Genomic DNA, 54,855 nt, shown 5'->3' on the forward strand with positions numbered 1-54,855 from the left:
ATATTTAAAAGGTAAAAGTTCATTGATGATACATGATCGTCATGCGAATTTAAAGTATAACCACGGAAGCCGCACATTTTGGGCTAAGGGATATTACGTGAGTACGGTGGGACTCAACCAGAAAACAGTAGCAAAATATATCCGCGAGCAGGAAGCTGAGGATAAATTACGCGACCATATGACAAAGAGGGAATACGTCGATCCATTTAAAGATAAGTGACAGGAGTGAACGGTTGACGGTCAATTTAGAGTCCCCTTTAGGGGATTGTCAGTAAAGTGCCCTTATAGGGCGAAATTAAAACCGCCCGTTTTACGGGCGGATACTTACTGTGTTTTTCAATAACTGCAACAAAAGCATAGAATTTCAATGAACTTATTAATATTATTTGCTTTCTGGTAAATTATAACTATTTTACCGACCTTATTTTACATTATTTTTAAAATTAAAATAATTCATATTATTCATTTAAAATCAGTCCTCCTACTCTATAATTTAGAGTATCTAAATAATAGGAGGTATAAAATTTTGAAGAAAAAGCTTATTGCACCTGTATTTTTATCCTCAGCATTATTGGTGGGGTCTATCCCGGTAAGCAGCGTTTTTGCGCAGCCGGTTGATTCTATCGGGGCCAGTAATGTACAAGCTTCCAAGGAGTGGAATGAGAAAGCAAGCGTCCCTTTATTTGTAAAAGAGCGATTTGCAGAGAAATTTACTTCTAGCTCCCCATCCAATGCATTAAATTATTTGAAGAAACACCAGGATAAGACAGGAGTTAAAAATCCGGATAAAAACCTAAAAGTGAAAAGTGTACAAAAAGATGAACTGGGTATGACTCATGTCCGTTTTAATCAGTCAATAAATGGAGTTAACGTTGAGGGATCCGAAGTAATTGTTCATTTTAATGAGAATAATGAAGTAGTATCCGTGAACGGAAGAGTGAATCAGACGATTGCAGAAGATGCAGTAGACACGACCGCCTCTTTAAGCAGTGATGCTGCACTAAAAGCGGCATTATCCTCTGTCGATGCCCCTGAAGAGCTTACATATGAGCCAACTGCTGAGCTTGTTGTCTATCCTTTTGAAAACGAAAACCATACAGCATATAAAGTAAATGTTAACTTCATGGGAGATGAACCTGGAAACTGGTTTGTGTTCGTGGATGCAAATACCGGCGAAGTAATTGATAAGTATAATGGCTTAATGCATGCCGAGGAACATAAAACCCAAAAAGGTGCTGGAAAAGGTGTTCATGGTGACCACAGAGAATTACATATTACTCCAGTAAAGGAAGATGAAGGCGGAACAAAATTTGCATTAGCAGATTACTCTCATGAGAATCTGCAAGGTATATTTACGTATGATGCTAAAAATGACGGGAATTCAAGCAATGATACTTTATATGTTGGGAATTCTGCTGCATTTATTGGCGATTATGACCGAGCTGCTGTCGATGCACATTATAATTCTGAAAAGGTATATGACTATTTTCTGAATGAACATGGCCGCAATTCTCTGGATGGGGAAGGAATGGCTATTAATTCATATGTTCACTATGGCAGCAATTACAACAATGCATTCTGGAATGGACGCCATATGACTTATGGGGATGGTGACGGTGAATTTTTTATTTCACTATCAGCCGGTCTTGACGTTGCTGCCCACGAAATGACTCATGGAGTCATCTCTCATACTGCAAATTTAGCATACCGGAATCAATCTGGAGCACTGAACGAATCGTTCGCGGACGTCTTTGGTGTACTCGTGGACGATGATGATTGGGAAGTGGGCGAAGACATTATGGCACCGGCAGCTAAAGCTGACGGGGTAACGAGATTGCGCAGCTTGAGTGATCCAAACAGTGTTGTAGTCAGCAACGCACAGAGAGCAGCTTACGGCAGCGGTGTTTATCCGGATCATATGGATGAATTTTATGACATGCCACTTAATGTAGATAATGGCGGTGTCCATGTTAACTCCTCCATTACCAACCATGCCGCATACTTGATCGGACAAGAAATTGGAAGGGAAAAATTGGGGCAAATATACTACCGTGCTTTAACTGTTTATTTAACCTCAAATTCTAATTTTAGCGATGCACGTCAGGCCATCGTTCAGTCTGCAATCGATATATATGGTGAAGGAAGCGAGGAAGAGGCCGCCGTTCAATCCGGATTTGATGCGGTGGGAATTTACTAGGCAGATAATTGGTATGTCTGCAGAATAAAATAAAGGTGTCTGTCCTCGGCTGTGCTAGTTTGTTAAAAGCATAGGGGACAGGCATCTTTTTGTGGCATTGGCTGGAAGGGTGAATGGAAGGGAAGGTGAAGTAAAGTTTTTTATTTGGAATTTGCAATTAAAAAATATGAAAACCCTGCTTTAACAAATTACAGGGGGACTTTCTTCAGTCTTTTGCCCTTCTCAAAATAGAAAGGTAATTCTTTAAACTAGCTAGAATAAGTGAATCATTGCTGCATAAGAAATTAAGGGTAGAGTGAAATCTTTACAGGCATTAGAATAACTCTGGGATTGATCATTAATTTCAGATGTGATTCCTTTTAATTTTACATTCGAGGAGGTAAAAAAATGGGTGAACAACTACTTAAAATAAACAATGTGGATCTTTGTACAGAAAGTTTCGGAAACCCTAAAGACCCTGCTGTCCTGTTAATAATGGGATCTATGTCTTCATTAGACTGGTGGGACGAGGATTTTTGTCTCCGCCTCGCTGAACAGGGGAGATTTGTCATTCGGTATGACCATCGTGACCTGGGACGTTCCACCACTTATGAGCCTGGTACTTCAAACTATACCATAACGGATATGGCTGACGACGCAGTCGGAATCCTGGATTCCTATTCGATCGAGCAGGCTCATATTGCAGGGATGTCGCTAGGGGGAATGATAGGTCAGATTTTTGCCTTGAGATATGCAGAACGGATACGTACGCTTACTCTAATTGCAACAAGTGTGTTCGGAACCGAGATGGAAAAACTGCCTCCAATGGATCAGAGCATTCTAGAACACCACGCGAAGAGAAGTAATATAGATTGGTCAAATAAAGAAGCGGTGATTCCCTATCTTGCGGAGGGATGGAGATTATTAGCTGGTTCTAAAACGTTTGAACAGGAAAGAATATTTAAACTGGCAGAAAGAGAGGCTGTGCGCGCTAAGCAGCTGCTAAGCCGATTTAATCATGCCATGCTGCAAGGCGGAGAGGAATATTACGATAGGACGGGTGAAATCAGTGTCCCTGTGCTGATCATTCATGGCACAAAAGACCCGGCTCTGCCGTACGAGCACGGGCTTGCCCTTATGAAAGCCATTCCCCATGCTGAGTTTGTGACGCTTGATGGATCAGGCCATGAGATTCATAGTGATGACTGGGATCAAATTATAGGATCAGTTATATTGCATAGTTCCAGATAAATAAATTTGTGAAATAGACTCAGAGCTGTAAATTTAAAATGGTAGTTAGGGGTTTTATTAAATTTACCAAAGGATTTAGCTTAACCCATTATTTTCTTCTTCGTGTGGCTGCACCAAAAATTGCTGTCTAACTGCTAATAATTAGGCAGCAATTTAATAGTGTGACCAGAACGAGCTTAAAGCGGCAGTATGAAAGGGACAGTTTTTTTAATCCGAAAGTGAATAACAACCTCTTTATAATTCGTCTATTTGACTTACGGTATATAAGAAAAATTTCTCAAGGTTGATTTTTATTCTATTTTGGTTTAAAGTTAATTACAGACATCAAGGGTCTTTAATATATTTTTTTGAAGGAGAGAATGAATGAAATATTCAAGAGCCACAAATTACGCTTTACACACGATGGTCTATTTAACTTTAACTCCAAAGGGTAAATCTGTTGGGGTTGATCATTTGGCCAGTATCCAAAATCTCTCACCGACATATCTTTCGAAGATTTTAACAAAACTGGTTAAAGCGGGACTAATTGAATCAACTCCTGGTGTTAAGGGTGGATATAGTATAGTCAGCCATTCACGCGAAATTTCTTTTTTAGATGTTATTCAAGCCATTGAAGGGAAAACAACCTTATTCAGCTGTTCATTGGAACATGATGATCAAAAAAATGGAGAATGTTTAATTGAAAATGTGATGATGGAAGCTGAAAAAAAGATGAAAGAGGAATTAGGCAAAAAATATATTATTGAAATTGCAAAAGAAATCGAAGCAACAAAAATACAAAAAACAGATTGTCATAACTCGCATTAATTTTTTTATAATAATTATAGATATTAAGAGTCTTTAATATAGATAATTTAAGGGGGAATAAAATTGTTATTAGATTGCGTTATTATTGGTGGAGGACCATCAGGTTTAAATGCTGCACTTGTTCTTGGCAGGGCAAAAAGAAATACCATTCTATTTGATGAAGATAAGCCCAGGAATGCTGTAACTCATGAATCTCATGGATTTATAACAAGAGATGGAATAAAGCCTTCTGAATTTAAAAAATTGGCTAAAGAGAATTTGTTGAAATATCCCAGTATTTCGATTCAAAATCAGCGCATTATCAATATAAAAAAAGAAAATCGCACTTTTCTTATTTTTTCGGAAGATGGGCATTCATATCGAACTAGAAAGGTCCTTTTATCAACTGGCCTTAAAGATGTTTTGCCTCGTATAGAAGGGATCCATCATTTCTATGGCACCTCCTTGTTTAATTGTCCTTTTTGTGATGGATGGGAATTAAGAGACCGGGCAATAGTTGTCATAGGAGAGGATGAGCGGGTTTTTCATATGACTAAAATGGCTTCAAATTGGAGTAAAGACCTTGTTGTTTGTACAAATGGGAAAAACATTCTCTCTACCGAGCAGAGAGAAGTATTAAATAAGAGAAAAATAAAAGTTATAGAAGACAAAATCGTAACTTTACAAGGCAATAAAGGACGCTTAAAGAAGATTCAATTTAAGAATGGGAAAGAAATAGAAAGGGAAGGCGGCTTTGTTTCTACTGAATTAAAACAAGCGACTTCATTTCCTCAAACCTTAGGGTGTGCCATGAATAAGATGGGTGGAATTGAAACTGATAAAATGGGGCGTACAAATATTGAAGGAGTTTATGCAAGTGGAGATAATTCCCTATCAGCACCTCCTCAATTAATTAATGCTGCAAGTGATGGAAGTAAAGCGGCTATGGGAGTCATAAGTGACTTGATTGATGAAGATTTTTAAGCTAAATCAAGGAAAATAGAAAAATGGAAGAGCGTCTAGGCGTACTGCTTGAAAAATTAATTTCTATGGTGGATTATACTTATGTATGTATTTAAACTGTAAAATGATGGAGGAATTATGGATTCTAAGACAAATACCAGAATAATCATGATTACATTCATGTTCGGTGCCTTTTTTGCCATCTTGAATGAAACATTGCTAAATATCGCATTGACTGAATTGATGAATGTATTTGACGTTGATGCACCGACTGTTCAATGGATGGCTACTGGATTTATGCTTGTAATGGGTGTCTTGATGCCTATATCTGCCTTATTGATTCAATGGTTCACGACCAGACAAATGTTTATCGGTGTCATGACTATATTTTTAATCGGAACCACCATCGCAGCTTGTGCTATGAATTTTCCCATGCTGCTGACAGGCCGAATGGTCCAAGCGGTCGGGACAGGTCTGTTAATACCCGTAATTATGAATGCATTGCTATTTATGTATCGTCTGAAGTTCGTGGAAAAGTAATGGGGACATTTGGTCTGGTTATTATGTTTGCACCTGCAATCGGTCCGACCTTATCGGGTGTCATCGTTGACTTATTAGGTTGGCGCTGGTTATTCATTACCGTTATTCCATTCGCTGCGTTTTCAATTCTGTTTGCAATGAAATTTTTGCAAAACGTCGGAGAGGTAACACGTCCAAAAGTTGATATACTGTCGATTATTTTGTCTTCCATCGGGATAGGGGGAATAGTCTATGGATTCAGCAGTGCTGGTGAGGCGGGTTTTCAATCGATAAGAATTCTTTCAATTATTATTATCAGCTTACTAAGCCTGGCGGTATTTGTCCTCCGTCAATTGAAGCTGGAAGAGCCATTATTAGATGTTCGTGTCTTCAAATATAAAAATTATGCACTGGGTGTCAGCCTCTTTGTCATTGTGGTCATGGCAATGTTCGCTTCCGAAATCGTAATGCCTATGTATTTGCAAGGACCGCTCGGATATTCTGCAAAGCTGGCGGGGCTATTGCTTTTACCAGGTGCGTTATTGAATGGTTTGATGTCACCGGTAATGGGTACGCTATTCGATAAGTTTGGACCTAGAAAGCTGATGATCCCCGGAACACTCGTATTGGTAGGGGTTATGGTATTCTTCAGCAATATCAGTCCTTCGATGCATATTTGGTCATTCATCCTTGTCTATATCATATTGATGCTGTCTATCTCTTCGATCATGATGCCCGCCCATACGAATGCGCTGAATGAATTGCCAAAGAAACTTTATCCACATGGAACAGCCATCGGGAATACCCTGCAGCCAATTGGGGGAGCCCTTGGGGTTTCCGTTTTTGTTAGTATAATGAGTCAAGGACAGAGCAGCTATCTAGCAAATCAGTCAGTGCCGATTACTGAAAATGTAATGAATGAAGCGATGACTCAAGGGGTGCACCATGCTTATTGGTTTGCATTGGCTTTATGTATTGGGGCATTCTTCATTTCTTTATCCATCAAAAAAGCAGTTGCGCCGGATTTTGATCAAACGGAAACGGACAATGATAATTAGAAATGTTTTTTTAAAGAGAGCATTCCTTTTATGAAGGGGATGCTCTTTATACATAGTTTTTGTTATATAAGAACCCCTCTTATAAGAGGGGCTGAAAGTCCATTTACTTTAGATCAAAAAACACCGTATTCCCGACCCAAGAATCATACTCCATTTTTGCATCCTCGCCAGCTTTCACTAAACCAGCAATAAAGCCTTCTTTTTCGTTGCCGTTATACATTTCAAAAGAAAAATCGGGTTCCGTTGTGCCAGCAATATCACCGCTATAAATATCGCCGCTTTCGCTTACGAATTTAAAGTTCATGATGCCGTCGATCGTAAATGGATGGTCGTCCGTTTCCGAATCCACAACTTTTACCTTGCTTTTTACAAGAACCCATTCATAACCATCTGGGGCATCTTCGTTAAATTCATTCATTTCCTTTAGTTTTTGTTGAGCTTGTTCTCCGCGGATCACTTCATCTACTGACAGCTCAATCTTTGTTTTATATTCATTTGATGAATCGTCATAGATGACTGTATCAATAGAGGCAATTTCGTTTATTTTTACAGGGTTAGACCGAGTTCCAACCTTGGCATCTTCTTTTTTTTCCTCCTGATTCACATTTTCCTCTTTGCCGGTTTCTTCTGTCTGCGTTTTTGTTGATATATCGTCTGTTTCACCGCATGCTGCAAGAAGCAAGGCAGACAACACTCCAGTTGATACGGCTTTAGCTAACTTCATATGTTTCAAGTTAATCCCTCCAATAGGTTTAATTAATCTCTGCATAAAAAATCTTAGCATGGAGGGTGTTCAAATTTTTGGAAAGGTGATAGGGCAAAAGAAGGAATAAAAAATCCGGCCATTTCATATGGCCGGATCAAAAGTTGTTTTACGCACTAATTTTTACAACCTTACCTTCTTTACGCTTCTTTGCATATTCCGCAGTTGCAGTAAATAGTACGTCTGATGAAGAGTTAAGAGCTGTTTCACAAGAGTCCTGAAGCACACCAATGATGAATCCAACACCTACGACTTGCATCGCAATGTCATCTGGAATTCCGAATAAGCTGGACGCTAAAGGAATAAGCAGGAGAGATCCGCCGGCAACACCTGAAGCACCTGCTGCTGATACTGCTGCTAAAACGCTAAGGATAAGGGCAGTACCAAAGTCCACTTGGATGCCAAGGGTGTGAACCGCAGCAAGAGTCAAGACCGAAATCGTAACAGCTGCACCCGCCATATTGATGGTGGCACCTAACGGAATCGATACGGAATAAGTATCTTCATCTAAACCTAATTTTTCACATAGGCTCATATTTACTGGAATATTTGCAGCTGAGCTGCGTGTAAAGAATGCTGTGATTCCGCTTTCCTTCAAGCATTTGAAGACTAGTGGATATGGATTTCTGCGAATATTAAGAAATACGATGATAGGATTCACAACTAGAGCGATAAAAAACATGCAGCCGAGCAGAACGGCAAGAAGTTTACCATAGTCGAGCAAGGCTGAAAGCCCATTAGAGACAATCGCTTCAAAAACCAGCCCCATGATACCAAGTGGTGCAAAGTTAATCACCCATTTTACTAATTTAGTGATGGCATCCGAGAAGTTAGCCAGCATATTTTTGGTCGTGTCAGCGGCATTTCTTAAGGCTATGCCAAGTAGGATGGCCCAAGTCAGGATGCCGATATAATTGCCATTTAAAATAGCATTGACCGGGTTGTCAACTACGTTGAACAGGACCGTCCTAAGTACCTCTACTATGCCGCCAGGAGGTGTCACGTCTTCTGCCCCCGGTGCAAGAGATAGCGTAACCGGGAAAATAAAGCTTGCAACAACCGCTACAAATCCTGCCAGGAATGTACATAGGCCATATAGGATAATAATCGATTTCATATTTGTCTGATGACCGCTTCTATGCCTGGAGATGGCATGCATTACCAGGAATAAAACCAAAACCGGCGCAACTGCCTTTAATGCACCTACAAATAAAGAACCAAATACTGTCACCCATTTTGCTGCATCAGGAATCGTTAAAGCCAAAACAACACCAATAATAATACCAACAAGTATTCTTTTTACTAGGCTTGCTTGGTTCCACTTAAGAAATGCGTTCTTCATAAAATACCCCCGAATTTTTTAGAATAATTGCATAATAAAATAGAATATTGCATTATCACTGTTTTCGACAGCGCTATTTGATAGTTTAACACAAATATTATAAATTGTGTGATAAATTATTATATTGAAATATTTGTTAAAACGAATAAGGAGAAAGCTGGATTACAAAAAGACTGAAGAATTCAGGGAGTGTTATATGAAATTATTTGGTTTAAATCAGAGCATGTCATACTGAGATTACTTTGCACAAAGGATGAAACTATTTAATGATTGCCCATTTCTTATAGACACACAGAAAACGAATATAAAAAATCCGGCCAAATACATGGCCGGACCTAAAAGGGGTAAAGATAAAGGGCTGTATGATGTTTCGGTACAATTCTAATTATAATCTGAAAATATTAACAAACTATGAACAAGATAAATCAAAACTGTTAAATATAGATAAAGAAAGCAATTCTTTATTTTTGCATTTCACCCTGTTTATTTTTTTCGGTGAAGATATATGTATATTGCCTTTTCCTGCCGAACGAAACTTGCAGGCTGACTATGTTCAAACTCCAAAATCCATCTGCAAGAATTTGGTTGCTTATAATTTAAAGATCTCATAAATAGCTTCATTTCCAGATTTTGCTATAATAAAATCGACTAAGTCGAGCTGTCAGAACATTAAACAGCAGAATTTGTACAATGGAGTGATCCAAATGATTGTCTATGAAGCCAGTAAACAGGAGTTTCTTCACCATGTTGACCAGGATGTGCTGGTAGCGCATATTTTAGAGCAGTTCAAATTAAAGCTGGGCAGGACGAGTGAGTCCGAGATTCGGTCCTGGGACAACTCGATGCTGCATATGTACCGGGTTTTAAATGACCAGAGCATTCCTGATGATGCAGGGATAGCAATTGAGTACAGAATTCCCTATACGTCCAAGAGGGTGGATTTCCTGTTGTCAGGTCATGATGGGGATCAGGACACCGTTGTCATCGTCGAGTTGAAGCAGTGGTCTGAGGTTGAAAAGGTCGCGGGAAAAGAAGCGATCGTTAAGACTGCTCTTAACCGAGGATTGCATGAGGTTGCCCATCCTTCCTATCAGGCATGGTCATATGCAGCATTAATTGAGGACTACAATGAAAATGTGCAGCAGCAAAATATTCAGCTCAAGCCCTGTGCCTATTTACATAATTACCGGAAGAGGGAGAATGATCCGTTAACGGATAAAATGTATAATTACTACACAAACCTGGCGCCAGTTTACGCAAAGGGGGATGTCGAGCGTCTTAGAAACTTTATTAAAACCCATATCAAGTATGGCGATAAAAAGGAGATTCTGTACCAAATCGATCAGGGAAGGATCAGGCCTTCAAAGTCTTTGCAGGATTCATTGGCAGACATGTTAAAAGGGAACCAGGAGTTCGTCATGATTGATGAGCAAAAGGTGATGTATGAAACCTCACTCCAGCTTGCCAAGACTGCTATAAAGACTGATGCCAAACAGGTGATGATCATTGAAGGCGGGCCGGGTACAGGCAAGTCAGTGCTTGCGGTCAATCTTCTTGTTGCCTTAACGAATGAAAACATGACATGCCAGTATGTCACGAAGAATTCGGCTCCGCGAAATGTGTACGCTGCAAAACTAAAGGGCGATTTTAAAAAAGGCCGGATTGATAACTTATTTAAAGGCTCTGGCAGCTATACTGAAACTTCCCTCAATGAACTTGATGTGTTAATTGTTGATGAGGCACATCGGTTAAATGAGAAGTCTGGCATGTTTCAAAACCTGGGTGAAAACCAGATCAAAGAAATTATCCACAGTGCGAACTTGTCTATATTTTTTATCGATGAGAACCAACGGGTGACTCTAAAAGACATTGGCAGTGTAGAACTTATAAAAAAATACGCCGAGGAATATGGAGCGAAAGTGACTTCAGGATTTTTGGCATCACAGTTTAGATGCGATGGATCTGATGGCTATATTGCCTGGCTGGATGATGTCCTGCAAATTCGGGAAACTGCCAATGCTAATGACATGGGGCTGGACTATGATTTCCGCGTATTTTCTGATCCGCATGAATTGAGAAAAGAGATTGAGAGCCTTAATAAACTTAACAATAAATCGCGGATGGTCGCCGGATATTGCTGGGAATGGCCAAAAGAGGGCAGGGCCAAATCAAATTATCACGATATCGTCATTAAGGAACATAAATATGGAATGAGCTGGAACTTAAATAACTCTGAAACCTGGGCGATTGATCAAAATTCAGTGGGAGAAGCGGGCTGCATCCATACGTGCCAGGGGCTGGAGTTTGACTATGTGGGCGTTATCATCGGAGATGACATGAGATTTGAAAATGGACAGGTTATTACCGATTACACGAAGAGGGCCAAAACAGACCAATCTCTAAAAGGCATCAAAAAAATGCTCAAAGAAGAGCCCGAAGAAGCCAAAGCACTCGCGGATAAAATTATTCGCAACACCTACAGGACGCTAATGACTAGAGGACAAAAGGGATGTTTTGTATTTTGTACGGATAAGGAAATGGAAAAATATCTTCTCGAGCGATTAAAGAGGGAAGTAATATATGGGTCGCACAGCCGTGATGAGATAAAGGCAGCGGAGGATAGAGGGGATTACTTATTATAATTATTTACATTTTGTTCATGGTTTATAGTAATGGCCGTATATTTAATTCTGTTTTTTTATTCTTTACTTTTTTTACTAAATATTATCCAGTAATCCAGGAAGTAACCAGAATAACCAGCGATATTGTAATTGCGGGACAAAAGGTGGTTACGATCTCAGCACTGAAAATCTTTGAACTGACAATTTATTCGGCAGAATAACCTATTTCAAAAGAAAAATACGTAAAAAATAAATTTAAGTTAAAAATTGGATGTTAATACATATTATTACATCTATTTGGAAATTGTAAGCTTTACAATTACAAATTTATGTAAAGGGTGCCGGTTAATGGAGAAAATCATGTTAAGGGGACTGCTTGCTTTGTGTGGTGCTGCTGTTCCTTTTCTATTTATAGGGTCAAAGGTATGGGAAAATCTAGTCATTTTCTTTTCTAAAGGAGTTTTGTCAACACTTATAGATGCATATGTTGTTGGGACAAAAAGAATTGAGTATCCTGTCAGGCCTTTCCCATCCATATTTAAAACGAATATTATTTATGACATGCTGTTTTTTCCGCTGCTAAGTGTTTTATGGATTAAGCAATCCTACAATGACAATTTAAGGGGGATCCTGCTCAAAAGTTTAACATGGAGCATTCCAATGAGTGCTGCTCAATGGTATTTGGAGCGAAATTCACGGTTATTTAAGTGGCGGAGATGGACAGCTTTTCACACTTTTACAAGTGTAAGTTTTACTCTCCTGACAATTAGGGGACTTGTGGCGGTAATTAAGAAGTTTGCTAAACCATCTAATTAGTAAGCAGGCGTACGGATTGCTTATTGTACATAGGCTGTTTTCGTAAAATTGCTTTTTAAACAAATGTCAATAAAGGAATCTTAAGAGCACCTGTTATGGTGCTTTTTTATTAGTGGAAATTTAGTACGGAAAAGAACTTTTGAAGCTGTTAGCTAAAAATCCGATAAAGGGATATTAAATCTATCGAAGAATATATAGTAATAACTTTAAAACCAAAAAGCTAATATGTTGAGGTGATTCAATGGAGGCAGGTACACTTCCGTTTCCTTTCTTTATCGCTTCTCCCGGTGACCGCATCTCCTATAGTAATGAATTCTTCCGGAATAGCCTTTCTATCGCTGAAATAGAAAATAAGTATATTCAAGAGGTTTTTGACAGATGGGTTGAGATAAGGGGAGGTCAGCTGATTCATGGTTCTTTAAGAAATAGGGATTGTATATTTATAAAGAATGGGATGCCTGATTCAGAAGATATTGTCTATATTGGAACCTTTTCCTCCGAGCTTACTTCCTTAATTGAGGAATTGAAGGAAGCTAAGCGTGTAAATCGGGAGCTTGATGCTACGATCGAAAACTCTTATGACGGCATTTACATTACGAATAAGGAAGGCGTTACGATTAAAACGAATTCTGCGATTGAAAGGCTAACAGGGATTCCAAAGGAATACTATATAGGAAAAAAAGTCGATGCTTTAATGAAGAGAGGAATCCTGAAAAATTCCGTAACACATCAGGTCCTGGAGAAAAAACGAAGCGTTTCCCTTGTGCAGAAAAATTTTTTGGGCAAAGAGGTCCTTTTAACTGGAAATCCCGTTTTTAATGAGGATGGAGAAATACAAAGTATTGTCACAAATATTCGGGATTTATCGGAATTGAATGATCTTCAGACGGCACTTATGGAAGCGAACCAATTAAATAATAGCTATAAAAAAGAGATTGAGAGATTAAAAGGGAGATCTTACGGCACTAATGGTGTTGTCATAAAAAGCAAACAGATGAAAAGGATTTATGATACCGCATCAAGAATATCCAATGTGGATGCTACTGTTCTGATTCTTGGCGGGACGGGAACTGGCAAAGATGTTCTCGCACGGTTTATTTATGACCAAAGTGAAAGAAGCAGAAACGGGAATTTAGTAAAGATTAATTGCGGGGCCATTCCAGCTGATTTGCTTGAGTCGGAATTATTTGGATATGAAGCGGGTGCATTTACGGGTGCCAGTGCAAAAGGGAAGGCTGGCATGTTTGAGATGGCTGATAAAGGTGTTCTCTTTCTTGATGAGGTCGGTGAACTGCCCCTTCCTTTGCAGGTTAAACTCTTGAGAGTCATACAGGAGCAGGAGGTCCAGAGAATTGGGGGAACCAAACCGAAGAAAATTAATGTGCGAATCATTGCTGCAACTAACAGAAACTTAAAGGAAATGGTATTGGATGGTGATTTCCGTGAAGACCTGTATTACCGGCTCAATGTGATTCCAATTTCAATTCCTTCTCTTCGCGAAAGAAAAGATGAAATTCTGCCGCTTGCTGAATATTATCTTGAATTAATGAACGCCAAATATCAAGTGAATAAAAAGCTCACTTCGAGCCTTAAGGAATTTTTTTATGAGTACACGTGGCCGGGGAATATACGTGAACTGGCCAATTTGATCGAGAGAATGGTCCTAATTACAGATGAAGACAATTTAATCCCAAGTCACTTGCCTGCAGAGTATAAAAATATGAAAGGCCAGGCTGTTGAAGTAAATGAAATAATGACTCTAAAGCAAGCATCCGAATTGGCGGAGGAGAAAATTCTTCAACTGGCTTTAAAGAAATATAACACAACATATGAACTGGCAAAAGCGCTTAATACAAGTCAGCCGACAATAGTAAGAAAATTAAAAAAATACAATTTGCATTTTGTTCACAGTCTAAATTAAGGGTAACAAAAATTGGGAGGCACTTATGAAAATTGGAATAATGGGGACAGGAGCTGTAGGAGCGTTTTTTGGGAGTTTGCTAAAGAAATCGGGCCACGAGGTAGTCTTTATTGCCAGAGGAGACCATTTGGAAAAAATGCTGGAGGAAGGTTTGAAGGTATATAAAAATAATGAACTAATCCATGTGGACGGTGTGTTTTCAAAAGATGTTAAAGATCTCAAAGGGTCTGCTCTCATATTATTTTGTGTAAAATCTACTGATACACTCGAGGCTGCAAAGCAGATTGCTGAAGCATGCGGGCCGGAGTCCCATATTTTAACGCTTCAGAACGGAGTAAGCAATGAAGAAATATTAAGCTCGGTGTTTGGCATGGAACGGGTATTCTCTGCTGCAACCTATGTACAGGCTCAAACTAAGGCACATGGAGTTATTCAGCAAACCGGCTTCTATCAGCTCGTTATTGGTGGCTTGGGTTCTTCTGGGGAAGAAGACAGCCGCCGATATGCAGAGCTGTTTACGAAATCGGATATTCCTTCCAAAGTAACGGAAAATATATTACAAGAAAAATGGAAGAAGTTTATTTGGAATACTACCTTTAATCCTTTATCAGCTGTTGCTGGTGCCTCTGTTGGAGATATTTTGGATAATCCGGATCTGAAGAAGCTTGCAAATAGGATTTGTGAGGAAGTAATTGAGGTGGCCGGCAAACTTGGCTATACTTTTCCCCCTTCCTATGCTGAAGAACTTTTTATTCGCTCTGAAAGGGCAAAAAGCCACAAGACATCAATGCTTCAAGATTTATTAAACGGAAAGAAATTAGAGACAGAAGCTTTGACAGGCTATCTCATTCGAAAAGCAGAAGAAATTGAAACTTCTGTACCATACACCCAAACCATTCACAGCCTGCTCAAATTTTTGGAAAAAAAGCATAATTAACATCAATTTGGAAAACCGCTATTTTTTGTGTTAAATAGCGGTTTTTTTATTTCTGCAAAATAAAACCAATAATGATTCAAAAAAGAATTCTGTGATTCAATTATGAATCATGCAGTGCAAACTCTTATTTTGTCAAACTGCCTATCTTTTTGATTCATAAATGAATCATCAAATTTCAGGAGAACATTCGGATAATTGAAAATAATAGACTTTTTGTCTTGGCACAGTTTTTGCATACTCTTTAATATAACACTGTTTTCGTTAAGTATGTTGTTTTTCGCGGCTAACTAAGATTAACCAACTGAGTTGATTATAGCGGAGGGCATTCGACTCCTCGAAAATGAATTCGCATTTCCTTGCGGCGAGGTGTTTTTTCGAGGATGCTCTTCTCCAATGTCCTGCTCCAAAGATAGGGAAGCGGGAGACCGAGACCCCACAGTCGAAGTCGAGGAGGGTCTAATTCCTTACCGGAGAAAACTTGAGTGCCTCTTGCTGAATCAGCGGGTTAATTTATAAGTAAAAACAACAATTTATGATAAAGGAGCCTTAATATTAAAAGAAATGGAGTGGACAAACATATGATTGCAGCACTTCCGCAGGAAATTGAACAAATGAAACAAATGGTAAAAAACTTTGCAGATAGGGAAGTTGAGCCTTTTGCCCAGCAGATTGAAGATGAGGACAGAATTCCGCAGCATCTGGTAGAACAGGCAAAAGAACTTGGACTCTTCGGAATGAGCATTCCAGAGGAGTATGGAGGTATTGGTTTAAATGCTGTTGGCAAAGCTGCTGTCCTTGAGCAATTGGGCAGAACACACAATGGCTTCGTTAGCCTGATCAGTGCTCATACAGGAATTGGCAGCACAGGCCTTGTGAAACTTGCCTCCGAGTACTTGAAACAAAAATACTTGCCTGATATGGCTGCAGGAAGAAAGATTGCTGCTTTCGCCCTGTCAGAGCCCGGCGCTGGATCAGATGCAACTAATTTATCAACGCGGGCAGACAAAAAGGGAGGCAATTGGATACTAAACGGAACCAAACATTTTATAACAAACGCACCTGTTGCAGATGTTTTTACCGTTTTTGCCCTCACTGACAAAGAAAAAGGTGCCAAGGGAGGCATAACAGCTTTCCTGGTAGAAAAAGAGTTTCCGGGATTCACCATTGGAAAGCAGGATAAAAAAATGGGCTTAAGAGGTTCATATACCGCACAGCTGATTTTTGAAGATTGCGCTGTGCCGGAGGAAAATGTTATTGGCGAAGTCGGCATGGGATATTTGTCAGCGCTGAAAATCCTTGGAGAAGGCCGTGTAGGGCTGGCCGCCAGATCAGTAGGTTCGTGTGATAAATTGATTGAACTGTCCTCCTTCTATGCAAAAGAAAGAATCCAGTTCGGGAAGCCAATTGCTGACAATCAGGCTATCCAGTGGATGCTTGCTGACATGGCGACGGAAACGGAGGCTGCAAGGGCATTGACACTTCGGGCCGCGATGATGATTGATGAAGGAAAAAAAGTCATTAAAGAAGCATCGATGGCGAAATTATTTGCATCTGAAGTTTTTAATAAAGTAGCTGATAAAGCTGTACAAATCCATGGAGGGATGGGATACGTATCCGACTATCCGGTGGAACGTTTTTATCGGGATGCAAGGATTACGAAGATTTATGAAGGAACAAACGAAATCCAGCGCCTGATTATTGCAAGAAGAATATTGGAAGAGGTTCGATGAAGGATTCCAAAAGAATTGATTAATTTCGAAGACAAAATTGCCTTTATCACTGGCAGGGGAAAGGGCTTGGCCGGAAAATGAGCAAGTTAATTGTTTCGTCCGGCTGCCGTATCGCCCGTTTGTTCGAGTAAGCTTGAACAGCGCGAAGAGACAGCCAGTACATTAGCCGAATTATTTGCTAATCAAGCTAAAAAATATGTCTGCAATATCCAAAATGAAAGCGGTGTCACAAGGGGCAGGTATTATCCGAATTTGGATAACAGGGAGATTAATCCGCTCGGCAGAATTGGGGATGAGGATGCCTTAAAGGGACGTCATCTTTATCGTTGGCCCGGCCAGTGCATTTACAGCCAGTAAAAATTTTGGCAATCGACGGAGGCAGGACATTTTAGTCCGCAGGCATTCATTCTAATAAGGGAGGGATAATGATGGATCAAGTACAGGAGTCAAAGGTCATTGATACTTCAATACAAGTGAAGCCAGCCTATATTGAAGAACTATGGCATTCCCGAAAGGAGGGCTGGAATAAAACCAGGATATTTTTGCTGATTATTTCGCTGCTGGCAATCGGGATGTCGGTTTTCCATGTTTATACGGCAGGGTTTGGAACGCTGCCTTCATGGGAGCAGCGGAGCATTCACGTTGTCTGGGCCTTGCTTTTGATATTTCTGTTATTTCCGTTTAGAAAAGGCAGGAAATTTGGTGTAATCGATGTTCTATTTGTCATCATTACTCTTGCCGTAGGCGCGTATGTCATCTTTGGGGCTGAAGGGATCCAGAGCAGGCAGGGGAATGTAGGGCAGAATGATGTGATATTTGGAACGATCTTAATTGCCCTAATACTTGAAGCAACCCGAAGGACGAATGGTCTGGCCATGATGCTGGTTGGATTGTTATTCCTGGTCTACATTTTTTTCGGGCAATACTTCCCCGGCATTCTTGCACATCCGGGTGCAAGATACGGGAAGATGATCGACCAGATGTTTAACAGTACACTAGGTATTTTCAGCTCGCCCATTTATGTGAGTTCAACGATCCTTGTTTTGTTTGTTGTGTTTGGATCGTTTTTGATGAAATCGGGCGGCGGGCAATTTTTTACCAACTTTGCTTTTGGCGCTCTTGGGAAAAAAACAGGGGGCCCTGCCCTTTCTGCAGTTGGCGCAAGTGCCCTTGTCTCAACAATTACTGGAAATGGCGCGGCCAATGCAGCCATTACAGGTTCCTTTACGATCCCGCTGATGAAAAAGCTTGGTTATTCCAAGAGATTTGCCGGAGCCGTTGAAGCTGTAGCTTCTCAGGGAGGTCAAATCATGCCGCCAATCATGGGTGCATCGGTATTCATAATGGCGGAAGCAACAGGAATTCCTTATATAAAACTGGCATTGTATGCGCTCATCCCCGCGATTATCTATTTCCTGATTGCAGGCTTTATCGTCTACTTCCATGCCAAGCGCCTAAAGCTTGCGGGCATACCGAAAGAGCAGCTTCCTGATCCAAAGAAAATCCTTTTGCGGGAAGGGTATTTGTTTTTGCCAATCTTCATTATTATCGGCTTAATGATTTACGGCTACAGCCCAATGAAAGCCGGATTTTATGCCATTTTGCTGACCATTGCGATCAGCTGGATAAGGAAGTCAACAAGGATGAATCTTTTGTCCATCCTGGCAGCGCTTGAAGATGGGATTCGCGGGTCACTGGCAGTCATTGCAGCCTGTGCAACAGCCGGCATCATTGTCGGTGCAGTATCGCTTACAGGGCTTGGACTTAATTTTTCAAGATTTGTTATTGACCTTGCAGGCGGCCAGTTGTTTCCGCTGCTCCTTTTGATTGCCTTAGCGTCCATTGTGCTGGGAATGGGAATGCCAACTGTTTCGGCCTATGTCATTCTCGCTGTTTTGGGTGTGCCGGCACTTACTGATGCAGGTGTCAATTTAATTGCAGCTCATATGTTTGTCTTTTATTTTGGTGTTTTGTCAGGCTTGACGCCTCCGGTTGCCATTACCGCGTATACAACAGCGGGAATTGCCGGATCGAAACCGAACGCTACTGCCTTCTACGCTATACGGATTGGTGCGGGCGGTTTTCTTATTCCCTTCATTTTCGTCTATAATCCGCAGCTTCTACTTCAGGACGGAAGTGTCTTGGATATTGCTCTCGCAGTTGTAAGCGCTTTATTCAGCTGTTTTATTTTCTCAGCTGCAATAGAGAATTATTTGTTCAAGGAAATGAACACGGTGCATAGGACCTTGCTATTTATTTCTTCCTTTACATTGGTTGTGCCAGGCTTACTTTCGGATATTACGGGCATAGCTATTTTCATCCTCGTTTATTTCATGAACAAAAGGGTGTCTACAGCAGGCAACGCAACAGAATTAAATGCTTAGTAAATTTAGTAAATAAGGAGAGGAGAATAAACGATGAAAAGACTGTCTTTAACTCTATTATTTATCATTTGCTCGTTTCTTCTGGCAGCCTGCGGTTCAGGTGGTGAAGAAGCATCAGGGGGAGAAGGAAAACTCGAGGCGCCGGATAAATTTCTCAGAATCGGTTCTGGTCCGATGGGTTCAGGCTGGTTTCCGATTACGACCGTGATGTCTGAGGTATATATGGATAATTTCAGCGGATTGAATGCCTCCCAAGTTGAGGGCGGATCGACGGCTAACCTAAAATCGCTTGATGTCGGCGATATTGAATTGGGCATAAATTACACTTCAGATTTCTCAGATGCCATTAATGGTGAAGGCAGCTTCGATAAAAAGCTCGACACTATTGCCAGTGTTGCTTCCTTGTACCCTGTCTATCAGACCATTGCAACCCTACAAAAATCTGAAGATATCAATTCCATTGAAGATATTGTCGATAAACATATTTTCCTAGGTCCTAAGGATGGCGGCGGGCCAGTCGCATTTTGGCGAATGATGGAGGAGTATGGAATTAACGAGGAGAAAATCAAGAAAGCCGGAGGAAAACTCTCTTATGGAAATTATAATGACGGAGCATCCATGCTGGCAGATGGAAATGTCGATGTGTTCCTTGGAGGCGGGGCTCCTGCGATTGCGTCCCTGCAGGAAATTGAAATGACCAACCCTATAAAAGTATTGCCGATCGATCAGGATAAACTTGAAAGCATTAGCAAAAAGGACTACGGAATTTCCTTTGATAATCTGCCTGCTGGAACATATAAAGGCCAGGACAAGGATATCCCAACCTATACGGCAGTATCCATGCTGACTGTTCAAAAAGAGCTGGATGATGAATATGTTTACAATCTTACAAAGTTGTTTTGGGAAAATATGGGCGAATTTGAAAAGCAGATACCTGAACGAGCAAAACATTTTACTTTAGACACTGTCCTTGATGGGATTGACCCTGAAACCCTTCATCCTGGCGCGAAGAAATATTATGAAGAAAATGGTGCTGTGAAATAAAACAAGGAGGTGAAGAAAAGTTGAATACTCTAAAAAACCGGCCTTGGTTTATGCATTATAAGCAAAATGGGAACATTGAAATTACGGAAATGCCGCTCTATCGGGTACTTGAACAATCGGTCCTCCATTACGGTGATAAGACTGCGATTATTTTTGAGAATGAAAAAACCACCTATCTGTCGCTGAAGGATCAGGTCGACAGGCTGGCTGGCGGCTGGAAGGAAATGGGGTTTCAAAAGGGCGAGCGGATTGGCTTAATGCTCACCAACCATCCTGACTACATCATCTGCTATTATGCCGCACAGGCGCTGGGGCTTACAGTCGTCCAAATCAATCCGATGTATACGCCGAGAGAACTTTTGCAAATTGTAAATGACTCACAGGTTTTTTATATCGTAGGCGATCCACTTTCACGTAAAACGATTCTCGAGGTAAACGAGCTTTACAAGTTCAGGTATATAATTGGCTCACAGTTTGAAGTTGGGAACTCGGAAGGGTGCATTACGCTGGACGAACTCATTCCGTTCTCATCGCCAATTGATACACCGGAGGAAATTGATGTACATGAAGATATTGCGGTTATTCAGTATACAGGTGGTACTTCTGGGAAGACAAAAGGTGCTATGCTGACGCATTACAACCTGGTAGCCAATGTGATTCAGAGTTTTAATATGTATGCCGGAAAGATGATTCACGGTGAGGAAACTATTCTCACAGCGACTCCTTTATACCATGTCTATGCCATGACCAGCGCCATGAATCTTGGCATCTATATAGGAGGAGAAATCCTGCTATTCAAAAAGTTTGAAGTGAAAGAGGTTTTGGAAGGCATTAAAAAATATCGGCCTACGTTCTTTCCGGGAGTTCCCAAAATGTACATCTCCTTTGTGAATTATCCAGAGATTGAACAATACGATTTAAATTGTCTAAAAACCTGTTCGTCAGGGTCTGCCCCGCTGCCAGTTGAAGTAATCAAACGATTCGAAGAATTGACAGGTGCAACGATCGGAGAAGGATTTGGATTATCAGAAGCTTCACCGTCAACCCACCGCAATCCTCCTTTTGGAATCAGAAAAATTGCCAGTATCGGAATTCCCATGCCTGATACAGACTGCATGATCATTGATGAAAACAATAATGAATTAGGTCCTAAATGTGTCGGAGAATTGCTGATCAAAGGCCCGCAGATCATGAAGGGCTACTGGAATAATGAAGAGGAAACCGCCGCAGCGCTTCAGAACGGATGGCTTTATACTGGTGATCTGGCAATGATGGACGAGGACGGCTATTTTTATATCGTCGGCCGGAAAAAGGAAATGATCATTGTTGGAGGCTTCAACATATATCCACAGGAAGTGGAAGGGGTCCTATATGAACATCCGGATATTCAGGAGGCAGCTGTAGCAGGTATACCTGATAAGAAACATGGGGAGCTGGTCAAAGCTTATGTTGTTCCAAAAAGCGGAAGGGAAATCGATATTGATGAACTGAAAGGATACTGCTACTCAAAATTAACACCATATAAAGTTCCAAAAATGTTTGAGGTCCGCAATGCCCTTCCGAGGAACACTGTAGGGAAGCTTTTGAAAAGGCTGCTTGTAAAAGAGGAGCTTGAGAAAAGAGAAAAGAATAATGCTGAATAGATTTTGAAAAGGTCAGCATGATAGCCACGCAGACTTTGCCGGGCACAAGATGAGGCTTCGAAGTATGGAATATCTTTATTAAAACAAGGAAGGAGAATGAAAATGACAGTTCGCACAGAGACCGTCATTGTCAGTGGGGTTAGAACCCCAATCGGACGTTACGGTGGAGCTTTGAAGGAAATCAGCTCAGGCCATTTGGCCAGCCATGTAATAAAAGAGGCGTTGGTACGTGCAAATCTTAATGGTGATCAGGTTGATGAAGTAATTTTAGGGGAAGTACGGCAATCAACAGAATCATCAAACGTAGCAAGGGTTGCAGCTTTACGTGCAGGAATTTCTGAAACAGCGTCTGCTTTCACTGTAAATCGCCTTTGTGCATCAGGAATGCAGGCCATTGCCTCTGCCGTTCAGCAAATTCAATCCGGCCAGGCGGAGATTGTTGCAGCCGGCGGAACGGAAAGCATGAGCTGTTCACCTATTTATTTAAGGGGAGCACGTTTTGGAGGAGACCGGGCTCATTTGGTTGACTCTAATACTGAAGCCGGTCAGCAGCCTAAGGAAATTTACGGTGAAAATCTTGGCATGGGCATTACAGCAGAAAATGTTGCTGAAAAATACGGTGTTACAAGGGAAGACCAGGATGCATTTGCATTAGAAAGCCAGAGAAGAGCGGACACAGCCATACGAGAAGGCCGGTTCAAGGGGGAAATTGCCCCATACGAAATCCAATCCAAAAAGGGCTCTTTTTTAGTAGATGCCGATGAACATCCCCGCCCTGAAACCACCATGGAAAAATTGGCTAAATTAAAGCCGGCTTTCCGAACCAATGGGACCGTAACGGCTGGGAATGCTTGCGGGCGGAATGATGGAGCTGCCGCTGTTATTGTTATGTCATTGGAAAAAGCTGAAGAGTTGAATCAAAAGCCCCTTGCCCGAATTGTTGATTGGGCTGCAGGAGGTGTGTCGCCTGAAATTATGGGAATAGGCCCAGTCCCTGCTGTTAAAAAACTTCTGGAACGTACAGATAAATCAATTAATGATATTGCTATTTTTGAACTAAATGAAGCATTTGCATCCCAGTCTCTTGCAGTTATTAGAGAACTTGGCCTTGATCATAACAAAGTGAACGTAAATGGCGGGGCAATTGCTCTTGGCCATCCAGTAGGATCTACAGGTACCCGCATTGTTGTAACCCTATTACATGAACTGATTCGCAGGAAAGAAAGATATGGCATTGCAACTCTTTGTGTGGGCGGGGGACAGGGGATGGCCATCTTAATCGAAAATATAGCTGAAAGCTCCATTGCAAACTGATGGTGGAAAGATCTTATCGGGTTTAAAACGCGAGCCTGATTAAAATAAAGGGGAGTGAAACTGTGCACTTGACTGCTGATGATATAAGGGGAACCTTCGAAAAAAAGTCCTCTCTTTAGGCACATAGGTTTCGAAATCGTAGAACTTGAGGATGATCGGGTAAAATTAAAACTGACCATTAGCGATCACCTGTTAAACGTAAATGGGACCCTTCATGGGGGTATTCATGCAACGATGCTCGATTATGTCCAAGGAATGTTACTAAGAGCTGTGACAAAGGAAGGGTGCGTCACAACGAGCCTGACCACACAGTATCTTAACTCTGCTTCCGAAGGAGAAATTTTTGCAGAATCAAAAATCCTAAAGCTAGGTTATAATGTTGCTTTCATGGAAGCAGAAATTAAAAACTCAGAAGGTAAAATTCTTTCTAAGGGGTTAGGAAGCTTTAAGCTATTGCGTTCATAAAAAAGGTCAGGTTTCTTTTAGGCCTTTTAAAAGGAAACTGACAATTGATTAATAGTATAGAAGGACACTAATAAGCTAGATCCTGAGCCTTTCAGTTCATGTCGATTATTTTTGTAATATTTAGAAAAATAGTTGAATAATTCAATATTACGTTTATAATGAGAATTAAGTACATACCGACTGGTTGGTATCATAAACTGGGACATTGGCAGGGAAGGGGGAAAGGTATGAGATTAGAAGGCAAAACAGCCATCGTTACAGGCGGTGCTGCCGGAATTGGTCGTGCGGCTGCAATTTTATTTGCTAGACAAGGAGCCCAGGTTGTTATTGGGGACGTAGATTCTGAAGGTGGAGAGGAAACAGTAAATATTATTTCGCAGCAAGGTGGAAAGGCAGCATTCTTTCGTACTGATATAAGCGATTCAATTCAAGTTAAAAATCTTATTGAAAATGCAGCCGATACTTATGGCCAGTTGAATATCCTGTTTAATAATGCAGGAATAGGCAGTCCAAATGTTAAGAGTATGGATCTTGAAGAAAAAGATTGGGACAGGGTCATAGATGTAAATTTAAAGGGAGTTTTCCTTGGGATGAAGTATGCAGTCCCGGAATTAATAAAAGCCGGAAGCGGTTCAATCATTAATACTTCCAGTTTACTCGGTCTCAAAGGGCAGAAATATCTTGCCCCCTATAACGCCTCCAAAGCCGGGGTAATCCTTTTGACTAAAAATGCAGCTCTGGAATATGGAAAATATAATATCCGGGTAAATGCCATCGCACCTGGGGTTATTGATACGAATATCATTAATGGCTGGAAAAATGATGAGCGGAAATGGCCTGTCATTTCTAAAGCCAATGCACTAGGAAGAATCGGTACACCTGAAGAGGTAGCAGCTGCAGTGTTGTTTCTAGCATCTGACGAGTCATCTTTCATTACGGGGGCAACACTTTCAGTAGATGGGGGCGGACTAACATATTAAAAAATGTCTTATCACATATATAAATGGAACGGCATATGCTCCTTGAGCTAATTATTTCACTATCCTCCTTTTAAAAATTGATAGGCATTAATGGGTAATATTTTAGCTAACGAAAAATAGGAGAACATTGGAATAGGGGTGATATGGTATAATTTTTGTGAATATTAGTAAGATTGCGAGGACAGCATAGTGAAGGAAAAAATAACGGAGCAAAGCATAAAATTGTTTGAAAAAAAAGGCTTTAAAGACACCTCCATTCAGGATATTGTCGATTCGCTTGGAGTGACTAAAGGATCATTCTATTATTATTTTTCCAGTAAAGAAGAATTGTTAATGGATATTCATCTTGGATACATTAACGAATTGCTAAATCGGCAGGAGCAAATTCTTGGGGATGAGCGATTAAGCTACAAGCAAAAACTCTTCGATATTGTTTATATGCTAATAAGCAGCATTAAAACAAAGGGCCCCTCTGCGAAAATCTTTTTCAGGGAAATGCGGCACTTGAGCGCAGACCGGCTGGAACAAATTATATCAAAGCGGGATCAATTCCGGCTCAACGTTGAACGGATCGTTCGAGGCGGAATCGATAACGGAGAATTCCGAAAGGATTTGAATCCTTCAATAATAACCTTTGGCATTCTAGGGGCAGCAAATTGGAGTTATCATTGGTTTAATCCAGCTGGCACTTCTTCTGACCGTGAAATAGCTGAAACTTTTGTGGAAATGATCTTGAAGGGAATTCAATTGGATTGAGAGTTGAAATGGAGGAGGCCGTCTGTCCTCTCTCTGCTTCACTAGGATACTTACTGGTTGGTATGTTTATGGCTCTGTTTAGAAACAGCAATATGTTTAAAGGTGATGCTCATAATTTTAAATGACTGAACATTCAGTAAATGAAACCTTAGACATCTATATCAAACAAGGGGGAGTGTACATGAGGTTTTTGGACTCAATTGCTCTTATAACAGGTGCGGGGAGCGGAATTGGCAAAGCTGCAGCATTCAGGCTTGCCAATGAGGGTGCCCGGGTAATCCTAGTTGGCCGTACAGCATCAAAACTTGAGAAAGCTGCGATGGAGATAAATGAGTCAAAGAAAATTCCAAAGGCGGAGATTTTCACTGCTGATGTAACAGATGAGGAGGATGTCCGTGAATTAGCCGAATTTGTAAAAGATCAATTTGGAGATCTGCATGTACTTGTCAACAATGCTGGCGGATCGGTTCATTCAAAGATTTTGGATACTTCTGCAAGTGATTGGGACTTTGTTCAAAATACCAATTTGAAAAGTGTTTTCCTTGTCTCGAAAATACTTGGGAAGCTGATGGCTGATGTATCTGAAGCAGATGGCGATTTTACACAGAGCCGATCCATTGTTAATATAGCATCTTTATCGGGGCATCAAGCTGGTGCGCATATTCCCCATTACAGCGCAGCCAAAGCGGGAGTAATTAATTTTACGAGAGCATTGGCACTTGAGCTTGCTCCATTTGGAATCAGGGTAAATTCAGTTTCTCCAGGATTTGTCGAAACCCCCTTAACGGAGCAGGGAATGAAGAATGAACAGTTTATTAAAGCAATCCGGAGGAATACAGCACTGGGCCGGGCAGGTGTGCCAGAGGAAATAGCAAATGTTATCAGCTTTGTTGCTTCCAGTGATGCGTCTTATATGACGGGTTCGGATGTTCTGGTTGATGGCGGCTGGTTAATAAAATAGGCTCTTTTCTCATAAAATGTTGTTTTTACTTATAAATTCTGCCCGCTGATTTCAGCACGGCGTACTTGCTTTCCGCGGGAGGAATGAGGGCTATGCCTGCGGGGTCTCACTTCCCTCACTTCCCGCAGGACATTGAATAAGCTTCCCTGACCTGGCACCGCACGAAGGAAATGCGGTAGCATTTTCGGGGATCAAGTGTCCTCCGCTACAATCAACTCAGTTGGTTAAACTAAGTTTGCAGTTAAAAAGCAACAAACTTTACGAAAACAGCCATAAAATAAAATGGGGAGATGATTGGATGAGAAATGAGCATTTAATCATAAATCAAAATGGTGCAATTCTGAACTTGACGTTAAATAGGCCGGACCGTTTAAATGCGTTCAGCCCTGAAATGATTCTTGGCTTAACGGAGGCTATTCGTGAGGCCCGGATCAATCCTGAAATAAAAGTGATAGTCCTATCCGGTGCAGGCCGCTCCTTCAGTGCCGGAGGAGACGTGAAATCCATGGGGCAGGCAAATGGAGCGGGAGTTTATGAGCATATAGGCAGACTTAATCAATGCATTCTTACGATGAAAGAAACTGAGAAGCCGATTATCGCTGCTGTTCACGGATTTGCAGCGGGAGCTGGATTCAATTTGGCGCTTGCATGTGATCTGATTATTGCCGCAGAGGACAGTCAATTTGCACTAAGTTTTTCAAAGGTAGGGCTTGTTTCTGACGGAGGTGGTTCCTATTTTATTTCAAGACTCGTAGGACCGCATCTGGCAAAGCAATTCTTTTTCACCGCTGAGCCCATTAAGGCTGAACGGCTATATCAAATGGGTGTTATTAACTGCCTGGTTCCGCTTGAGAAGCTGCAGGACGAAACTCAGGAAATGGCCGGCCAATTGGCAAAAGGCCCTACTATGACTTATGGAATGATTAAAAAGCTCGTCGATCACTCTTTAACGTCAACGTTGGAAGAAATTCTCGAGCAGGAGCGAATTACACAGACGCTGATGGTTTCAACCGAGGATCATCATGAGGGTATTACAGCTTTTAAGGAAAAAAGATTACCTGAATTCAAAGGGAAATAAGGTGTTCATGGTCCCGGCAGAAGCAAGGGGACCTTATGCTGACAACTTGCCGCAGCTAAGAGCCCATGGGGTAAATCAGCAAACCGGCAATGGAATAAGCTGCATCCATTGGACTTATTCGATTAAAATAAAAACTTTTTTGCTAAATTAGCAGAAAATGAGGCTCAGCCATTTAGCTGTATTTAATAAACAATTTCATAAAAAATTACTTTTCAGAAGTGCTTTCCTTCTCATTATATTTCACTAAAAGGGGGGTGATTCTTTTTGGAGAAGGTCGTCCCGCTTACACTGGAATCCCCATTCTCCGAAGGTATTGTCATGGTGTATGCGGTCCTGGGTGAAACAGCTACCCTTATAGACACTGGAAATCCGGGTGAGAAGTCCTTTTTTCAATTAAAATCCGAGCTGGAAAAACAGGGGCTCCGTTTTAAGGATTTTGACCAAATCGTGTTGACTCATATGCATACTGACCATTCAGGAGGTGTCAGCCTGATCCAGCAGGAGTCCGGGCTGCCGGTTTATGTCCATGAGGGAGCAAAACAGGAAATAACAAAAGGGGAAGCAGAGTTTCAGAGAATAAATCAATTTTTTAGGAACTTTATTGAGCAATGTGGTGCAGATCCTACGCTGCATCAGCATAAACGGAAATACAAGGAAGAGATTTGGACGGATGTCCATTATTTGCGTGATGGAGAAGAGATTCAAATAGGCGGAAATCCATTTAATGTCATGCATGTTCCCGGACACAGCCAGACAGATATTCTTCTCTGGAGCGCAGAAAGCGGTACAGCATTTGTAGGTGATCATTTGATTGAAGAAATATCCGTAAACGCTTTTGTAGAACCTCCGCCCACAAATGCACTGAAGAGGCCAGAACCGCTGATACAGTACAGGGAGTCGCTAGAACGGGTTAAGAGACTTTCCCTGAAAACGTGCTATTCAGGACATGGAAAGCCATTCAACCTGCATAATAGACTGATTGACCGAAGATTTGCTGAGCAAGAGTCCCGCTGCCGGCAAATTCGCCATCTATTAAAAGACGGCAAAAAAAATGTTTTTGAGCTATGTCAAGAGCTTTATCCGCGCTTAAAAGGAAAAGCGATCTTTCTTGGCCTTTCTCAAGTGCAGGGGCACTTGGATTTAATGGAACAAAGACAAGAAGTGGAGAGAGAGGAAACAGGAAAAGTATTTTACTATCAGTTGAGATAACATTTGCATTTTGCCTTTCTTTCAATTTTGAAAAGGAGAGGATTCTATGAAGCTGAAGGATTTACTGGATAGGAATGTCAGTGAATTTGGAGAATATCCTTTTATTTATTATGAAGATAAGCAGTATACAAATGTGGAAACAAAAAACTTTGCTGACCAAATTGCCAATGGGCTCAAGGAACTCGGAGTTGAACCTGGGGATCGTGTAGCTGTATGCATGCCTAATTGTCCTGAAGTGATATTTTCCTACCAGGGAATCACCAGGAGCGGAGCCGTGATTGTGCCAATTATGTTCACTCTCCATTATAAAGAAATTCATTTTATTATCCAAAATTGTCATGCTAAAGTTATTATTTCCTCCGCATACACGGCAGAAAATGTAAAAAAAGCCATTGAAGGACTTGAAAACAAGCCTGTTCTCCTTGTGGCTGATATGCCAACGGGCAATGGCATGATAAATCTATACGATATGTTGTCAAGTGATCCAAGGAAACTAGCCGATGCTCATGATTCCAGCGATGAAGATACAGCTGTTATATTATACACTTCAGGAACAACTGGGAGCCCTAAAGGTGTTATTTTAACTCATAAAAATCTCTATTCAAATGCTGTTAACTCCGCTGCCCATAACGAAACAGAACGAGGTGCAACAATAAGTGCCCTGCCGCTGGCCCATGTATATGGCCTTACAGTTTCTAACGTCAGCTATATTACTGGGAGTTCAGTCGTCATTTTCCCGAAATTTGATCCGATCCAAGTGTTTAAAGCTATTGAAAAATATCAGGTAAGGGCATTTTCTGCTGTACCGGCAATGATCCATGCAATGTTCTCTTGTGAACAGGCTGATCAATATGATACTTCCTCTTTGGAATGGGTTGGGTCAGGTTCTGCACCCCTCCCAATTGCGCTTTTGAATGGCTTTCAGAAAAAATTCAAAGCCAAGGTCCTTGAAGGATATGGTTTATCTGAAGCTGCGCCTGTCGTAACTGCCCATAATAAAAAAATTGCAGTAAAACCGGGATCAGTGGGAATCCCAATACCAGGAACCAAGATAAAAATTGTAGGCAGCCATGGAGAGGAAGTACCTGCAGGAGAGGTTGGCGAGCTGATTGTAAGCGGTGATAATGTTACGCCCGGCTATTATCAGAACGAGGAGGAAACCAGCCGGGTTTTAGTAAACGGCTGGCTGCACACCGGAGACTTGGCAAGGGCAGACGAGGATGGCTATCTGTATATTGTCGATCGTAAAAAGGATCTGATTATCAGGGGTGGATTCAATGTTTATCCGCGTGATATTGAAGAACTGCTGAATGGGCATGAACAAGTTTTTGAAGCTGCTGTTGTAGGAATCCCCGACGAAAGAATGGGGGAGGAGATTGTTGCATGTGTTGTTAAAAGTGCGGGATCAGCAATAAAGGAAAATGAATTGATCCAATATTGCCAGGATCATCTTGCGAAAAACAAAACACCGAAAAGGATCATCTTTGTAGATTCATTGCCCCGAAATGGTGTTGGAAAGATCGTAAAGACCCGTTTGCGGCAGTTTGCTGCAAGCAGTATTTTATCAGGTTAAGTCAACCAGATGAAATATAGAAATTTAGGGGTGAATGGAATGAAAGCGAATACAATATCTCAGTTTATGCTGCGTACTGTTATTTACAGCGGTTCAAATTCACGGGCCCTTATTCCTGATTTATTCCGGGGTTTAGGGGCGAAAAGGGTAGTTCTATTTAGTGACAGAGGTCTTGAGAAAGCAGATATAGTGGAAAAAATAGTACGAATTTTTGAAAATGCACCACCTGGAACCGGACCTGAACTAGCAGGAATCTATCTGGATATTGCGCAGGATGCAGAGAGCAGTTCGGTAAACAACGCAGCAGCATATGCAAGAAATGTTGGCGCAGATGCGCTGCTGGCCGTCGGAGGCGGAAGCGTCCTGGATACTGTAAAAGGGGTAAAATACACATTGCACAAAGGATTATCAGACATAAAGACTGTGATTCCTAAAGGCATTTTATTTGAACAATTACCTGATGCAAACCATATCCCGATTCCGCATATTGCGATTCCTACAACAGCTGGCACTGGGGCGGAAGTTTCCCCAATTGCGGTTATTTATAATGAAGAAACTAAAATGAAAGGCAATATAATCAACCCTTTCATTAGTGCCGATATAGCGGTTTTGGATCCAGATCTGACTGTAGGATTGCCGGCTGCAATAACAGCTTTTACCGGATTTGATGCACTGACACATGCAATTGAGGCTCTGGCTTCATCGAATGCCACAGCTTTGACTGATGCGCATGCCCTTCAGGCAATTAGGCTGATTGAACAAAATCTTCCCGTTGTAGTATCAAACGGAGAAAATGTTGATGCAAGAATGGAAATGCTTTATGCCAGTTTAATGGGCATTAGCGCATTTAGCTGTGCCTTAAACGCCATTCCTGTTCATAATTTTGCTCATGCTTATGGAGGTCTATTTCGGATTCCCCATGGGCTTGCAAATGCAGTTTTCCTGCCTGTGGTTATGGAAATGATGCCCAGCCTGTACCTTCCCAAGATAAAAGAACTAGCCGAGGCTTTGCGGGTCAGAACAAATAAAAATGAGGATCTTGAGGGAATGTTAGCAAAAGTCATAGAAAAGCTGCGTTTGCTTCAGCAAAGGACCGGTCTTCCGAGTAATTTTTCAGCGTACGGTCTTACTGAAGAAGATCTGCAGCGAGCAGCAGATGCAGTAGCAAAAGACCCTGCGGCTGCCTCTTTTCCAATGCCGGCGGAGCTGATTCAAGCTGTTGGCCTAAAGGTAGCTCCTATGCATATAAAATAGGTTTAAAGTCAGGAAATCCATATCCATTTAATCAGCTGATTATAACCGGGAGATATTCCAGTGGCTCCATATTTTCCCGCTGTTGCTTTTTGGGTGGCTAACTAAGATTCACCCAACGGGTAAAACAACAATTTATAAACGGCCTTCAGTTAAAGTGCAAGGAAAATAACTTGATTTTTCTGAAATTTCAACATAGAATATGAATACATACCAACCGGTAGGTATGTATTCTGAAATTCATTCATATAGATTAATAGCAAATCATCTTAATTTAAAAGATTTGATAGGAGTGATAGGAATGCAATTACGCCTGACTGAAGAACAAAAGATGGTACAGAAAACGATTCGCAAGTTTGTTGAGAAAGAATTAATCCCGCTTGAAAATGATGTCTTGAGGAATGAAAGAGAAGGAAAACCCAGTCTTCCGCCAGGTAAATTAAAAGAATTGCAATTAAAGGCAAAGGAGGCCGGCTTCTGGGGAATCAATACACCAGAGCAATATGGAGGAGCGGATTTGGGGCAGATGATGATGGCAATCGTGCTAATGGAGGTTTCCAAAACCTTTGTCCCTTTTCAATTCGGCGGATCTGCTGATAATATCCTCTACTATGCAAATGAAGAGCAGAAACAAAAATATTTAATTCCAACAATTGAAGGCGAAAAAAAATCGTGCTTTGCCATGACTGAACCTGGAGCAGGTTCAGATACCCGCAATATCAAAATGACTGCAGTAAAGGAAGGCAATGAGTGGATTTTAAATGGCGAGAAAACTTTCATTACAGGAGGAAATGAAGCAGATTTTGTTATGGTCATTGCCATTACTGATAAAGAAAAACATCAGGCAACAGGGCGTGATGGCGTTACCTGCTTTATCGTCGACCGTGATATGGGCTGGAAATCCGAGTATATACATACGATGGGTGAATGGGGTCCCGCCAGTCTCGTTTTTGATAATGTCAGAGTCCCAGAGGAAAATATTTTAGGTGAAGTAAATGGGGGATATAATTTGGGGCTGGAATGGATCGGTTTTGCAAGGTGGGTTGTTGGTGCAAGGGCAATCGGTGCTGCAGAAAGATTGCTTCAAATGGCCATCGATTATGCGAAGGAACGTGTGACATTTGGAAAACCGATTGCTGAAAGACAAGCCATACAATGGCAGATTGCTGACTCTGCAGTGGAGATTGAAGCTGCAAGATGGCTTGTTCTGAATGCTGCGTTTACTCTTGATGCAGGTGAAGATAACCGTCATATGGCGTCAATGGCGAAACTATATGGAGCAAATATGGGTAACCGTGTCGTAGACCGTGTCATGCAAATCCACGGGGGGATGGGCTATACAAGGGAATTGCCGATTGAAAGATGGTACCGTGAAGCAAGATTGTGGAGAATCTATGATGGCACTGATGAAATCCAGCGTATGATCATTGCAAGAAATTTGATAAAAGGCCATGTGAAACTTGGCCAATACGTATAATTCAAAAATCTGTAATCAAAAGCTGGATCGAATATAAGAGAGGGAGGAATAAAAATGGCAGGCAGATTTGAAGGAAGAGTAGCTTTTATCACTGGAGGCAGCCGTGGAATAGGGAAAGGGATCGTTCAGCTCTTTGCGGAAGAAGGAGCTAAAGTCGCCTTTATAGATTTGAATGAGGAAGCTCTTGGTGAAACAGCAAAAGAGTTACAGGAAAAAGGATACGATGTATATTCAAAAGTTGCGGATGTGACAGATCCCGACCAGGTTAACCAGGCATTCAAAGAAGTTTATGACACCTTTGGTTCAGTGGATATCCTGGTCAATAATGCCGGTGTAATCCGTGATAATCTTCTTTTTAAAATGACGGATTCTGATTGGCAGACCGTCATGGATGTACACCTAAAAGGGTCGTTCAATGCAGCACGGGCTGCTCAGAAATACATGGTAGAAAATAAATACGGACGGATCATAAATATTTCTTCCACTTCAGCTCTTGGCAATCGCGGACAGGTAAATTATGCGGCAGCTAAGGCAGGGCTGCAGGGGTTCACTAAAACACTGGCAATTGAACTTGGTAAGTATGGAATCACCGCAAACTCGGTTGCTCCCGGTTTTATTGAAACAGAAATGACAAAGGAAACAGCTAAAAGGATTGGTATATCTTTTGAGGATCTGATTAATGCCAGTGTTGCAAAAATCCCTGTCGGCAGAAGCGGAAAACCTGCTGATATTGCCAATGCGGTGGCATTTTTTGCAGATGAGAAATCATCCTTTGTCAACGGCCAAGTTATTTATGTTGCAGGCGGACCCAAAAATTAATCATTAAAGTGAGGTGAAGATCAATTGTTCCAGCAGCATATTGGAAAGCGATCCAAAAAAGTTAAAAACACTGTTGAGCGGGGTGCCGTCAAGAAATTTGCAGAAGCAATCGGTGATCCCCATCCGATTTTTGTTGACGAGGAAACGGGCAGGAATTCGAGGTATAAGCGGAATATTGCCCCTCCAACCTTTCCGAGGGTTTTCGATTACGGAACGATAGAAGGACTGAATCTGCCAAACAAAGGCCTTATACATGGGGAACAAACCTATCATTATGAAAGGCCGCTGCTGGTTGGCGAAGAAGTCAGCTGTTATTCAGTGGTGAAAAATTACTTTGAAAAGAAGGGAACTCATGGGGAGATGGGTTTTCTTGTACTCGAAAGCTTTGGGGAAGACGAGATGGGGAAAGTTGTTTTTAGCTCAACTCAGACCGTAATAATCACAGAAGCGGTAAGAAAGGTGCTGATTGGATGATAGCAATGGAAGAGCTTCAGTTAGGCGACGAATTAGAGGAAATCCAGCTTGAACCGGTCGACCGGCTGACTTTGATTAAATATGCAGGGGCTTCAGGCGACTATAACCCAATCCATACAATTGACAGTGAAGCAGCAAAAGCTGGCCTGCCTGGTATTATTGCTCACGGAATGTGGACTATGGGGAATCTGGCAAAGCTATTTAGTTCTTATTATAATGAGGGATTTATTCAGGATTACACAATCCGATTTAAAGGGATGGTTTTCCTGAATGATGTGATCACGCTTAAAGCAGCGCTGAAAGAGAAAAAGGGGAACATCTCGCGTTTTATTGTAAGGGCTGTCAACCAAAATGGAACCGAAGTGATAAAGGGAGAGGTATTCTTTCAGAGGTATCTCCATTAAAGAATTCTGTTCCATTGAAACTCATACGATAAGCAGCTGCTGGGTCTAATGCTATACTCCAAGAGGGTTCTTAGCCTAATACTTACAAAGATATACTTCAGCGGCTGTTAAAACTAGTAAACGAACAAAAGGAATATTAGTAAACTCTAAAATCAGAATTAAGAGTTAAATAGGATAAAAACTCTGCAAATGAGCAAATACCAACTAGTCAGTATGCGCACTCTTAATAATGAGGTGGTACATGTGAATTTCATTCATTCCGATAAGGTTAAGGAATTGGAAACAAGACTGACAGAATTTATGGATGAGTTTATCTACCCAAATGAGACCGTCTATAAAGAGCAGATCGGAGAAAGCGATCGGTTTTCAAAGGTTCCTCCAATCATGGAAGAGCTAAAAGATAAAGCGAAAGAAAAGGGGCTTTGGAACCTGTTTTTGCCAGATAGCGAATACGGCATCGGGCTGTCGAATCTTGAATACGCACCTCTTTGTGAAATTATGGGGAGATCTAGTATTGCTCCTGAGGTCTTCAATTGTGCTGCTCCCGATACAGGCAATATGGAGGTTTTAGTCCGGTATGGGACTGAGGAACAAAAGCAGCAGTGGCTGCAGCCGCTCCTCAGGGGAGAGATTCGTTCCTGTTTTTCGATGACTGAACCGGATGTGGCTTCATCAGATGCAACGAATATCCAGTCAAGCATCGTCCGGGATGGAGACGAATATGTCATAAACGGAACAAAATGGTGGTCTTCAGGTGCAGGGGATCCACGCTGCAAAATTGCCATTGTCATGGGTAAAAATGATCCTTCTGCACCGAAGCATGAACAGCAATCCATGATATTGGTGCCGCTGAATACCCCGGGAGTGACGATTAAAAGGATCTTGCCAGTGTTCGGGTATGACCACGCACCCCATGGCCATGCAGAGATTGAATATAAGAATGTGCGTGTGCCTGCAGAAAACATGCTTTTGGGAGAAGGCAAGGGATTTGCAATTGCCCAGGGGCGTTTAGGACCAGGGAGGATCCATCATTGCATGAGAACGATCGGAGCTGCAGAAAGAGCTTTAGAAGAATTATGTAAGCGTGTTCAGGAAAGAAGTGCCTTTGGAAAAAAGCTTGCTGAACAGGGCGTAATCCAGGAATGGATTGCTGAAGCGAGAATTGACATTGAACAGGCCAGGCTGCTAACACTCAAGGCGGCTTTCATGATGGATACAGTCGGCAATAAAGAGGCAAAAGCTGAAATAGCAATGATAAAAGTGGTTGCACCAAATATGGCGTTAAAAATCATTGACCGGGCTATCCAGGCATTTGGGGCAGCAGGGGTTAGTGAAGATTATACTTTAGCGGCCGCCTGGGCAAATATCAGGACATTGAGATTGGCAGATGGGCCGGATGAGGTTCACAAGCGGGCGATTGCAAGATATGAATTGAAAAAATATATGTAGGAGGGCCTGATCCATGCATGTTAAAGACTTATTTTCCTTGGCAGGAAAGACGGCTATTGTAACTGGAGGAGGCAGGGGTCTAGGTGAACAAATCGCAATAGGCTTTGCTGAAGCAGGAGCGAATGTCGTCGTTTGTTCCAGAAAGCTTGCGGCATGTGAAGAGGTAAGCCAAAAGCTGAAGGAGCATGGCGTAAATTCAATGGCTTTAAAATGTGATATCACGAATCCTCAAGATGTGAAGAACGTAGTCAATCAGACTAAGGAAAAATTCGGAAGCATCGATATTCTTGTCAACAACAGTGGGGCCTCATGGGGGGCGCCAGCAGAAGAGATGCCGCTAGAAGCCTGGCAAAAGGTCATTAATGTGAATGTAACTGGAACCTTTTTAATGTCACAGACCGCAGGCAAGGTGATGCTGGAGCAAGGATCTGGGAAAATTATCAACATTGCCTCGGTAGCCGGATTAAAAGGGTCTAATCCAAAATATATGAATGCAATTGGATACAACTCCAGTAAAGGCGCAGTCATCACATTTACAAAGGACCTGGCAGCAAAGTGGGGGCCTCGCGGCATTTATGTGAACGCGATTGCGCCGGGTTTTTTCCCGACAAAAATGTCAAAAGTATTGCTGGAGCAAGGGGGTAATGGAATCCTGGAAGGTACTCCATTAAGGAAATTTGGATCGGATACTGATCTTAAAGGTGTAGCTGTATTTTTGGCTGCTCCTGCATCAGATTATATTACAGGTGACGTTATCGTCGTGGATGGCGGAACACATGTGCTATAAAGCAAACCGGAAAGAGGGGGCCAATTGATATGAACAGAGACGCAGTCATTTTGTCGGCAGTCAGGACGGCAATTGGGAAACAGGGGGGAGCGCTCGCTTCTGTTCCAGCTCATGTTTTTGGAGCCGAAGTGCTGAAAGAAGCTGTAAGACGGGCAAATATCGCGCCTGAAGCAATTGATGATGTCATCATGGGAAATGTCATTAGCGGAGGCGGGAATATCGCTAGGCTGACAGCCTTGCAAGCTGGCCTTTCCATTGAATTGCCGGGGATGACAATCGATCGTCAGTGCGGTTCCGGAATCAATGCAGTGAACCTGGCAGCACAGGCAATTCGCGCTGGCGAAGGAGATATCTACATTGCGGGAGGCATAGAAAGTATGAGCAGAGCGCCATATTTGCTGGATCGCCCCGAAAAGCCTTATAGTCCTGTCCCGCCAAGGTTCAGGAAATCACAGCTTTCCCCGAAAGAAATAGGGGATCCTCCAATGGGAATCACTGCGGAAAATCTCGCTGAAAAATATTCAATCAGTCGGGAGGAGCAGGATGAATTCTCTCTTTTAAGCCAGAGAAAAATGGCTTCTGCCATGGAAGCCGGGCGTTTTGATGAACAAATTGTCCCGATCACCATTCCGGCTAAAAAAGGGGAAGCACTCATATTTAAAAAAGATGAACATCCTCGGCCGCAAACAACTCTTGAAGCTTTATCCAGGCTGCAGCCGGCATTTTTACAGGATGGTACCGTAACCGCAGGCAGCAGTTCGGGCTTGAATGATGCTGCTTCTGTGCTTGTGGTCACATCAAGGGAGAAAGCGGCTGAACTAGGCGTAAAGCCTTTGGCTGTTATAAGAGAGCAAGCTCTGGCCGGGGTTGATCCGAACATTATGGGAATTGGTCCAGTCCCAGCAGTGAAAAAAGTACTTGAGAAATCAGGGCTTACACTTGATGACATCGATCTCATTGAAATTAATGAGGCATTTGCTGCTCAGGTTATTGCCTGTAACCGTGAACTTAACATGAATTTGGAAAAAGTAAATGTAAATGGCGGTGCCATCGCTCACGGGCATCCATTAGGAGCAACAGGAGCCATTCTGATCACAAAAGCAGTGTATGAGCTCGAAAGAAGAGGCGGGAGATATGCATTAATTACTGCTTGTATCGGCGGCGGACAGGGAATTGCAACCATTATTGAGCGAGAATAATTACAAATGGGTAGATATACACGCTAAAACAGCAGGTCTCCCCTTTGCAGGATGGCCATAAAAAATATTATGAAAAAGGAGGCTGGGCTTCATGGCTTCTGATACGATTCCTATCAGAAAAGGGGAAGAATTGGATGCTGCAGCAATTGAGACATTTATGAGAGAGCATTTACCCAACCTTCCTGAAGAACCACTAACTGTTGAACAATTTAGTTTTGGAAAGTCAAATTTAACCTATTTGCTGAAAATAGGTAATTGGGAAGCGGTTTTAAGACGTCCGCCTTTAGGCCCGGTTGCCCCTAGAGCTCATGACATGGGAAGAGAATACCGGATACTTGAAGAAATCAGCCCGCATTTCCAGGCAGCTCCTAAGCCTTTTTTATTTGCAGATAAAAGTGTAATGGGGACCCCATTTTTTATAATGGAAAGAAAAAAAGGAATCGTTTTAGATACCGATTTCCCTGAAGGGGTTGTCCCGACAAAAGAAATCTGCAGAAACTTATCAGAAACGATGGTCGATCATCTCGTGGCTCTTCATAGTATCGACTACACAAAAACAGGGTTAACAGAGATAACCAGGCCGGAAGGGTTCATGAAAAGGCAGGTCAGTGGCTGGATTCAGCGGTATGAAAAGGCTGAAACGGACGACATTGAGGGTGTGGAGAAACTGAAGAGATGGATGATCACCCATGTCGCTGAATCAGAAGAACCAGCTATAATTCATTATGATTACAAGTTAAATAATTCAATGTTTGATAAGCATTTAAAGCAAATGGTAGGACTGTTTGACTGGGAAATGACTACCGTAGGGGATCCGCTTGCCGATTTGGGAGTAGCGATGAGCTATTGGATTGAGCCTGATGATTCAGAGCTTTTGAAAAAGGGCATGGGAAGGCCTCCAATTACAGCCACTTCTGGATTCATGACCAGAGAAGAGTTTATGGAGAGCTATGCCCAAAAAAGCGGCAGAGATTTGACAAATATGAATTTTTATCTAACGTTTGCTTATTTTAAGCTTGCAGTCATTTGCCAGCAAATATATTACAGATGGAAAAAGGGACAGACAAAGGATGAACGGTTTTCAAGCCTTGATCATTTTGTTCGCAGCCTGATTCAATATTCGCTTTATACTGCTGAAAAGAAATAAAAAACGGATTGGGGTGCTGAATAATGATTAAGATTCACCTCCTGTTAAAGAAGGAAGACATCGACAGGGAAAAAATGAGCGACAATAAAATTGCCGTTGTCTTTGATGTTTTGCTGGCAACCTCAACTATTGTCACTGCTCTAGAATTCGGTGCGAAAGAGGTCATCCCGGTTCTGGATAGAACTGCTGCAAAGGAAGAAGCCAAGGGGATGGAAGAGGGAAGTTTTGTTCTGGTTGGCGAATACCAAGGGAAAACAATTGATGGCTTCCTTTCCCCAAATCCTTTTGCATTAAAAGAAAAGATCGTAGGAAAAACAATCATTCTATCGACAACAAACGGTACAGTAGCCCTCAAGAATTCCTCCGAAGCGAGCAGTGTCTATGCTGCATCTCTGCTTAATTCCAGGGCTGTTGTAAATCATATTTTAAAAGAATACAAGGAAGGAACAATCATCTTGGTTTGCTCGGGCTCATCGAATGAATTTAATTTGGAAGACTTCTTTGGGGCTGGCTGTTTCATTAACTCCCTTTTGAAACAATATCATGGGGAAATCGATTTAACGGACTCTGCTCTAGCTGCCTGTAGGTTTTATCAATCAAACGAACGTATTGGTGCTGATCTGTTAAAAGCTTCCCGTGTTGGTCAAATGCTTTTGAGAAGTGGATTTGAAAGGGAAATAGAGTTCGTTTCTCAGGAAAGTGTATTCACAGTGATCCCAATGCTGAAAGGAAAAAAACGGATTATCTCAGTTTAAGTACTCATAATTGACAGCGTTTACATAAAAGGAGGCTGGATGATTAGGATTCTATGGCGGAAATTACAGGTAGAAGAATGGGAAAAAGCAGGTGAAGTAAATCTATTAAACGATAAAGGAGGAGAATGATGGAGATTTTGATTCAGCAGCTGTTCAATGGGCTTACAATCGGAAGTGTTTACTCGCTTGTTGCCTTAGGGCTGACACTAGTATATGGCATCCTTCATATTCCAAACTTTGCCCATGGCGCTTTGTATATGATGGGGGGCTATATTACTTTGACGATGATGGTGAATTACGGCCTTCATTATTGGCTGGCCATCCTTGTATCTGTTGTGCTAGTTGGTCTAATCGGTGTGCTCATGGAAAGGCTCGTTTTTCATCCGTTAAGAAATGCTCCGCCAATTCATGACAAAATTGCTGCCATAGGGATACTGCTATTTTTGGAAGCTTTAGCACAATATGTCTGGGGGGCTGATTATCACACGATGCCATCTCCATACGGTCAGGTCGTCCAGTTTTTCGGGCTGACATTTACAATGCAAAGGCTTTTAATTATTATCTCAGCTATTGTTGTCATGCTTCTTCTTTATTTGTTCCTGAAAAAAACCTTTACCGGAGCAACCATCATTGCGATGTCCCAGGATCGGGATGGAGCTAATCTGGTTGGAATTAATACGAGCCGTGTGGCCATCCTTACGTTCCTGATCTCAGGGGGACTGGCTGCCATCGCAAGCTCTCTGGCCGCACCAATAAATCTAGTCTTTCCAGGAATGGGCCAGCTGGTCATTCTGAAAGCTTTCGTCATCATTATTCTTGGCGGAATGGGAAGCATACCCGGAGCGATTGTAGGAGGGTATATTTTGGGATTTAGCGAAAGCCTCGGGGCAACCTATATTTCCAATGATTACAAAGATATCATAGCATTCATCCTCCTGGTCATTATCCTATCAATTAAGCCTACAGGCCTTTTTGCAAAGGGGGGACATTGATGATGAAAATATTAAAACGGCAATATATCATTTTGGCACTAATGTTACTTGCTATTGCCTTTCCTCTGCTCATTCAAAATGAATACCTGATTCATGTAATGACGCTTTCATTTATCTGGATGATTGGTGTGTATGGATTAAATTTATTGGCTGGCTATACGGGTTATCTATCATTGGCGCATGCAGGCTTTTTCGCGATTGGTGCATATTCGCTCGGTCTGCTGACTGTTAAAGCGCACCTGAACTTTTGGGCAGCCTTTATACTGGCACTTGTGATTACTAGTGTTATAGGATTTTTGGTTGGCCTTATTGCGTTAAGGACCAAGGAACATTTTTTTGCCATTTATACCTTGTGTGTCGGCTATATCATTTATTTGGTGATTGATAAATGGGACAGTTTAACCGAAGGGGTCCGGGGACTGATTGGGATACCTGCACCAGGAAACATCGGGCCTCTTTCATTTCAGACGCCCCTGTCGCAATATTACCTGGTCTTATCTATTTTGCTTTTGGCCGTACTGGTTATGTACCGGATCATCCATTCTCTGACCGGAAGAACGTATATAGCAATACGAAATAGTGAAGAGCTTGCCAGGACCATTGGAATCTCGACGATGAAAAATAAACTTGCTGCCTTTGTGATTTCAACTTTTTTTGCAGGGTTATCAGGTGCTCTTTATGCATCTTTCATCCGCTTTATTGGCCCTGATATTGGCCATATTGTTATTACTTTTGACTTGCTGACATATTTGCTGATTGGCGGGATTGGAACACTTTCAGGACCGATAGTCGGAACTGTTTTAGTGGTATGGGTTTCGCAGCAGCTGCAATTTTTGCAGGATTACAGAATGCTGATTTTTGGCCCGGTTCTTACCCTGCTCGTCATTTTTTATCCACGGGGAATCGTTGGAGCCATTACGAGCTGGAAACATAAGCGGTCAGAAAAAACGAAACAGCTTGCCCTTAAGGATACCAAGAAGGAAGACCGCTTTGCCAGGAGTGAAATAGCATCTGAAAATCAAGTAAAGGAGGGGTAAGGATGTTCCTGGAAACAATAAAATTAACAAAGAGATTTGGAGGCTTGACAGCTGTCAATCATGTTGATTTTTCAATTGAAAAAGGAAAGATTAATGCGATCATCGGACCCAATGGTGCTGGTAAATCTACCTTTTTTAATTTAATGAGCGGCTTTCATTCTCCAAGTTCAGGAAAAGTGTTTTTCAAAGGGCAGGATATTACTGCGCTGCCTTCTAATAAAATCGCTGAATTGGGCATTGCCAGAACCTTTCAGACTACCAATCTATTTGAACAATCAACTGTTCTTGATAATGTAATTGTCGGACACCGGCTAAGGACGAAATCAAATTTGTTCGATGCGATTTTCAGGACTCGAAGGCTGAAGCGCGAAGAAGACCAATGCCGTGAGAAAGCGTTCGAAGTGATCGAATTTACTGGATTGAAAAAAGTGGCAGATAAGCTTGTTGGCAGTTTGACACAGGAGGAGAAAAAGCGCACTGCGTTTGCACTTGCACTGGCAACAGATCCTGAAATTGTATTTCTTGATGAGCCTGCAGCTGGTGTAAACCCGGAAGAAACCGAAGGGTTGGCGGAATTGATGGGAAAAATGGTCCAAAACAGCATAACTGTTTGTCTTATTGAGCACAAAATGCAGATGATCATGAAACTGGCGGATAAAATCACGGTTTTAAACTATGGTGAAAAGATTGCGGAGGGAACTCCTGAGGAAATAAGGAATAATCCTACAGTCATAAAGGCATACCTGGGAGGGAGCGCAAGTGCTTGAACTAATAGATGTTTCAGTAAAATATGGCAGCTTCACGGCAGTCCAGAATGTGAACATTACTGTTTCAGATGGACAGATCGTGGTCATGCTAGGCGCAAACGGGGCTGGGAAAAGTACGACGTTCAGAACAATCAGCGGCCTTAACAAAGCTTCTTCAGGCAGTATTCTTTTCGAAGGAGACTCTATATCCAAAAGTTCTCCGGAAAGAAGAGTCCAATCAGGAATTGTCCAATGTCCCGAGGGAAGAAAGCTATTTCCTATGATGACTGTATTCGAAAACTTAAAAATGGGTGCATTTGTTCAAAGGAGTCACAGGAAAAAGATTAAAGATTCGATGGAGTATGTGTTTGAGTTATTTCCAATATTAAGAGAAAAGCAGGATGACATGGCAGGCTCTTTAAGCGGCGGACAGCAGCAAATGCTGGCAATTGGAAGGGCACTGATGGCAAAGCCAAAGCTGATGCTGCTGGATGAACCATCTATTGGGCTTGCTCCATTGATTGTTGAACAAATGTTTGAAGTAATTCAGAAAATTAACCGAGAGGGTACTACCATTCTCCTGGCAGAGCAAAATGCAAATGCTGCTTTGAAAATCGCAGATAAAGGTTATGTGTTTGAAAACGGTTCAGTCGTCCTTGAAGGCACTTCGAAAGAGTTATTGTCAAATGATGAAGTAAGAAAAGCCTATATTGGTGCGTAACCCAAAGGTGGTTAAGAGGTGGTGATAGATATGCTATAAAAAAAGTCGGAATATTCGAAAATAATTAAAATTAAGGGGGAAACGTTGAATATGAAAAAAAAATGGTTCTTTATAAGTGTGATATTTGCCTTAATCGTAATCCTTTCTGCCTGCAGTTCCTCTCAGCAGACAACAGAAGAAGGGGGGCAAGGAAACGCTGGTTCAGGCGATCAGGAAACAGTTAATATAGGATATACTGGCCCCTTAAGCGGCCCAGCAGCTTTTTATGGTGAGCGAACTCTTAATGGAGTAAAAATGGCAGCCGAAGAAATAAACAATACCGGCGGATTTCAAATTAATGGAAAGAAGTATAAAATCAATATTGTATCATTAGATGATAAATATTTACCAAACGAAGCTGGCGCCAATGCAAAGAGGCTGATGCAGGAAAATAAGACTCCAATAATTTTCACACCCCATAGCGGGGGGATTGCTGCTCTACAAGTATTTAACCAGCAGGACAATTTCATTATTGGCGCTTATTCCAGTGAACCGCAGATCACGGAAACTGGAAATAAACTAACAGTCCGAATCCCGCCTCGCTATGATGGTTATATTGAACCTTTCACGAAATATTCTATGGAAAAATTCGGAAAAAAGATTGCCTTTCTTCCAACTGCAACACAATACGGAAAAGACTGGACTGAAGAACTAAAACCATTTTGGGAGAAACAAGGCGGTAAAGTGGTCTACAATTCTTCGATAGATTTTTCAAAAGAAACGGATTTCTTCACAATAATCACAAATGCGCTAAAAGAAAAACCTGATGTTTTATTCATTGGCGGACCTTCCGAACCAACCGCAAAAGTAGCTAAACAGGCAAGAGAGCTGGGTTTCAAGGGCGGTTTCATTGTCATGGACCAGGCGAAGTTTGATGAGATGAAGAAAGTGACAGGCACATACGATGTCCTGAACGGCGCAATAGGGGTAATGCCATTAGTTAATTCGGATAGACCCGCAATTCCGGAGTTTGTGAAGAACTATAATGAGAAATATAATGAAGACCCTGGCTCCGAAGCTGGGTTGAACTATTTTGCCACTTATGCGTTTGTTGAAGCAATGAAAGCTGCAGGTTCAGTGGATGATCCTGAGAAAATCATGTCTCATATGCAGGACGGTTTGGATAACGTACCAGAAGACAAGAGGGTATATAACATCGAGACGATTGATGAGAGCGGCGGTTTCGATGGTGAATTAATTTTGGGAGCCATTGAGGATGGTAAAGTTGTGCCTATAAAGGCACAGTAATCCTATTATAAATATAGGTTAGTAAATGAATTAAAAGCTGGTATTTGGCCAGCTTTTTTTATTCGTTCAAACTACATACGTGCATCACCCAAATACTCCTCTGCTACCGAAATAAACTCCCTAACTGCAAAAGACAAATACTTATCCTTCTTCCAAATCATCCCGAGCTCCAAATTCACCTCAGATTCAGTGATAGGCAGAACCTTTAATGCTTCGTTATTAATATTTCTGCATATTTTGCTGGGCAATAATGCGACTCCTAGCTTTCCTTCAACCATTCCCAGCAGGAAATCCTTTTGGGAGCTTTCGCAAACGATGTTAGGCTGAAAACCATTTTTAGAGCATTCCTCAATAATAAGGTCATAGAGAGTAAAGTCTTTCCGATATAGAATAAAAGGCTCGTTCGCTAAATGCGAAAAGTGAACTTCTTTTTGTGAGGCCAGCGGATGTTCACGGTGGATTATAAGCAATAAAGGATCCTTTAATACATTGATGATTTCAAAGCTGGCCCCTTGAGCCGGCACAGTGCAAATTAAGCCAATATCTAATGATCCGTCTTCAACACCTTTCTTTATTTTTTTCGTGCCTACTTCTGTTAACGTAATCTTTACAAGCGGATATTTCTCTTTATACTGGCTGATAAGCTTTGAAAAAAAAGCAGCCCCCACTATCGGCGGTATCCCAATCCTGATCTCTCCGCTTTTTAACTCCATAATATCCGTTAATTCCCCTGTCAAATTCTTAAATGCTTCTAATACTTTTTTGGCGTTGATTAATACCGCTTTTCCTGCATCCGTTAATTCCAGCTGTTTTGAGGAACGGTAAAATAGAGGTACTCCCAGTTCGCCTTCAAGATTTTTAATAGCTTTGCTGATGGAAGGCTGCGTAACATGCAGGGTTTGCGATGCTTTTGTAAAACTTAAGTGCTGGGCCACTTCAGCAAAATACTCTAAATGACGAATGTCCAACTTGATTCAATCCCCCTTAAAAATTGTTTATAGCCAAAAGGAATAATGGTTATAGATTATATGTATTTCATTTATGGATAACTCTCATTATATAATAATCTACAACAAAACAATACTGAAAATTTTAAAAATTCAATTCGAAAAGGGGAGATGGTTAAGATGAATTTGCAAAAAGAGTCGTTATTGCTTCATGAGAAATATAAAGGAAAGTTATCAGTCGATGTGAAAATGCCGCTGAACAGCATGAAAGATTTAAGCTTAGCTTATTCCCCTGGTGTAGCAGAGCCTTGCCGGCATATTCATGAAAAGCCGGAAAAGGTCTATGATTATACGATAAAAGGCAATTTAATTGCGGTTGTCTCTGACGGCACTTCCGTCCTGGGTCTGGGGGATATTGGCCCGGAAGCCTCCATGCCTGTCATGGAAGGGAAGGCGGCCCTATTTAAAGCTTTCGCAGGCATAGATGCGGTTCCTATTTGCCTTGATACGAAGGACCCGGATGAAATTATTAAAACGGTTAAACTGCTGCAGCCCTCATTTGGAGGCATTAACTTAGAAGATATTGCAGCACCCAATTGCTTTTACATTGAGGAACGATTAAAGGAAGAGATAAATATCCCTGTTTTTCATGATGATCAGCACGGAACTGCCATAGTGACGGCTGCTGGGTTAATAAACGCGTTAAAGCTGGTAAATAAAAAAATCACTGAAATCAAAGTAGTGGTAAATGGAGCGGGTGCAGCTGGAATTGCGATTATAAAACTATTATTGAATATGGGCGTTAAGGATATCATCATGTGTGATACAAAGGGAGCGATTTACGAAGGCCGGCAGGAAAGAATGAATCCAGTCAAAGAGTCCGTAGCCAAAATTACAAATCAATTAAAGCGGCAAGGGCCTCTTGGAGAGGTCATTGCAGGTGCAGATGTATTTATTGGGGTTTCCTCTGCAGGAGCATTATCGAAGGAAATGGTCCAAGCGATGAATCGGGATTCGATCATCTTTGCCATGGCCAATCCGGTACCGGAGATTATGCCGGAGGAAGCAAAAGCGGCAGGCGCCAAAGTTGTTGGAACAGGCCGTTCTGATATGCCAAACCAGGTGAATAATGTACTGGCATTCCCTGGAATTTTCCGAGGTGCTTTGGATGTCAGGGCGACAGAAATTAATGAAGAAATGAAGATGGCAGCTGTTGAAGCCATTGCCTCTCTCATTGACAGTACCGACCTGTCCCCGGATTACGTCATCCCAGGTCCATTGGACAGCAGGGTGGTCCCTGCGGTAAGAGATGCCGTTGTTAAGGCTGCCCAGGAAACAGGAGCTGCCCGGATAAAAAGTCCTATATTAAGCCGATAGGCGGATTTTTTTCGATAAAGGCATGTTCAATATAAATAAATCATAGTATCCAAAATAAATAGCTTGTGCTGCTGATTTTGCCAAGGGGAATAAAGTTACTTGCTTTCTTCACTCTGAGTTTGGGTCATTTTAATAAAGGAGATTGATCTGGATGAAAGTATATGAAGTAGTTGAAACAATGGAAATGTTCCGTGGTGAAATCATTGAAGACTATTACATTATTTATGAGCAAACAGAAAACAAGATTTTTGCCAAAAAGAATAACCATTTATTTCAGCAGGAAAAAATGGTTGAGAAGTCGATTAAGATCTTTAAAGGCAATGCAAATTCTACCCTTCAAAAAATTAAAGCCTATCCTGTTCATCGGCTTGCCATAGGTGATATTCGTGAAACGATTTTAAAAGACTTCCCTGGGCTTTTTAAAAATTTAAATGGGTCTCTGACCTAAAAATGATGTATTTAAAGGCAGTCTCTACATGAAAGAGACTGTCTTTTTTCATGGAAGCTATTTATAATGCTGTTTTCGCAAACTATGCTGCTCTTTAACATGTAGTGAGGAAGGCTGATTTCCGCTCCGGATGCTCCCTTTCCGCGGGGCGGACGGTGAGCCTCCTCGGCGCGCAGCACCTGTGTGGTCTCACCTGTCCCACTCCTCCCGCAGGAGTCTCGCACCTTACGCTCCAATCAACAAACCTTATTTATCAACAGCTATTTATTCACCGGACCTATTAAAAAACAACAATTTTTTTAGAAAAGAGCCTTTATAAAAGATACAAAAAGCATATTGGTCAGCCTTAATTAGTGGAAAAACAACCTATCTCTTTGTATGATAGTTACACGTTTTACAGTAAAAAATAGTATCAAAGGGACATGTTTTTTCAGAAAAGCTTTTAGGGAATGAACTAGAAGTGATTATTATAGAGGGGTGGAGCAATGATTCAGTTTGCCAATGTGTCAAAACAGTATCCTGATGGGATTTATGCTGTTGATTCGATCAATTTACATATAGAGGAAGGGGAGTTTTTTGTTATTATCGGACCAAGCGGGTCTGGAAAAACTACTGTGCTAAAAATGATTAATAGACTGATTCCTCTGTCAGATGGAACGATCTCGATCAATGGCAAGAGGATTAGCGATTATGATATTCATGAATTACGCTGGGATATTGGCTATGTCCTGCAGCAGATTGCCCTGTTTCCGCATATGACAATTGCTGAAAATATTGCGATTGTTCCGGAACTGAAAAAATGGGAGCAGGATAAAATTCAGAAACGGATCGATGAGTTATTGGAAATGGTAGGGCTGGAACCGGAAATTTATCGAAACCGCAAGCCGCATGAACTCTCTGGAGGACAGCAGCAGAGGGTTGGCGTAACACGGGCACTGGCAGCCAATCCGCCAATCATTTTAATGGACGAGCCATTTAGTGCACTGGATCCTTTGAGCAAAGAAAAGCTGCAGGATGACCTTATAGATCTTCAGCAAAAAATCAAGAAAACAATTGTCTTTGTCACGCATGATATGAAGGAAGCTTTAAAGCTGGGGGACCGAATTTGCGTTATGAAGGATGGAGAAATCGTACAAATTGGCTCGCCAAATGAACTCCTGTTTAACCCAAAAAACGAATTCGTCCGGGAATTTGTAGGGGAAGGGCATAGACAAATAGGTGAAGGATTCACATTACATAATTTACTGTTGCCAATTTCACAAGGGGAAGATGCAGAGCAAATAATTTCTGCCTCAGCTTCCTTAGATGAGACGCTTAGCTTACTGTCACAATTTGATAAGCTTGCAGTTGAAGAGGATGGACAAATTATTGGAATGGTCAACAGACAGGCCATCATTCGCCGGCTCGCAGGCAATTTGCAGAAAGAGGTGAAGTAAATGAACACCTTTCATTCTGTTTTTAATGACAGGAAAACCCAGCTTTTAAGTGTACTCGCTGAGCATATCCAGATTTCAACCATCGCTTTATTCTTTGCGGTGCTGATTGCTATACCGCTTGGGATCTACCTGACAAAAAAAGAAAAAATCGCAGAAGGCATCATCGGGGTTACAGCCGTATTGCAGACCATACCTTCTTTAGCTTTGCTGGGTCTTTTGATTCCCTTATTTGGAATAGGCAAAGTGCCGGCCATTATTGCATTAGTTGTCTATGCACTTCTGCCTATATTGAGAAATACTTACACGGGCATAAAGGAGGTAGATGCTTCGATCATCGAGGCGGCAAGAGCGATGGGAATGAACAGGCGAAAGCGGCTTATGAAAGTGGAACTCCCTTTGGCCATGCCAATCATTATGGCAGGGATCCGAACGGCCATGGTATTGATTGTGGGGACAGCTACCCTCGCAGCCCTAATTGGGGCAGGCGGTTTAGGGGAGCTTATCCTCCTTGGGATCGACCGGAACAATACAGCCTTAATCATACTTGGAGCCATTCCTGCCGCGTTATTGGCCATTCTTTTTGATATGCTGCTTCGCCGTTTTGAGCATATGTCCTTTAAAAAGTCACTCACTGCCTTAGGTGTCTTCATCGCTGCAATGATGCTGGTGATGGCTATACCATTAATGGCAAATGAATCTAAAGAGGATATCGTCATAGGAGCAAAACTTGGATCGGAACCAGAAATCCTTATTAATATGTATAAACTGCTCATTGAAAATGAGACAGATCTAAATGTTGAGTTACAGCCGGGCCTAGGGAAGACTTCATTTGTTTTTAATGCTCTAAAGTCAGGAAGCATCGATATTTACCCTGAATTTACCGGTACAGCCATAGCAGAATTTTTAAAAGAAACGGCAGTGAGTACGGACCGTGGAGAGGTTTATGAGCAGGCACGAACAGGGATGAAGGAACAGTTTGGCATGGAGCTGCTGCAGCCAATGGCTTATAACAATACGTATGCTTTGGCAATTCCTGATCAACTGGCAAGTGAGTATGGGCTTCAAAGCATTTCAGATCTAAAAGCCGTTGAGCAAAATATGAAAGCAGGCTTTACCCTCGAATTTTCCGACCGGGAAGACGGATACAGAGGGATCCAAAAGCTTTATGGCCTTGATTTTCCTACGGTTTTAACAATGGAGCCCAAGCTCCGGTATGGTGCAATCGAAAAAGGCGAAATCAATCTGGTGGATGCGTACTCTACGGATAGTGAAATTGCCAGGTATAACCTCACAGTGTTGGAGGATGACAAAAATCTGTTTCCTCCATATCAAGGTGCACCCTTGTTAAGAGAAGAAACAGCTAAAAAACATCCGGAACTGGTGAAAGCCCTAAATAAGCTTGATGCAAAAATCAGCGATGATGAAATGCGCGAAATGAATTACAAAGTGAATGTTGAGGGCGCAAGTCCCGAAGAAACAGCAAGGGAGTATTTAGAAAAGGAAGGATTGCTGGATTAGGAATGGTGTAAGCCGCTTGGAGAGATTCCAGGCGGTTTTTTTATCTTTGTTGAGATATGGAACTCTTAATCTCATTTATCCGCTTATATCACAGGAAACTGAAAACAGGTGAGCCGAAAAATCAGCTGACCTGTTTTTTAATGGAACAAGTAATTTTAGGAGTACATCCGATTAATTACTTCTTTCCCCCGAAAATAAACCTTTTTAACGCTCTCTAGCCTAGTAATATCCAATCCAGGAATTCCTTCTGCTACTAGGAAATTAGCGTCATATCCTAATTCCAATTTCCCAAAATGATTTTCTCTTCCTAATAAACTAGCCGGATTTGCAGTTAAAAGTGCTAGTATTTCATTTTCTTCATATCCATTTTGCTGTAATAATTTCATACTTGGACGGGCAATTGCCATTAACGAATCAGGCCCTTTTAAAGTATGATCTTTAAATGGAAGCCAAGTGGCCTCCGGGTGAGGGGGGAGGTAAGCATCTGTTGATATGGAGACAGGAATATTATGCTGAACTAGTTTCAGTATTTCCTCAGGAAAATTGGGCAAAAGGTGAGTGCCTCCCATTGGAGTTGCAACGACGTGGACTTCCTGATTCGCTGCTTTTTCTATCTGTTTTTTTGTAATTCCATGTGCATGATGTAATACGTCTATTCCAGCATTAAGCGCCAGTTCAATGCCAGGTTCACCAGCAACATGGGCTCCAATTTTTTTTCCAAGATTGTGGTAGGTTTCTGCAATTTTCTCTAATTCGTCTTTTGTATATATTAATTCTCCAGCTCTAGGAACCTGCTTTTCTGTAAAATTTGCTGGTGTAGCATTAATGAAAATATTTTCTCCAGGATAATCACTTTTTTCTGCAAGTTTTTTAATGATTAAAGGATTGATTAGGTCTTGCTTATTTAAAGCTTGTGATTTAGTAATTGAAGTGAAATGCGCTAGGTTTTCAAATCCTATTGATATGCTAGTTGCTGCAAATGAGATATCCATAGGGAAATTTTTGATTGTGTTTCGATATTCCTCAATGGAAAAATCACATTGGGGATGTCCGCAAATTTTGTTCACCGAGTGCTGTTATCCCAGATGACAAAGCTTTAAATAGGATTGCCTTTGCAGCTATAAAATGAGTATTGGGGGAAACAGGATATAGTGATGTAGGAGCAAATTCTAATAAATGTGTATGGCAATCCACTAAGGATGGGGTAATAACATAACTTGAATAATCAAAAATTGGAAAATCGTAGGTGTACTGTTCCTTTAACTCCTGCCAAGAACTAATATTAATGATTTTCCCATTTTCAATTGCCATTGCACCATTTTCAATTGTTCCCAGTTTGCTTACAGTTACTAACTTTTTTCCTTTAACTATATATTTCATAATCTATCACACCAAAAGAGGAGTTAAGAAGTAACCCAAGAGACATGCAGTAAAGATACGAATAATCATTCCTATAATTGCAGCCCAAATTACTTCTTTTTCATTTAAATCAGTTGTATCAGCCCAAGTAACTGGTACCTGACCAAATATTACAGATAGTGGAAGACCGGAGTTAGCTAATATAAATGAACCGACTATTAAATGCGGGTCAATTGTGCTTCCCAATTCGGCAAGCTGTGCAACTGCCAGAGTAGGTGCAGCTAGTATCGAGACAATTCCTGTTCCCGGTTCAATACTAAAAAGAATTAAAACGGAAGCTAATCCAGATTCAATTAAGCCCCAAAGCCCAAAGAACTTTAATGCACCGATAAAGAAGAAAACTGCAGCCACTGCAGGAATAATGATCAAAAATAAAAGTTCCGTACCCTCCTTGGCAGAAGAAAATAAAGTCTGCAAAAATTTTGTATTAGGTGTGAAACGGGGCAAGTCCTTCAATTCAACTCTATTAGTATCCCGATAAATGGTTTTGCTTAATAGAAAAGGCACAAGAACGATTGGGAGAAAAATAGATATTAATACTATTGGGAAAGCGTTGATTCCAAAAGCGGATAGTGCAATCAAACCCAATACAAAGGTTGCAAAGGATTGTGGTGATTGAATCATTGTAGCAACTGCAATTTTTTGCTCGCTCTTGCTTGCTTTCGCATTAACTAGAATTGGACCAGCAATTCTCCCGGCAGCATTTATGTCCCCGAGAATGTTATATACGCTTGGGATGATAACAGATGGATTAATCTTGAACCATTTCATAACAGGTACAAAAATTCTAATTAAGCCGTCGGTAAATCCAAGCCGTTCCAAGATCCTTCCGACGATAACACTAACAATTATGGCGATGCCGACTTCACTTGTTAAAAAGATATCAACAACTATTGGTTTTACTTCATTTATCATTGTATCAAACAAGCCTGAGAGTGAATTGGGAGAAAATATTAAAAGTGCTAAGGACCCAGTGACTAATAATATACCAATCACTTCATAAAAGTGCCAATTCAATCTTGATGATGCTTTTTGCATACTAGGACTTAGTTCTTTTTCCTGTTCCACCATCAAAACCTCCTGCATTTTTATTTACATTATGTCCATGAGGCTAGATGTGTGTTTGTCTAAGTATATTATATGGCTGGTGTAAGGTGTAGTGATAGTTAATAATTTCAATTTCAAAATAATTCCCTTTGGGTAGGGAGCATTTATTTAGTGATTAAAAAAAGATCGAAGATATATTGGAGCGATTCCGCTCTATTGTGTATAGATAAAAGGTTTGAATGTATTGGAAGCTAAACCATTGTGTGATGAAGTTGGCTAAGGGTAGAGGTGATTACTCAAATAATCATTTTTGATTAATTGCTGGATTATAGATATTGATGTTAGAAATTAAAGGCAGGAATCTAGCTCCTGCCCTGGATCATTATTTGTGCGGTTACTTTCTTTTTTGACTCTTCATTTTGTTCATTTCAAGTTCCGCAGCATACTCTTCTTGTGATTTTCCTTGCTTTTGACTTTCAGACTGAATTTTTTTGAACTTATTATCATTTTGATTAGGCACGTAAACACCTCCTTTTGAACATAAGTATTTTGTACAAAGATATGTGTATTATTCGACCGTTTTCAATACTGGGAGTTATAGTGCATCTCCCGTCTGGGCTAATGCGATATTACTAATAAGACAGTCACCTTTTTTATGTTTTTTGTACCAAAATTGAATTGGAAAATAGCTGTTTGTGAAGCTTAATCGCGAAGAGAGACAGGTTGCTGAGAAGAAGGGGTATTATTAACGTTAAGAATATTATCAATTGGAGAAGACTTTCCGATATGGGGAAGTCCCTCCTCAAAGGGAGACCGCGGAAAAGCTGTAGTGCCTGCAGCCGGAAATCAACATTCAAATTTAACAGAGCCTTTCGATAAGAAATAAGGGGAAAAATCACAGGAGACTGACCTTCTCGGTGTTAAATCATCCTTTTAATACATACATTTTTCATATAAATGAATGTTTGGGGGGGATTTGGAAATGAATGCTGAAATGCAAAAAGCGATTTTGCTGGCTGAGAATATAAAAGATTTTATTTCATTTATCAATAAAAACCTCGATAACAATATCTTCTATATGGATAGGGATAAATTGAATCAAATTAAACTGATTGCCGAGGATTTTAAGTTTCATATACTGGCAGATGAGCTTAAAAGAATTAATCGTTTTGTATGGGACCCGAAGTACACGCATTATTTAGTTGATCGATTCCTGAAAGGGTTGAGGATTATTGATGAATTTACAGAACGGAACTATAATAGCTTGTTTATGGTTACCGGGAGATTATATACTTTAAAGAATCTAAGCACATCTTTCAGCGAAATGAATCATTACAAAAAGGCCGCTCCTTCCTAAAAAAGAGCGGCCTTATTATTAAGAAATCATTCCCCTCCGAAACAGCTCCGCAATGGCCTGAGTCCGGTTTTGAGCGCCCAGTTTCTTGATGGCTGTTTTAATATATTGGTTGATGGTGACCTCACTGATATACATGGAGTCAGCCATTTCTTTTATGCTTTCTCCCTATAAATGCTAACTTAAGGATGTACAGAAATGATCGTTTAACGATGTACAGCTTTGATGAGTTAATGCATAATATTTTTGAGGTGAAAGAATATTATGCATATTCAAATCAATGTTAATACAGATATTGAAATTAAGAGTTTAGCAGACTTACCTAAATTTAAAATATTAATGGAGAGTTTAAAGATGAAAATCAATAAGAGTAAATTGGCCCGGAATATGGGTGTGGATCGGAGGACAGTTGATAAATATCTACAGGGTTATATGCCGAAGAATACAAGGAATCGGTCATCTAAAATAGATGAA

50 protein-coding genes and 2 pseudogenes are annotated in these 54,855 nt (G+C 41.3%); 44 read left to right on the plus strand and 8 right to left on the minus strand.

Going from position 1 to position 54,855, the window contains the following annotated elements; genetic code table 11:
- The 6 genes and pseudogenes from L634_RS0110865 to L634_RS30995 form a co-directional block, all read left to right on the plus strand.
- Positions 1–220, plus strand: a 220-nt coding sequence (locus L634_RS0110865) for an IS200/IS605 family transposase (RefSeq protein WP_026582476.1), incomplete at its 5' end; no start/stop codon positions are given.
- A gap of 306 nt (positions 221–526) precedes the next feature.
- Positions 527–2,197 (plus strand): M4 family metallopeptidase, encoded by a 1,671-nt coding sequence (locus L634_RS0110870; protein ID WP_026582477.1) that lies wholly within the window; start codon positions 527–529, stop codon positions 2,195–2,197.
- Positions 2,198–2,584: 387 nt separating this feature from the next.
- Positions 2,585–3,427 (plus strand): alpha/beta fold hydrolase, encoded by an 843-nt coding sequence (locus L634_RS0110880; RefSeq protein WP_026582478.1) that lies wholly within the window; start codon positions 2,585–2,587, stop codon positions 3,425–3,427.
- Positions 3,428–3,790: 363 nt separating this feature from the next.
- Entirely contained in the window at positions 3,791–4,234 is a 444-nt protein-coding gene (locus tag L634_RS0110885; protein ID WP_026582479.1) for an Rrf2 family transcriptional regulator, read from the plus strand.
- A gap of 63 nt (positions 4,235–4,297) precedes the next feature.
- Positions 4,298–5,197 carry an NAD(P)/FAD-dependent oxidoreductase gene (locus tag L634_RS0110890; protein ID WP_026582480.1) on the plus strand — a complete coding sequence of 300 codons (900 nt, stop codon included), beginning with the start codon at positions 4,298–4,300 and terminating at the stop codon, positions 5,195–5,197.
- A 117-nt stretch (positions 5,198–5,314) separates the two neighbouring features.
- Positions 5,315–6,753: pseudogene (locus L634_RS30995) on the plus strand (MDR family MFS transporter).
- 103 nt (positions 6,754–6,856) lie between these two features.
- Here the strand turns inward: L634_RS30995 and L634_RS0110900 are convergent.
- Positions 6,857–7,477 carry a hypothetical protein gene (locus L634_RS0110900; RefSeq protein WP_026582481.1) on the minus strand — a complete coding sequence of 207 codons (621 nt, stop codon included), beginning with the start codon at positions 7,475–7,477 and terminating at the stop codon, positions 6,857–6,859.
- 148 nt (positions 7,478–7,625) lie between these two features.
- Positions 7,626–8,858 carry a serine/threonine transporter SstT gene (gene sstT, locus L634_RS0110905; protein ID WP_026582482.1) on the minus strand — a complete coding sequence of 411 codons (1,233 nt, stop codon included), beginning with the start codon at positions 8,856–8,858 and terminating at the stop codon, positions 7,626–7,628.
- Between the two features lie 704 nt (positions 8,859–9,562).
- Between sstT and L634_RS0110915 the strand changes: the two genes are divergently transcribed.
- From L634_RS0110915 to L634_RS0111090, 32 genes are all read left to right on the plus strand, one after another.
- Positions 9,563–11,500 (plus strand): DUF2075 domain-containing protein, encoded by a 1,938-nt coding sequence (locus tag L634_RS0110915; RefSeq protein WP_026582484.1) that lies wholly within the window; start codon positions 9,563–9,565, stop codon positions 11,498–11,500.
- Positions 11,501–11,827: 327 nt separating this feature from the next.
- Positions 11,828–12,295 (plus strand): CBO0543 family protein, encoded by a 468-nt coding sequence (locus L634_RS0110925; RefSeq protein ID WP_026582486.1) that lies wholly within the window; start codon positions 11,828–11,830, stop codon positions 12,293–12,295.
- A 241-nt stretch (positions 12,296–12,536) separates the two neighbouring features.
- Entirely contained in the window at positions 12,537–14,216 is a 1,680-nt protein-coding gene (locus L634_RS0110930) for a sigma-54 interaction domain-containing protein (RefSeq protein WP_026582487.1), read from the plus strand.
- A gap of 25 nt (positions 14,217–14,241) precedes the next feature.
- Entirely contained in the window at positions 14,242–15,153 is a 912-nt protein-coding gene (locus L634_RS0110935; RefSeq protein ID WP_026582488.1) for a ketopantoate reductase family protein, read from the plus strand.
- A 578-nt stretch (positions 15,154–15,731) separates the two neighbouring features.
- Complete coding sequence (locus tag L634_RS0110940) at positions 15,732–16,883, plus strand: acyl-CoA dehydrogenase family protein (RefSeq protein ID WP_026582489.1); 1,152 nt, start codon at positions 15,732–15,734, stop codon at positions 16,881–16,883.
- A gap of 90 nt (positions 16,884–16,973) precedes the next feature.
- A complete protein-coding gene (locus tag L634_RS0110945; protein WP_026582490.1) occupies positions 16,974–17,240 on the plus strand; it encodes a hypothetical protein in 267 nt (88 codons plus the stop codon).
- A gap of 68 nt (positions 17,241–17,308) precedes the next feature.
- Positions 17,309–19,267 carry a TRAP transporter permease gene (locus tag L634_RS0110950; protein ID WP_026582491.1) on the plus strand — a complete coding sequence of 653 codons (1,959 nt, stop codon included), beginning with the start codon at positions 17,309–17,311 and terminating at the stop codon, positions 19,265–19,267.
- Positions 19,268–19,300: 33 nt separating this feature from the next.
- The gene (locus tag L634_RS0110955; RefSeq protein ID WP_026582492.1) at positions 19,301–20,311 is read left to right on the plus strand and encodes a TAXI family TRAP transporter solute-binding subunit; all 1,011 of its coding nucleotides are present in this window, start codon (positions 19,301–19,303) and stop codon (positions 20,309–20,311) included.
- 20 nt (positions 20,312–20,331) lie between these two features.
- Positions 20,332–21,954: a long-chain-fatty-acid--CoA ligase gene (locus L634_RS0110960; RefSeq protein WP_232233751.1), complete on the plus strand. Its 1,623-nt coding sequence runs from the start codon at positions 20,332–20,334 to the stop codon at positions 21,952–21,954.
- A gap of 102 nt (positions 21,955–22,056) precedes the next feature.
- On the plus strand, positions 22,057–23,268 hold the full coding sequence (locus L634_RS0110965; RefSeq protein WP_442852696.1) for a thiolase family protein: 1,212 nt from the start codon (positions 22,057–22,059) through the stop codon (positions 23,266–23,268).
- Positions 23,269–23,403: 135 nt separating this feature from the next.
- Positions 23,404–23,733, plus strand: coding sequence for a PaaI family thioesterase (locus L634_RS31000; RefSeq protein ID WP_232233753.1), 330 nt, complete (start codon positions 23,404–23,406; stop codon positions 23,731–23,733).
- A gap of 227 nt (positions 23,734–23,960) precedes the next feature.
- Positions 23,961–24,713 (plus strand): SDR family NAD(P)-dependent oxidoreductase, encoded by a 753-nt coding sequence (locus L634_RS0110975; RefSeq protein ID WP_026582495.1) that lies wholly within the window; start codon positions 23,961–23,963, stop codon positions 24,711–24,713.
- 189 nt (positions 24,714–24,902) lie between these two features.
- Positions 24,903–25,469 carry a TetR/AcrR family transcriptional regulator gene (locus L634_RS0110980; RefSeq protein ID WP_026582496.1) on the plus strand — a complete coding sequence of 189 codons (567 nt, stop codon included), beginning with the start codon at positions 24,903–24,905 and terminating at the stop codon, positions 25,467–25,469.
- Positions 25,470–25,650: 181 nt separating this feature from the next.
- Positions 25,651–26,430, plus strand: a complete 780-nt coding sequence (locus L634_RS0110990; RefSeq protein WP_026582497.1) for an SDR family NAD(P)-dependent oxidoreductase — start codon at positions 25,651–25,653, stop codon at positions 26,428–26,430.
- Between the two features lie 298 nt (positions 26,431–26,728).
- A complete protein-coding gene (locus L634_RS0110995) occupies positions 26,729–27,508 on the plus strand; it encodes an enoyl-CoA hydratase/isomerase family protein (RefSeq protein ID WP_026582498.1) in 780 nt (259 codons plus the stop codon).
- 264 nt (positions 27,509–27,772) lie between these two features.
- Positions 27,773–28,717, plus strand: a complete 945-nt coding sequence (locus L634_RS31005; protein ID WP_051428310.1) for an MBL fold metallo-hydrolase — start codon at positions 27,773–27,775, stop codon at positions 28,715–28,717.
- A gap of 46 nt (positions 28,718–28,763) precedes the next feature.
- Positions 28,764–30,290 carry a class I adenylate-forming enzyme family protein gene (locus L634_RS0111010; protein WP_026582499.1) on the plus strand — a complete coding sequence of 509 codons (1,527 nt, stop codon included), beginning with the start codon at positions 28,764–28,766 and terminating at the stop codon, positions 30,288–30,290.
- Positions 30,291–30,329: 39 nt separating this feature from the next.
- Positions 30,330–31,544 carry an iron-containing alcohol dehydrogenase gene (locus tag L634_RS0111015; RefSeq protein WP_026582500.1) on the plus strand — a complete coding sequence of 405 codons (1,215 nt, stop codon included), beginning with the start codon at positions 30,330–30,332 and terminating at the stop codon, positions 31,542–31,544.
- A gap of 298 nt (positions 31,545–31,842) precedes the next feature.
- Positions 31,843–33,018, plus strand: a complete 1,176-nt coding sequence (locus L634_RS0111020) for an acyl-CoA dehydrogenase family protein (RefSeq protein ID WP_026582501.1) — start codon at positions 31,843–31,845, stop codon at positions 33,016–33,018.
- A gap of 54 nt (positions 33,019–33,072) precedes the next feature.
- Positions 33,073–33,837, plus strand: a complete 765-nt coding sequence (gene fabG, locus L634_RS0111025; RefSeq protein ID WP_026582502.1) for a 3-oxoacyl-ACP reductase FabG — start codon at positions 33,073–33,075, stop codon at positions 33,835–33,837.
- Positions 33,838–33,861: 24 nt separating this feature from the next.
- Entirely contained in the window at positions 33,862–34,311 is a 450-nt protein-coding gene (locus tag L634_RS0111030; RefSeq protein ID WP_026582503.1) for a MaoC family dehydratase N-terminal domain-containing protein, read from the plus strand.
- Entirely contained in the window at positions 34,308–34,715 is a 408-nt protein-coding gene (locus L634_RS0111035) for a MaoC/PaaZ C-terminal domain-containing protein (RefSeq protein ID WP_026582504.1), read from the plus strand. The genes L634_RS0111030 and L634_RS0111035 overlap by 4 nt, the downstream gene beginning before the upstream one ends.
- Before the next feature lie 243 nt (positions 34,716–34,958).
- On the plus strand, positions 34,959–36,164 hold the full coding sequence (locus tag L634_RS0111040; RefSeq protein WP_026582505.1) for an acyl-CoA dehydrogenase: 1,206 nt from the start codon (positions 34,959–34,961) through the stop codon (positions 36,162–36,164).
- 13 nt (positions 36,165–36,177) lie between these two features.
- Positions 36,178–36,951: an SDR family oxidoreductase gene (locus tag L634_RS0111045; RefSeq protein ID WP_026582506.1), complete on the plus strand. Its 774-nt coding sequence runs from the start codon at positions 36,178–36,180 to the stop codon at positions 36,949–36,951.
- 29 nt (positions 36,952–36,980) lie between these two features.
- The gene (locus L634_RS0111050) at positions 36,981–38,150 is read left to right on the plus strand and encodes a thiolase family protein (RefSeq protein WP_026582507.1); all 1,170 of its coding nucleotides are present in this window, start codon (positions 36,981–36,983) and stop codon (positions 38,148–38,150) included.
- 91 nt (positions 38,151–38,241) lie between these two features.
- On the plus strand, positions 38,242–39,297 hold the full coding sequence (locus L634_RS0111055; RefSeq protein ID WP_026582508.1) for a phosphotransferase family protein: 1,056 nt from the start codon (positions 38,242–38,244) through the stop codon (positions 39,295–39,297).
- A gap of 23 nt (positions 39,298–39,320) precedes the next feature.
- On the plus strand, positions 39,321–40,052 hold the full coding sequence (locus L634_RS31010; protein WP_034262521.1) for a 2-phosphosulfolactate phosphatase: 732 nt from the start codon (positions 39,321–39,323) through the stop codon (positions 40,050–40,052).
- A 128-nt stretch (positions 40,053–40,180) separates the two neighbouring features.
- Complete coding sequence (locus L634_RS0111070) at positions 40,181–41,044, plus strand: branched-chain amino acid ABC transporter permease (protein WP_026582509.1); 864 nt, start codon at positions 40,181–40,183, stop codon at positions 41,042–41,044.
- Positions 41,044–42,081: a branched-chain amino acid ABC transporter permease gene (locus tag L634_RS0111075; RefSeq protein WP_026582510.1), complete on the plus strand. Its 1,038-nt coding sequence runs from the start codon at positions 41,044–41,046 to the stop codon at positions 42,079–42,081. The genes L634_RS0111070 and L634_RS0111075 overlap by 1 nt, the downstream gene beginning before the upstream one ends.
- Before the next feature lie 2 nt (positions 42,082–42,083).
- Entirely contained in the window at positions 42,084–42,848 is a 765-nt protein-coding gene (locus L634_RS0111080) for an ABC transporter ATP-binding protein (protein WP_026582511.1), read from the plus strand.
- Entirely contained in the window at positions 42,841–43,548 is a 708-nt protein-coding gene (locus tag L634_RS0111085) for an ABC transporter ATP-binding protein (RefSeq protein WP_026582512.1), read from the plus strand. The genes L634_RS0111080 and L634_RS0111085 overlap by 8 nt, the downstream gene beginning before the upstream one ends.
- A 90-nt stretch (positions 43,549–43,638) precedes the next feature.
- On the plus strand, positions 43,639–44,835 hold the full coding sequence (locus L634_RS0111090) for an ABC transporter substrate-binding protein (RefSeq protein ID WP_026582513.1): 1,197 nt from the start codon (positions 43,639–43,641) through the stop codon (positions 44,833–44,835).
- Positions 44,836–44,906: 71 nt separating this feature from the next.
- Here the strand turns inward: L634_RS0111090 and L634_RS0111095 are convergent, their stop codons facing one another.
- Positions 44,907–45,803 (minus strand): LysR family transcriptional regulator, encoded by an 897-nt coding sequence (locus tag L634_RS0111095; protein WP_026582514.1) that lies wholly within the window; start codon positions 45,801–45,803, stop codon positions 44,907–44,909.
- 159 nt (positions 45,804–45,962) lie between these two features.
- Here L634_RS0111095 and L634_RS31015 point away from each other — a divergent pair, with 159 nt between their 5' ends.
- From L634_RS31015 to opuFB, 4 genes are all read left to right on the plus strand, one after another.
- Positions 45,963–47,159 (plus strand): NAD(P)-dependent malic enzyme, encoded by a 1,197-nt coding sequence (locus tag L634_RS31015; protein ID WP_034262524.1) that lies wholly within the window; start codon positions 45,963–45,965, stop codon positions 47,157–47,159.
- A 151-nt stretch (positions 47,160–47,310) separates the two neighbouring features.
- On the plus strand, positions 47,311–47,607 hold the full coding sequence (locus tag L634_RS0111105; RefSeq protein ID WP_026582515.1) for a hypothetical protein: 297 nt from the start codon (positions 47,311–47,313) through the stop codon (positions 47,605–47,607).
- A gap of 485 nt (positions 47,608–48,092) precedes the next feature.
- Positions 48,093–49,043: an ABC transporter ATP-binding protein gene (locus tag L634_RS0111110; protein WP_026582516.1), complete on the plus strand. Its 951-nt coding sequence runs from the start codon at positions 48,093–48,095 to the stop codon at positions 49,041–49,043.
- The gene (gene opuFB, locus L634_RS0111115; RefSeq protein ID WP_026582517.1) at positions 49,044–50,561 is read left to right on the plus strand and encodes an osmoprotectant update ABC transporter permease/substrate-binding subunit OpuFB; all 1,518 of its coding nucleotides are present in this window, start codon (positions 49,044–49,046) and stop codon (positions 50,559–50,561) included.
- A 155-nt stretch (positions 50,562–50,716) separates the two neighbouring features.
- Here the strand turns inward: opuFB and L634_RS0111120 are convergent, their stop codons facing one another.
- From L634_RS0111120 to L634_RS34645, 4 genes are all read right to left on the minus strand, one after another.
- Positions 50,717–51,628, minus strand: a complete 912-nt coding sequence (locus L634_RS0111120) for an amidohydrolase family protein (protein ID WP_157452388.1) — start codon at positions 51,626–51,628, stop codon at positions 50,717–50,719.
- Positions 51,597–51,941, minus strand: coding sequence for an amidohydrolase family protein (locus tag L634_RS0111125; protein WP_026582519.1), 345 nt, complete (start codon positions 51,939–51,941; stop codon positions 51,597–51,599). The genes L634_RS0111120 and L634_RS0111125 overlap by 32 nt, the downstream gene beginning before the upstream one ends.
- A gap of 6 nt (positions 51,942–51,947) precedes the next feature.
- The gene (locus L634_RS0111130; RefSeq protein ID WP_034262527.1) at positions 51,948–53,051 is read right to left on the minus strand and encodes a hypothetical protein; all 1,104 of its coding nucleotides are present in this window, start codon (positions 53,049–53,051) and stop codon (positions 51,948–51,950) included.
- Between the two features lie 370 nt (positions 53,052–53,421).
- The gene (locus L634_RS34645) at positions 53,422–53,547 is read right to left on the minus strand and encodes a hypothetical protein (RefSeq protein WP_269521543.1); all 126 of its coding nucleotides are present in this window, start codon (positions 53,545–53,547) and stop codon (positions 53,422–53,424) included.
- Positions 53,548–54,009: 462 nt separating this feature from the next.
- Between L634_RS34645 and L634_RS0111140 the strand changes: the two genes are divergently transcribed.
- Entirely contained in the window at positions 54,010–54,384 is a 375-nt protein-coding gene (locus L634_RS0111140; RefSeq protein WP_026582521.1) for a hypothetical protein, read from the plus strand.
- An 18-nt stretch (positions 54,385–54,402) separates the two neighbouring features.
- Here the strand turns inward: L634_RS0111140 and L634_RS32640 are convergent, their stop codons facing one another.
- A complete protein-coding gene (locus L634_RS32640; protein ID WP_442852697.1) occupies positions 54,403–54,540 on the minus strand; it encodes a LuxR C-terminal-related transcriptional regulator in 138 nt (45 codons plus the stop codon).
- Positions 54,541–54,645: 105 nt separating this feature from the next.
- On the opposite strand from L634_RS32640, the pseudogene L634_RS34290 reads away from it, so the two are divergent.
- Positions 54,646–54,855: pseudogene (locus L634_RS34290) on the plus strand (IS21 family transposase); the annotation flags it as partial.

The sequence above is a fragment of the Bacillus sp. J33 genome, from assembly GCF_000518885.1.
In the GTDB taxonomy this organism is placed as follows: Bacteria; Bacillota; Bacilli; order Bacillales; family Cytobacillaceae; genus Cytobacillus.

Coding starts and splice junctions, on each gene's coding strand:
- L634_RS0110965 (WP_442852696.1), top strand. CDS start 22,057: ATGACAGTTCGCACAGAGACCGTCATTGTCAGTGGGGTTAGAACCCCA.
- L634_RS0110880 (WP_026582478.1), top strand. CDS start 2,585: ATGGGTGAACAACTACTTAAAATAAACAATGTGGATCTTTGTACAGAA.
- L634_RS0111140 (WP_026582521.1), top strand. CDS start 54,010: ATGAATGCTGAAATGCAAAAAGCGATTTTGCTGGCTGAGAATATAAAA.
- L634_RS0110940 (WP_026582489.1), top strand. CDS start 15,732: ATGATTGCAGCACTTCCGCAGGAAATTGAACAAATGAAACAAATGGTA.
- L634_RS31015 (WP_034262524.1), top strand. CDS start 45,963: ATGAATTTGCAAAAAGAGTCGTTATTGCTTCATGAGAAATATAAAGGA.
- L634_RS0110930 (WP_026582487.1), top strand. CDS start 12,537: ATGGAGGCAGGTACACTTCCGTTTCCTTTCTTTATCGCTTCTCCCGGT.
- opuFB (WP_026582517.1), top strand. CDS start 49,044: ATGAACACCTTTCATTCTGTTTTTAATGACAGGAAAACCCAGCTTTTA.
- L634_RS0111045 (WP_026582506.1), top strand. CDS start 36,178: ATGCATGTTAAAGACTTATTTTCCTTGGCAGGAAAGACGGCTATTGTA.
- L634_RS0110950 (WP_026582491.1), top strand. CDS start 17,309: ATGATGGATCAAGTACAGGAGTCAAAGGTCATTGATACTTCAATACAA.
- L634_RS0110900 (WP_026582481.1), bottom strand. CDS start 7,477: ATGAAGTTAGCTAAAGCCGTATCAACTGGAGTGTTGTCTGCCTTGCTT.
- fabG (WP_026582502.1), top strand. CDS start 33,073: ATGGCAGGCAGATTTGAAGGAAGAGTAGCTTTTATCACTGGAGGCAGC.
- L634_RS0111050 (WP_026582507.1), top strand. CDS start 36,981: ATGAACAGAGACGCAGTCATTTTGTCGGCAGTCAGGACGGCAATTGGG.
- L634_RS0110885 (WP_026582479.1), top strand. CDS start 3,791: ATGAAATATTCAAGAGCCACAAATTACGCTTTACACACGATGGTCTAT.
- L634_RS0110935 (WP_026582488.1), top strand. CDS start 14,242: ATGAAAATTGGAATAATGGGGACAGGAGCTGTAGGAGCGTTTTTTGGG.
- L634_RS0111035 (WP_026582504.1), top strand. CDS start 34,308: ATGATAGCAATGGAAGAGCTTCAGTTAGGCGACGAATTAGAGGAAATC.
- L634_RS0111125 (WP_026582519.1), bottom strand. CDS start 51,941: ATGAAATATATAGTTAAAGGAAAAAAGTTAGTAACTGTAAGCAAACTG.
- L634_RS0111010 (WP_026582499.1), top strand. CDS start 28,764: ATGAAGCTGAAGGATTTACTGGATAGGAATGTCAGTGAATTTGGAGAA.
- L634_RS0111130 (WP_034262527.1), bottom strand. CDS start 53,051: ATGGTGGAACAGGAAAAAGAACTAAGTCCTAGTATGCAAAAAGCATCA.
- L634_RS0111020 (WP_026582501.1), top strand. CDS start 31,843: ATGCAATTACGCCTGACTGAAGAACAAAAGATGGTACAGAAAACGATT.
- L634_RS0110995 (WP_026582498.1), top strand. CDS start 26,729: ATGAGAAATGAGCATTTAATCATAAATCAAAATGGTGCAATTCTGAAC.
- L634_RS0110955 (WP_026582492.1), top strand. CDS start 19,301: ATGAAAAGACTGTCTTTAACTCTATTATTTATCATTTGCTCGTTTCTT.
- L634_RS0110990 (WP_026582497.1), top strand. CDS start 25,651: ATGAGGTTTTTGGACTCAATTGCTCTTATAACAGGTGCGGGGAGCGGA.
- L634_RS31010 (WP_034262521.1), top strand. CDS start 39,321: ATGATTAAGATTCACCTCCTGTTAAAGAAGGAAGACATCGACAGGGAA.
- L634_RS0111070 (WP_026582509.1), top strand. CDS start 40,181: ATGGAGATTTTGATTCAGCAGCTGTTCAATGGGCTTACAATCGGAAGT.
- L634_RS0110925 (WP_026582486.1), top strand. CDS start 11,828: ATGGAGAAAATCATGTTAAGGGGACTGCTTGCTTTGTGTGGTGCTGCT.
- L634_RS0111015 (WP_026582500.1), top strand. CDS start 30,330: ATGAAAGCGAATACAATATCTCAGTTTATGCTGCGTACTGTTATTTAC.
- L634_RS0111080 (WP_026582511.1), top strand. CDS start 42,084: ATGTTCCTGGAAACAATAAAATTAACAAAGAGATTTGGAGGCTTGACA.
- L634_RS0111075 (WP_026582510.1), top strand. CDS start 41,044: ATGATGAAAATATTAAAACGGCAATATATCATTTTGGCACTAATGTTA.
- L634_RS0111110 (WP_026582516.1), top strand. CDS start 48,093: ATGATTCAGTTTGCCAATGTGTCAAAACAGTATCCTGATGGGATTTAT.
- L634_RS0111090 (WP_026582513.1), top strand. CDS start 43,639: ATGAAAAAAAAATGGTTCTTTATAAGTGTGATATTTGCCTTAATCGTA.
- L634_RS0110915 (WP_026582484.1), top strand. CDS start 9,563: ATGATTGTCTATGAAGCCAGTAAACAGGAGTTTCTTCACCATGTTGAC.
- L634_RS0110975 (WP_026582495.1), top strand. CDS start 23,961: ATGAGATTAGAAGGCAAAACAGCCATCGTTACAGGCGGTGCTGCCGGA.
- L634_RS0111055 (WP_026582508.1), top strand. CDS start 38,242: ATGGCTTCTGATACGATTCCTATCAGAAAAGGGGAAGAATTGGATGCT.
- L634_RS0111105 (WP_026582515.1), top strand. CDS start 47,311: ATGAAAGTATATGAAGTAGTTGAAACAATGGAAATGTTCCGTGGTGAA.
- sstT (WP_026582482.1), bottom strand. CDS start 8,858: ATGAAGAACGCATTTCTTAAGTGGAACCAAGCAAGCCTAGTAAAAAGA.